Genomic DNA, 53,831 nt, shown 5'->3' on the forward strand with positions numbered 1-53,831 from the left:
GACCGCGTCTCTCCTCGATACCGTCACACTACGGCGGTGGGAAATGAGAGGTCGATTTGAACCACGCCGTCACCCTCGCTCCGCTCGGGTGCCGTCTGGTTCAAACTCCCACCGTGCTATGGATGGCGCTCACGAATTTGTTCGCGCGAAAACATAGCGGGAGGTCGATTTGAACCACGCCGACTTCGGTCGCTTCGCTCCCTCGTCGTCTACTTCAAATCTACTCTAAACCATTTTCGACGCTCACGTCACTCATCACTCCGTTCTTCGTTATTGTTCGCGTCGAAAAGTAGCGGGAGGTAGATTTGAACCACGCCGTCACCCTCGCTACACTCGGGTGCCGTCTGGTCCAAACTCCCACCGTGCTATACTTGCTGCTCGCGAATTTGCTCGCAGCAAAAGTATAGCGGGAGGTAGATTTGAACTACCGGTCTGCGGGTTATGAGCCCGCCGGAATCTCCTGGCTATCCCATCCCGCTATCACATCATAACCGAGTCCACCAGATAAGGGTTGTGATTCGGACGCCGTATGCGGGTTTCTACCGTTAGTCCTGATGGACCTTCCACGTGTAGAGGCTCTCACAGGTGTAATTGACGAAGAATCCGATCGCGACTCCGATCAGGTTTGCCGCCAGATACCAGATGCCGAACCCGATGGTCAAAACTGCAAGCACCGACAGCGTCACCAGGAAGCCGGCGAACCGAACCGCGTTCGAGCGAGCGAACCGCTTTCCGAGGGCTCGAGGCGTCATCGCGCCGTACTCCGAGAAGGTCCACCGTTCGTTGACCGCGAAGATGACCACGATCGATAGCTCCCAAGAAATTATCTTCGCGCCCACGGGCCCGAGGCTGGTCAGTTCGACGAGCAAGACGAGGACGAGGTTGTCGACGGCCGCGCCAACGATCCCGACACCGGCGAACTGGCTAAACCGTGCGGTCGAGCACAGCGCACGAAAGCGCGTCCGGATGGCCTCTGATAGCGATCCACTCATCGTACGCACCGTCGGTCGATCGCCCGTCGTCTCCAGCGAGCGTGCATGCGAGCGTATGTTCAGTGGCTCCGGCATCGGTATCGGTGTTATGATTCAGGCGTAAACTCCGGAACTCGCGGGCACGCGCGAAGAAAAAAGAATTAAGCATCGACTGGTAAATCTCGAGCGAGACGCAGCGAGACACACCGCAGCGAACGAGACAGCGAGTTCGACCCGGAAACGCTCCGATCGGGGTGAGACTCGAGACGATTCGAAAACCAGCCCGCTGAACAGCTTGCTCCTCGAGTCAGATCGCGAGGTCGGCTTTCGGACGAACGACATCGACATCCTCGGCGTCGACGCGGTCCACGTCGAGAAAGTGAGGCGTGTAGTTTCGTTTCTCGTAGTCTTCGTACTCGTCTTCGGTGCCGACCGTACACCACAGCTGGACCTGTTCTGGGCCGTGCCACTCTCCGTTTCGGTTGATCCCGAAACAGACCAGCTCCGACCCGTCGTAGTCGATGATGGCCCCCTTCCGGATCCCGGGATCGCCGTGGATGATGACCTGCTTCATACGCCAGCCTACTCGTGACGGTGGATTAAGCCCTTCGGAGTATCCGTCCGGCGGTCGACCGCCCACACGAAAGTCAACCGTGTAGCCAAAGCATCGACCGCACTTCGATTCCTCGCGAACGAATACGCCATCCGATCGGCCGACGGCGACGAACCAAACGGGTTTTAAACGGCGCTGTCTTAGCCCACGCCAAGTGAGATAACCATGCAGATGCCACGCCGATTCAATACGTACTGCCCGCACTGCAACGCACACCACGAACACGAAGTCGAGAAGGCCCGTTCCGGTCGTTCCTCGGGGATGAAATGGGACGCTCGCCGTACCCGGCGAAACTCCTCGTCGATCGGTAACTCCGGTCGCTTCTCGAAGGTGCCGGCCGGCGAAAAGCCCACCAAGAAGACCGACCTCAAGTACCGCTGCAGCGACTGCGGCAAGGCCCACCTCCGACAGGGATGGCGCGCCGGCCGACTCGAGTTCCAGGAGTGATTACAATGGCAGGAAATTTCTACAGCGTCCGATGCAGTGACTGCGAGAACGAACAGACCGTCTTCGGCAAAGCCTCGAGCGAGGTCGCCTGTGCCGTTTGTGGCACGACGCTCGCCCGACCGACGGGTGGCAAAGCCGAGATCGACCACGAGATCTTAGAAACAGTCGAGTCACGATGAAGTACAGCGGCTGGCCCGATCCCGGCGAACTGGTCGTCGGCAAGATCGACGAGATCGAAGATTTCGGTGTCTTCGTCGATCTCGAGGAGTATCAGGACAAACGCGGCCTGATCCACATCTCCGAGGTCGCGAGCGGCTGGATCAAAAACGTCCGCGATCACGTCCGTGAAGGCCAGATCGTCGTCTGCAAGGTCCTCGAGATCGACGAGAGCTCCCAGCAGATCGACCTCTCGCTGAAAGACGTCAACGACCACCAGCGCTCGGATAAGATCCAGGACTGGAAGAACGAGCAAAAGGCCGACAACTGGATGGGAATCGCCCTCGGCGAGGACGTCGACGACGAGAGCTACACCGCCGTCGCCAACGAACTGATCGCCATCCACGGAAGCCTCTACGACGGCTTCAAGCAGGCCGCGATCCACGGCGAAGAGGCCCTCGAGGACACCGATCTCTCCGACGACGAGATCGACTCGCTCGTCGAGACGGCCCGCGAGAACGTCTCGGTGCCGTACGTCAACGTCACCGGCTACGTCGACTTGGAGAACGCCTCGCCAAGCGGCGTCGACGGTATCCGCGATGCCCTCGAGGCCGCCGAAGGGAACGGAGAGGTGCCCGACGAAGTCGACCTCGAGGTCAGCTACGTCGGCGCTCCGGAGTACCGCATCAAGGTGAAAGCGCCCAACTACAAGACCGCCGAGTCCCAGCTCGAGGAGAGCGCTCGACGAGCGGTCGCCGCGATCGAATCCGAGGACGGCGAGGGCGAGTACCACCGCGAGCGACGAACCGACGACGAGTAACGCATGAAGTCGGATATCCGGGTGTGTTCGGCGTGGCGCGACGCACACGACCGCCCGGTGTACACGCTTTCTGCGAGCTGTCCGGAGTGCGGTGCCGACGCGGAGAACAGCGCCCCTGCACCGTTCGATCCGAACGACCCACACGGCGAGTACCGACGGTCTCTTAAACGTCGCAATCGCTGATAGGGTATGGACGAACTCGAGATCGACGCAGTCGCCGAGGTCGAGCTGGACGACCCCGTCCTCGTCGAGGGGCTGCCGGGTGTCGGTCACGTCGGAAGTCTTGCCGTCGAGCACCTGCTCGAGGAACTCGAGGGCGACAGTACGCTCGTACGCCGGATCTACTCCCACGAGTTCCCGCCGCAGGTAAGCGTCGAGGACGGCGTTTCGGAGCTCACCTGTGCGAAACTCCACGCCGTCACCGTTCCCGACGGTCGTGATCTCCTGTTGCTGACCGGCGACCATCAGGCCCAGACCAACGAGGGACACTACGTGCTAACCGACGCCTTCCTCGATATCGCAGAGGAGTTCGGCGCAGGCGAGGTGTACGCCCTTGGCGGCGTCCCGACCGGCGAACTCATCGACGAGTACGCCGTCGTCGGCGCGGTCAGCGACGAGTCGATGCTCGAATCGCTCGAGGACGTCGGCGTCGAGTTCCGCGAGGACGAACCCGCGGGCGGCATCGTCGGCGTCTCGGGGCTCATGCTCGGACTGGGCGAGCGCCGCGGCTTCGAGGCCGCCTGTTTGATGGGCGAGACCAGCGGCTATCTGGTCGATCCGAAAAGCGCTCGTGCGGTGCTCGAAGTGTTAGCGGAGCGACTCGGCTTCGACCTCGAGTACGAGTCCTTAGACGAGCGCGCCGACGAGATGGAGGACGTCATCGGCAAGATCCAGGAGATGGAGCAACAACAGCAGATGGACGTCCCGACGGACGACGATCTGCGCTACATCGGCTAGGTCGACAGGTTACGAACCGACTCTTTTCGGCAATTACGATTGCGATCCTCGCGTCGTCTGTGGGCGAAACAGCGCGCAGTTCGGACACCAGACGGTGCCGTCGGTGCGGGCGATCTTCTTTCCGTGACAGTCGGAACAGCGCTCCGCCGAATACTGAGTCATACGATCTCGAGAATGAATTGCCCCGAGTGTTCATCTACCTTTCGGTGAAATTAACGTTCGAATCGAGTGACACTCTTCGGTCGACGACGGTTCGACGCCGGGCAGAGTAGAGAGAAGCGATCGGGTACCGGCAGGGCCGATCACGCGTCCCCGTCCGGCGCAAGCCCTTCGAACACGCGACAGGCGTTTTTCGAGAACGCTCGCCATAACTTGTCTTCGGAGACGTCGAGTGTGAGGATATCCATGACCGCGACGTCGGGATGGCAGGCTGGGGCCCCGCTGCCGAACAGCACTCGATCGGGATGCTCGAGCAGCGCCCGCTCGAGCAGATCCCGGTACCGGACGAAACTCGTCTCGAGGTAACAGTCGTCGTAGGCGTCGAGCAAATCCACCATCTCGTGCATGCGCGAGCGCTCGAGCGGGTGGCCGCCAAAATGGGCGACGACAACGGGGAACGAGCGCCCGAGCAGCGTCGCTGCGAGGGTCTCGGGCGGGGCGTCGACCCCGCCGCGGACGATGACGGGGAGATCGACGCTCTCGAGCGTGGCGAGGACGTCCTCGTCGGGGTAGCCATCGGCGGTGGTATCGATGACGAAACCATGAAAGCGGTCGTCGTACGCGTACTTCTCGACGTCTTCGGGAGTCGTATGGAACTCCTGACGGCTGCTAATTGCGTTTCGGAACCGTCCCGTTACGGAAGTGCCCGCCCGCTCGGTCCCGTTTATCCGGGCGACGGCGACGAACGGGCGGTCGACGCTGCGGCGGGCGACGCCGTTGTTCGCCGCGACGTAGCTCGTCTCCGCGCTGGCAGGCGGGAAGACGATCGATCTGGTGATTCCGGCCTGGTGCATCTCCCGCTCGAGTCGATCGGGAGTGACTGGCTGTCCCCCGAACTCCGCCGCCATCCCGTCCGGCGCCAATCCTGCGTAGACGTCGACGATGCGAAATCCGTGTTCCAGTTCCAGCATTCCTTGCGCACTCTTTTCAGTCGAGACATATTTCCCTACCGGCCCCGTGACAGTCACAAGAGGCGGTATTCGGACGGCTGCCGGCAGTGCAATCGCCAGACGGAGTGGGGACGGGAGCGGAACACTTATATAGAAGTGCTGACGACATAGTTAGTGAGGATTCAACTATGGCACAACAGCGACGCATGGGCGGGCAGCCTATGTTCATTATGAGCGAGGATAGCCAGCGAACGCAGGGTCGCGACGCCCAGTCGTCGAACATTATGGCCGGCAAGGCGGTTGCCGAAGCCGTACGGACGACGCTCGGACCCCGCGGTATGGACAAGATGCTCGTCGACTCCGCCGGCGAGGTCGTCATCACCAACGACGGGGCGACGATTCTCAACGAGATGGACATCGAGCACCCCGCGGCCCAGATGATCGTCGAGGTTGCCGACTCCCAGGAGGAGGAGGTCGGTGACGGAACGACGACTGCGGCCGTAGTCGCCGGCAATCTGCTCGGCGAGGCCGAAGACCTCATCGAACAGGACGTCCACGCGACGACGATCGTCGAGGGTTATCACGAGGCCTCCGAAATCGCCCTCGAGGCAATCGCCGAACAGATCAGCGAAGATGCCGTCGATGACGAGGTGCTCAAGCAGGTCGGCGAATCGAGCATGACCGGCAAAGGAACCGGCGGTCTCACCGCCGAGTCGCTGGCCGAGACGGTCGTCGAAGCGATCCGCCACGTCGAGACCGACGACGGCGTCGCTCGCGACAACGTCACCGTCCACACGCAGGTCGGTGCCTCCTCGAACGCGACGGAGCTCGTTCCCGGCATCGTCATCGACGAAGAGCCCGCCCACGAGGGCATGCCCAGCGAGGTCGAGGACGCGTCGATCGCGGTTCTCGACGTCGAACTCGGCGTCCGCACGGGCGATATCGACGCCGAGTACGCCATCGACTCGATCGATCAGCTCAACACGGCCATCGACGCCGAGGAGAGCGAGGTTCGGGGCTACGCCGAGACCGTCGCCGAGAGCGGGGCCGACGTCGTCTTCACGACCGACGACGTCGACGACCGCGTCAGCAACTACCTCGCCAACGAGGGCGTCCTCGTCTTCGAGAACATCGGCAACAGCGACGCTCGAGACATCGTCTCCGCGACGGGCGCTCGCCGCGTCGGTGCCCTCGACGACTTAGAGGAGTCCGACTTCGGCCACGCCGACCGCATCCGGAGCGAGAACTTCGGCGACGACGACCTCGCGTTCATCGAGGGCGGCGCGGCGGCCGAGACCGTCACCGTCTTCGTCCGTGGCGGTACCGAACACGTCGTCGACGAACTCGAGCGCGCCATCGGCGACGCACTCGACGTCGTGGCGACCGCACTCGCCTCCGGCGAGGTCGTCCCCGGCGCCGGCGCGACCGAGATCGCCATCGCGGACAAGATCCGTCAGGAAGCCGCGGGCATCGAGGGCCGCAAACAGCTCGCCGTGACGGCCTTCGCCGACGCGCTCGACGTGATCCCGCGAACGCTCGCCGCCAACACCGGCCAGGACCCCATCGACGCACTCGTGGACCTTCGTGCCGCCCACGAATCCGAGGGCCGCGCCGGCCTGATCACCGACGGAGAGACCGTCACCATCGACGACCCATTCGAGTACGGCGTCGTCGACCCTGCCGACGTCAAACGTGAAGCCATCGAGAGCGCGACCGAGGCCGCGACGATGATCGTCCGCATCGACGACGTCATCGCCGCCGAGTAACGCCGTCGCTCACCGTTTTTCGTTTTGCATCGAGTGTAGTGACAGTCGTGCGGCCAGCAATGTTATATGTTGACATGGCGAAATACACACCGTATCATGTCAGGAACGACTCGAGATCGGCTGACGCCGGTCAGTAAGACGGTTGACCGTCAGCTCTACTACGACGAGGGCCACGGAACGTATCACGCGTGGTGTCCCGACGTGGACTACGAGCCGGTGAGCACGGGACTCGTGATGGCCGTCTCGTCGATCCTCGAGACCGATCCAGCCGATCTCGAGTCGCTCTCGGCCTCCATCGATCCCGACGCGCTGAACGCCCTCGTCGGCCACTGGAGTGAACGCGAGCCACAGGGTGGGCGGAACTCGATCGCGTTTTCGTTCGCCGACTGTCTCATTACCGTCTACGCCGACGGCGAAATTGTAATCGATCCCGACCGCCCCGTCGACGAATCAATCGGTGCGTAATCGGTTGCGCACCGAGCGCGGCCGTCGTCGGTCGGCTCCGTTCGTATCGTCCGTTCACTCGCTATCAGTGAGATCGTTACTGCAGTCAGCGGTAGCCGCGGTCTCGAGAACCACCCGATCGCTAGCCGCGAGTGCGAATGCCTCGTCTCCCCGCCCCCGATTGACATCGAGTTCTACGTAGCCCTGGCTGCCGACGGTGGCGAGTTTTTCACCGGCGGGGACCGCGGCGAACGTCTCGCCGACGGGTATAGTATCACCGTTCGCGACGATCCGCTCCCGTCCGGCGAGGAATCCCCCCGGAACGTTCGTGACGACGTTTCCGAAGCCGTCGACGACCAGCACCTCCCCCGTCGCGCAGTCGTGTTCTCCCGCTGGCCCGGTCTCGAGCGTCGCCTCCGGGAGCACGAGATCAACGGGAGCGCCCGAAAACGGCGCGAGCCACTCGAGGTCACCGAGGGCCTCGAGCGCGGAGTCATGAACTCCCGCTGCGGCGGGCGCGAAGACATCCCGGCCGTGGAACGTGTTGCTCGCGGGTCCCGCAGTCGCATCCTCCGGGTCGGTGGAATCCGCTGTCGCCGATCGCTGTGTGCCGGCTGGTTCGACGGGCTCGAGACGACGCTCGTCGATGACGTAGTACTCGAGGTCGGCGTCGCCGGCGAGTCGGCGCGCGGCGGGGAGCAGGACGCCGTTATCGGGACCGACGAGCGCGTGCTCGCCCGCACGGACGACTAGCGCGTTGCGGTCGGTGCCGACGCCGGGATCGACGACGACGAGGTGGGTCGCCGGCGGAAAGTAGGGAAGCGTTTCGCGGAGCCAGAAGGCGGCGGCACGAACGTCCTGACGGGGGAAGTCGTGGGCGACATCTACCAGCCTGCAATCGGTTCGCTGGAGAATAACGCCCTTCATCGCCGCGGGGTACGGCGAACCGAAATCCGACGCGAGCGTGATCATGTGCCGTCGTAGCGTTCGATCGAAGAAAGGCGATTCGGAACGGTCGTTCGGAGCGGCTACGGGCGGACAGTGCTTCGCAACGATGTGAGACCCCACGCTCCGATCCACAGGCAGACCGACGTGAAAAAGAGGACGAACGCCGCGTGTCCATCCAGTCCGGCTACTGACTCGAGACCGACTACCGACCCGATCGGCGGAGGTGAACGGAATCCGATGGTCCAGAACTCCGCAAAGAGAACGACGATCGGAAAGCTCACGACGGCGAGGACGATCGCACCGCACTCGAGACAGCAGACGAGGAGGGTTCCGACGCCGACGTCGAGATCGACACCGGATCGCGTCGCGTCGAGTACCGCTCGAACGACCACGAATCCCGGCGGCAGACCGGCGCTCAGCAGCGTCAACGGGACCAAATACATCGTGAGGCTCTGCATCCACTCGCTGAGCCAACCGAACCCCTGAATCGGCGTTGTCGCCTCCAGCGCGATGGCGATAACCGTTAGACTCCCGCCGAGGATCGGAAGGCCGACGAGCAGTACCGCCGTCAAGACCCATCCCGAGAAGAACCGTGACCGATCTCGCCCTCGAGAGCCGTCCGGGACCGGGGTCGAGTGCATCTCACTCGCCGTTCGAGTCCGAGCCGCTGATCATTTGGATGCGTTCGATGCCCCCGATTTCGCCGATGACGCCGGCTACGGCTTCGGGAACCAGTGTCTCCCAGTCGCCGCCGTGGATCATCCGTTGGCGGACTTCGCTCCCCTCGAGCACCTCGCGGTTGAACATCGGCGACTGGCGGATCTCGATGTCGGCCTCGCGAAACAGCTGGATGACCAGCGGGTTGTTCGAGTAGGCGACGTCGAAGTCCGGACTCATGCTCTGGACGTGGCTCACCCAGACCGAGTTGCGCTCTAAGTCCTCGATCGGGACGGCGTAGGTCACGAGATCGTGATCGACGAGCGACTTCGTGATCATCATGATCCGTTCGCCGGCCGTGAACGGGTTTCGGATCGTGTGTGAGTCGTCAGCGCTCCCGATGCCGAGTACGAGTTCGTCGACGTCGTCGGCGATCTGCTCGACCATGCTGAGGTGGCCGTCGTGGAACGGCTGAAAGCGGCCGATGTAGAACCCCCGGGTCATGCCGGACAGTGTTCGGGCCGCGTGCTTAAGCGTGGCGAGTTTTCCAGCGGCTGAACGGCCGTCTTTGCCGGCGTCTCGAGCGACCGCATGACTGGGAGCGAGTACCACACATCTTGCGGGCTCGACACGACCGCATGAAAACGAGGCGGAAAGACTAATCCCGCCTTTCGACGCCTGTAGGTGCCGGTTTCAGGCACTGTCACCATACTCCGCATGGAGAAAGTATATCAGTCCCAATCCCTTCGAATCAGGTACTGAACAGAGTTCTATGAGTAACGATACGAACGTTGACGACCCTCCCGAAGACGCCCCTTCCACTGAGCCTGACGAGGAGCAGGCACAGCCTCGGTCCCAGGACCAGGAGTCGGTGCGTCAGGGAGAACGGTCGCCGCCTGAGGAGGACGGTGACCGGCGCGACGACGTCGACGACGGTGACCAACAGGAGGAGATCGACGACGGCGACGAGTTCGACGACCCGATCGACGAGTTCGATCGGGAGTCGACCGACGAGGACGACGACATCGAAACCGTCGAAGATCTCGGGAGTACGGTCGACGTCGATCCGGGCGTCGAGATCGACGAGGAGAACGCCGAGGACGATCTACTCGGCGGTCTCAAGGTCGACTCGACGGCAGATATCGAGGTTCCGGATCGGCTCGTCGACCAGGTCATCGGTCAGGACGAAGCACGGGATATCATCATCAAGGCGGCCAAGCAGCGACGGCACGTGATGATGATCGGCTCCCCGGGTACCGGGAAGTCGATGCTGGCGAAAGCGATGAGCCAGTTGCTCCCGAAAGAGGATCTCCAGGACGTCTTAGTCTACCACAACCCAGACGACGGCAACGAGCCGAAGGTCCGAACCGTCCCCGCCGGCAAAGGAGAACAGATCATCGACGCCCACAAGGAGGAAGCTCGCAAGCGCAACCAGATGCGCTCGATCCTGATGTGGGTCATCATCGCGATCATCATCGGCTACGCGATTCTCAGCCCCGCCAGCATTCTGCTCGGCATTCTCGCGGCGGGTATCGTCTGGCTGATCTTCCGCTACACGTCCCGCGGCACGGACGCCATGGTGCCGAACATGATCGTCAACAACGGCGATCAGCGCACCGCACCGTTCGAGGACGCGACCGGTGCCCACGCCGGCGCACTGCTGGGCGACGTTCGCCACGACCCCTTCCAGTCCGGTGGGATGGAAACCCCGAGCCACGACCGCGTCGAACCCGGCTCGATCCACCAGTCCAACAAGGGCGTGCTGTTCGTCGACGAGATGAACACGCTCGACATCCGCACCCAACAGAAGCTGATGACCGCGATTCAGGAGGGCGAGTTCGCCATCACTGGCCAGTCCGAGCGCTCCTCGGGTGCGATGGTCCAGACCGAACCCGTCCCCTGTGACTTCATCATGATCGCGGCGGGGAACTTAGACGCGATGGAGAACATGCACCCCGCGCTCCGCTCGCGAATCAAGGGCTACGGCTACGAAGTCTACATGGAGGACACCATCGAGGACACCCCCGAGATGCGCCGGAAGTACGCCCGCTTCATCGCCCAGGAGGTCGAACGCGACGGCCGACTGCCCCACTTTACCCGCGAGGCCGTCGAGGAGCTCATCCTCGAGGCCAAACGCCGCGCCGGCCGGAAGGAACACCTCACGCTGCACTTCCGGAACCTCGGCGGACTGGTCCGCGTCGCAGGCGACATCGCCCGCGCCGAGGATCGGGAACACACGACTCGAGAGGACGTCCTGCAGGCCAAGCGCCGCTCCCGGTCGATCGAGCAACAGCTCGCCGACGACTACATCGAGCGCCGCAAGGACTACGAACTGCAGGTCACCGACGACGGCGTCGAGGGCCGCGTCAACGGACTCGCCGTCATGGGCGAGGACTCCGGGATCATGCTCCCCGTGATGGCCGAAATCGCCCCCGCACAGGGTGGCGGACAGGTCATCGCGACGGGACAGCTAAAGGAGATGGCCGAGGAGTCCGTCCAGAACGTCTCGGCGATCATCAAGAAGTTCTCCGACGTGGACCTCTCGGAGAAGGACATCCACATCCAGTTCGTCCAGGCCGGCGAAGGCGGCGTCGACGGCGACTCCGCCTCGATTACGGTGGCAACCGCCGTTATCAGCGCCTTAGAGGACATTCCGGTCGATCAGTCGATTGCGATGACCGGCTCGCTGTCGGTTCGGGGCGACGTGCTCCCCGTCGGCGGCGTCACCCACAAGATCGAAGCCGCCGCGAAGGCCGGCTGCGAAAAGGTCATCATCCCCGCTGCAAACGAGCAGGACGTGATGATCGAAGACGAGTACAAGGAGATGATCGAGATCATCCCGTGTTCGAACATTAGCGAAGTGTTAGATGTCGCGCTGATGGGCGAACCGAAAAAAGACTCGCTGGTCGACCGCCTCAAGTCGATCACTGGCTCGGCCTTCGAGGGCAGCCAGAGCGGCGTCGGCTCCGCCAGCGGCTCGAACCCGAGTCCGCAATAGATGGCCGACTGGGCGACGTTCGCCGGTATTACGGGCGTCGTCCTCGTGTTATTGCTGGTTTTATCGTATCTGACGCAGTCAGCGTTCGACGACGGCTCGAAGCCGGATACTGCCCGTGACTCGAGCGGCAGTCTCGACCCCGAACCGAGCGCGGACCTCGACTCGTCGACGCACACCGAACCAACAGACTCCCGTTCGGACATCGGGACCGACGATCCGGTTGCGACCGGTCGTGACGGACCGCTCGAGCGAGATGCGAATCCTGCTACCCCCGACGTCGAATTCGGCGAGCGGACCGAGGCCACCCCGATCGATTCCGAGCACCATTCCCGTCCCGAACGCGGACAGCGCGCCGATCGACCGACCGAAGTCGATCCTCGATCGCTGTCGACGGGAGAACTTCTGGCGAATGTCGCGCTCTCGCAGGGGCTGTTTGCCCTCGTCCTGCTCGGTGCCGTGATCTACACGGGGATTCCGGCCGACGCGCTGGGAATCGAGTTTTCGACTGGCTACCTCGAGCAGGGACTGCTGCTGGGAACGGCGTTCGGTCTCGTATTGTACGTCGCGAACGAAATCGGTGCCGCGGCGGCGACCCGGTTCGGCTTCGATCACGACGAAGAGCTTCGAGAACTGCTCGCGCCGGATTCGGCGCGGGGGTGGTCCGCCCTCCTGCTGGTCGTGCTTCCCATCATCGCCGTCTTCGAGGAACTGCTCTTTCGCGCGGCGCTGATCGGGGTCATCGCAGCCGGCTTCGGCGTCTCGCCGTGGCTGCTCGCCGTCGTCTCCTCGGTCGCGTTCGCCGTCGGCCACGGCATGCAGGGATCGGTCGGTGTCGTCGTCACGGGCCTGCTCGGATTCGTCCTGGCGGCGATTTTCATCGTCACGGGGAGTTTCCTCGCGGTCGTCGTCGCACACTACCTGGTCAACGCCCTCGAGTTCGTCGTCCACGAGGGGCTGGGCTTCGACTGGGCCCAAACCCTCGAAAGCTAAGGGTTGTGACCTGCTGGGTGTGGGTATGAACGGGCTCGACGACGTTCCGGACACGGTCTATCGGGCGATCTTCTCCGGGATTATCCTCTACTTCGCACTGCTGTTGTACGCACAGGCGACGGGCGACTCTCTGGCGGCGTTCGCCTCGGAGTTCGTCTTCGGCGTGATCGCTATCGGCGTGGGAACGATTCTGTACCTGCAGGCCGAGACGGATCGCGGCTCGTGGGTAATTCCCGGGGCGGCCGTCTGTCTCGTCCTCGGCGGCATGTTCCAGTTCGCGTTCCTGTTTACCCGCATCCCGGTGCTCGATCAGGTGTCATCGATCATCGTCTTCGTCGGGATCGGGCTCTACATCTACGCGGTCTGGTACACCGACTAACGCGTAGCCGCGGATTGACATCCTCCCCGCCCTGAAGGGCGAGGATTCTCACGGCACCGCGCCGCTGGGTTGGGATATTGTGGTTTACGACGTTACCTGTTCTTGAGGCGCGAATGCGCCAGTTTCCTTGTCAAACAGGAACGCCGATGGCTGTGCCAACCAGCCGTTACTCCTATTCACTGACAAACTCGGTGAACTCGGAGATACTTTCTGTCGGATGTTCTCAGCACCGTTCACGTCTGCGTTCGCTGTCGTCCCACATTCATCGCAGACGTACAACCCGCGCTCGACACGGTTCGCCTTCCGCGTGCGACCACAGCACGAACACGACTTCGACGTGTCACGCTCGGACACCTCCTTGACGGTGATCCCTACCATCTCAGCCTTGTAGGTGAGCAACTCCGTGAAGCGGTCGAACGCCCACGAGTGGAGATCGAGATTGCCATGCCGACCCCAGTTTTCCGACTCACCGTTCTCGTCGTCCTCACGGATGTCGGAGAGATCACCAACCACGATTGTTCCAACGCCTTCCTCAACACACCGCTGAACGATGTGTTTTGAGAGCGCATGGAAGTAGTGGGTGCGGCGAGCCGACTTCTTCTGATTCAGCCGCATGGCTTGCTCAGAGTCCGAGTCGTCACACCGCGCGAGCCGCTTGCTGAAGTAGTAGTCATCCTGCTTCAGACAGTTCAACGGATACAGCTCGCTGTGGCCATCCTCGTAGGCTAACGCGGCAAAGTTGTTGATGCCGAGATCGATGCCGACAGTGTGATCGCCGGGCGACTCAGACACCTCAATCTCCACCTTACAGACGAAGTGGAGTTCCCATTCATCCCCTGTCCAAACCGTCTTCACTTGTTGGACGTTCTCCACGGTAGAGAGGTCAACGTCGGGACGAGTTTGGAATTTGCAGAGGATGAAGTCCGACCAATACTCTTTGAGATTCGATCCCTGTGAGAGTCGAACGCGATTGTACTGGGTGTCGAGTTTGAAGCCGGCGGCTTTGAACGTCACCGTCGAGTGCGGGTGATCGTCGTTGCGTTTGCGGTAGCCGGGCGGATTTGCTCTCGTGTCTCCGTTGCGTCGTTTGCCGTACCAGCCGTTGAACGCTTCAGCGAGTTCTTGAAGGACTCGCTGACTTGACTGAGAATGCAGGTCATCATAGCGTTCGTGGGTCTTGAGATACGCGGTGAGTTCGTTGTGATTTGGGATGTGACCGATTTCGTCCCAGATCCGACTGCATGTCCACCGCCCGACGTTCCAGAGTTTCGAGGCTGCGAACCCGAGGGCGTCAAGACCGTCCGACACCCGTGACTGGTTCCGAATGGAAGCAGTATAGGTGCGCGTGACGACCTTTTTTGCCATACGTAACCTATGACAGCGATCCTACTTAACAGTGGCTATTGTCAAAGCGTGGAATATCCTGCCGTGCCTTCGAACGGTGGACTATGGAGGAGTTGTCGGATTCATCCCCGCGCTGAAGCGCGAGGCTTTCTCCTTGACTCTCCGTAACATGTGTTCGCCTGTGGTCGGCGAAGTAACACGCATGCTATCGATTTTCGAGCACTGTGTGTCCGACCATCTCGAGTTGAGACTACAGGCCTTCGAGCGACCGCAACTTCTGTTCGACGGCCGGCGGCGCGGCGCTCGGCCCGTCGCGCACGCGGTGGTCGGGAATCAAGATCGGGGTCGGGTTCCCATCGAGGGCCGTCCGAACGAGGATGAGGTCGTCCTCGTCGTCGGGATCGAGTTCGGGGGTCATCCGCGCGAGGGCGTCGACGCTGACCTGCTCGCCGTAGGGGATTCCGCGGACCTGCTTCAAGACCGCGCGCTGGTCGGTCGGGACGGTCAGGGCCACCTGGAGTTCGTCGAAGTGGACCTCCTCCAGTCCCTCGAGGTAGTCGAAGATTTGCTCGAGGACGGGGTGGTCCTCCTGGGCCTCCTCGTCGGGCAGGTCGGGAAACGAGACGCTCAGGACACGGCCGCTCGCGGCCCCGAGCTGGACGTATCGATCGAGATACGATGATTCTCGCGCGTAGATTCCGGCGTCCGTGACGTCCTCCATATTCCTGCGTAAGTGGTAGGGCCTTGAATAATCGCCGGTCGCCGTTTTCGTCCACTCAGTCCCAGAAATTCGGAGCAGTCAGCCGCTCACCGGCTCCCACCGATTCTGACGGGCCATCGTAAACGCCGCCGACGCTGGCACCGATGAAGACCACACCCTCCCCAGCCGCCTGCGGTCCTCGCTCCATCCGTCGCTGCGGTCCTCGGCCCTCGCACGCCGTCGGCGACGGACCCTCGCTCACTTTTCGAGGTGCTCGCACGGCTCGCACCTCGCAACGCTCGGCTCCGTCGACAGCGCGCGCCACCGCACGTGGGGGTCGATCGGCCGAAATCTCGGTAGTTGCCCGGGTTCGACTCGTTCCGATGGCGCAAAGCTTTTGTACATATGAGTACGTCGATGTACAACAATGAACTCTCGAACAGATCTCGCGCCCGCGGTGGCGTCGATCCTCGAGGCCGCCCGAGAGCGGCCGGGAGGCGACGGCCTCGTGGACGTCGACGCGCGATCGTTACCCGATGCGCTCGCGCGCGCGGAGGCCGACGGTCGCGTTCCGGTAATCGCGGAAGTAAAGCCCACGAGCCCGACCGCCGACGGCACGCGCGACGACGATCCCGTCGAACTGGCCGAGGCGATGGTTGCGGGCGGCGCGGCGGCGATCTCGGTCCTCACCGAGCCGACTCACTTCGGCGGCTCACCCGAGTCGCTGACTCGCATTCGCGATGCCGTCGACGTCCCCGTCCTGCGAAAGGACTTCGTGCTCGAGGAAGCACAGATGGACGTCGTCGAAGCCGATCTGCTCCTGTTGATCGTCCGGTTCGTGGACGTTCGCGAATCGGACGATTCGCGAGCCAGTCAGAACGCCGTGCGTTCTGACGCTGATCTGGAAGGACTCATCGCGGCCGCGCACGAGCGCGGCTTCCAGCCGCTGGTCGAGGTCCATGACCGCGCGGAACTCGAGACTGCCCTCGAGGCCGGTGCCGAAATCATCGGCGTGAACAATCGGGACCTGGCGCGACTCGAGGTGGACCTCGAAACCTTCGAGTCCGTGAGCCCCCACGCGAGACAGGCTTCGGACGAGGTAACGCTGATCGCCGAGAGCGGCGTGTCGACCCCTGCGGACGTTCGCCGGATGCGGGAGGCGGGCGCCGACGCGCTCCTGATCGGCAGCGCGATTATGGACCACGCTTCGGACGACAGCGACGTGGCCGAGAACACCCAGCGGTTGGTTCAAGCGGAAAACAGGGCGAACGGAGGAAACACATGAGCACAAGCGACCACGATAACGAACGCACTCGAGAGCGCGATAGCGAGGCAACCTTCGGTGACTACGGCGGGCAGTACGTCCCCGAGGCCCTGATGCCGGCGGTCCAGGAACTCGAGGACGCCTACGAACGCTACGTCCTCGAAAACGAGGACGGCTTCATGGATGAGTTCCACGACCGAATGCGGGATTTCGGCGGCCGACCGACGCCGCTGCAGCGCGCGGAACGCCTCAGCGAGCGCTACGACCGCGAGATCTACCTCAAGCGCGAGGATCTGCTCCACGGCGGCGCCCACAAACTCAACAACGCGCTCGGACAGGTTCTACTGGCCAAGTATATGGGCAAAGAGCGGATCATCGCCGAGACCGGCGCCGGCCAACACGGCACGGCGACCGCGATGGCGGCGGCCCACCTCGATATGCCCTGTGAGATCTACATGGGCCGAACCGACATCAACCGTCAGCGACCGAACGTCTACCGGATGCGGATGAACGGTGCCGAGGTAAACCCGGTCACGGCGGGCAGCGGAACCCTGAAGGAGGCGATCAACGAGACGATGCGCGACTGGGCGACGACCGTCGAACGGACCCACTACGTTATCGGCTCCGTGGTCGGTCCGCACCCGTTCCCGAAACTCGTTCGGGACTTCCAGTCCGTTATCAGCCAGGAGGCCCGCAAGCAGATTCGGGAGAAGGCGGGCCGACTCCCAGACAGTGTCGTCGCCTGCGCGGGCGGCGGCTCGAACACGATGGGGACGTTCCACGAGTTCGTTCTTGACGAGGACGTGGACCTGTACGCCGTCGAGGCCGGCGGCTCGAGCCTCGAGATCGACGAGGAAAACGCGCTGGCCCCGAACTCGGCGACGCTCTCGACGGGAACGGACGGCGTGCTCCACGGCGCGATGACGAAACTCCTCCAGAGCGAGGACGGGCAAATCATGGAATCACACAGCGTGAGCGCCGGACTGGACTACGCCGGCGTCGGGCCCGAACTCTCCCATCTCGTCGATATCGGACGCGTCACCCCCGTGAGCGTCGACGACGAGGCGGCACTCAACGGCTTCCACCGGCTCTCGAACCTCGAGGGGATTATCCCCGCGCTCGAGTCGAGTCACGCGCTCGGATATCTCGAACGCGCGGCGGGACCCGCCGCGGATGGGTCGAGCGGGCAAAGCCCGCGAGACGAGAACGACGACGATCTCGGCGAAGTCATCGTCGTCAACGTCTCCGGACGGGGCGACAAGGATCTCGAGACGGTGCTCGAGGAGACGGAGAAGCGTGATCTCGAGGCCGCTCCCGAAGTGGAGGTGTTCGATAGATGACGAGCGAGGATCGACGACTGGAGGGAGGAGAGCCTCGGGAAACGCGAGTGGGGAGCGACGGTGGAAAGCGACCCGCGAGCGCCGACTACGACAGCGACGTCGAGGCCGCCATCCGCGAGAACCATCCTGCACTCATCACCTATCTCGCCGTCGGCGATCCGTCGATCGAGGAGACGAAGGCGTACGTCGAAGCGCTCGACCGCGGCGGCTCGGACCTGATCGAACTCGGCCTGCCGTTCTCGGAACCGATCGCCGAGGGGCCGACGATTCAGGCGTCGATCAACCGCGCGCTCGAGGCCGGCACCACCTCCGAAGCGTTCTTCGAGTTGGTCGAGGACCTCGAGACGGAGGCGACGCTGCTGGTCATGACGTACTACAACAAGATCTTACAATACGGTGACGAACCCGATGTGGGGCCGTTCGTGAAACGAGCGGCGGAAGTCGGTCTCTCGGGAATCATCGTCCCCGATCTGCCCGCGGAGGAGGCCGACCCACTGCGCGAGGCATGTGACGAACACGGTCTCGATCTGATCTTCATCATCGCGCCGACGACCGAGGGCGAGCGCCTCGAGACGATCATGTCTCGGGTCTCTGGCTTCGCTTACGTCCAGGCCCGACTCGGAACGACCGGCGCTCGAGGCGACGTCTCGTCGGCGACCCACGACAGCCTGACACGTCTGTCCGAATACGAGGTCCCCAAGGCGGTCGGGTTCGGCGTCAGCGAGGGCGACCACGCGGCCGAGATCGTCGAGGCCGGTGCCGACGGCGTCATCGTCGGCAGCGCGCTGATCGACATCGTCGCTTCGAGCGACGACCCCGCGGCCGCACTCGAGGCCAAAGCCGAAGAGCTCAAACGCGGCGCCGTTCGCGGATCCGAAACCGTCACGAACGATACGGAAGATGCACCGGAACCAGAACAGCCATAACTGCAAGCTTGCTACACTCCCGCAATGACTACCACAGGCATCGACGCACGACTCGACAGAATCGGTACAAACGACTCGTACGTGATCATTCCGATGGATCACGGCATCACGATGGGGGCGGTTCAGGGGCTGAAAGACATCGAATCGACGATCGACGGTGTCACCAGCGGCGGTGCGGATGCGGTCCTCACGCAGAAAGGAATCGCACCTCGCGTCCACGAGCACAAGAACGGAAAAGGGTACATCGTCCATCTCAACGGCTCGACGACGATCGGTCCCGACGAGCAAGACAAGCGACTGACCGGGACCGTCGAGGAGGCCGTCCGTGTTGGTGCCGACGCCGTCTCCTTCCACATCAACGTCGGCTCGGACCACGAACCCGACCAGATTTCCCAGCTCTCGGAGATCACGGCGAACGCCCAGCGACTCGGCATTCCGGTGCTGGCGATGGCCTACGCCCGCGGTCCGGGCGTCGACTCCGAGGATCCCGAAGCGCTCGGCCACGCCGTCCGTCTCGCGGAAGAACTCGGCGCTGATATCGTCAAGACAGGCTACAGCGGCGACGCCGAGAGCTTCCAACACGTCGTGGAATCGACTCGGCTACCGGTCGTTATCGCCGGCGGCTCGAAAGGAACTGACCGCGAGACCGTCGAGATGGTCCGCGGCGTGATGGACGCCGGTGGCTCCGGCGTCTCGATGGGGCGATCGATCTTCCAGCACGAGAATCCGGAGGCCATCGCAAAGGCCGTCGCCGGCGTCGTCCACCACGATCTCTCGACCGACGACGCGCTCGCCAAGGCCGGACTCGCGCTCGAGGCCTGAGCACCACGTCTTTTACTCTCTGTGGCCAACCGCTACCGATGGAACGGGCCGCTCGGTAGCGGTTCGCAACTGGCCTGTGCGTGACCACCAATTATTACGGCCACTCGCCTATCCGACAGTCGTGACGCCAGCGTCGTTTCGGACCCACCGACTCGCGGAAACCGACACCGGCCACTACACCGAACTGCTGTCCGACAACGGGAGCAACGACGAGGTGCTCGTCTGTGCCGCCCACGGCGGACACGTCGAGCCCGGCACCGCCGAACAGGCGCTCGATCTCGCCGCTCGACTCCCTCAGGCCAGCTGCTGGGCCTGCCTTGGCTACGACAGGCAGGGAAGCCCGTTCGAACTGTGGCATCCGCCCTCGAGCGCCTTCTCGCCCGACGACTACCCTCTCCTCGCCGAAATCGCCGACCGAGGCTTCGAGACCGTCGTCAGCTTCCACGGGCTCGGCGACGACCGAGTGCTCGTCGGCGGCGGGATCGACGCCGGCACGAAACGCGCCGTCAGCGATCGACTCGAGAACGTAGTGACGCCACCCGTCGAACCGGTCTCGACGGGCCCGTACGCCGGCGTCAGCTCGAACAACTTCGTCAACTGGCTCGCTCGAGACGGCGGCGGCCTCCAACTCGAGCAGAGCCGCACCGTCCGCATCGACGAACGCGACGCCGTCAATTCCGTACTCGAGGGACTCCTCGAGGCTGGCGTGCTCTGAGCGAGGAGCCGTCAGTCGACGTTTCTCGACCCGATCCCGAGCGGGTCCGCCCCAGCGAGTTCCGAGACGACTGCTCCACCGACGCGCGCGGCGTTCTCGATCCCCAGCGCGAGACTGGCAGGGTTCCCGTCGAAGCTCTCCGCGACCGACTGGCCGGGCGCCGCCCGATCGTAGTTCGAGACGGCGCGGACGCTCAGGTACCGCTCGCGCAGGCCGAATCGCTCGAGGGCCGTTGCCGTCGCGGCATCTTCCATTTGGGTCGTCACGTAGGGGCCAACACCGTACCGCTCGCAGAGCCACTGAACCTCCCGCGCGTAGCGAGGGCCGTGCCAGAACTCGTCGCCGCAGACGGTCGTCCCTCGTTCGATCGTCGGTCCCGCGTCGGGGGCGTTCGAATACGATCGTTGGTAGTCGCGAGCGTCGGCGTCTTCGCACAGGTCGACGTCTCGGGCGGCCTCGAGCGCGCAGTCGACGACGGCCTCCTCGAGCCGGTGGATGTAATCCCGCGGTCGGTACGCGAGGAGGTCGATGGGGCGCTCTTCGATGGAGTGGTCCTCGGTGGACGCTTCCGACGCGGAATCCGTTCCGGCGGCGTCGGATCGATGATCCCACCGGTGCTTTCGGTCCCAGTCGACGACGGCGTCCGCAATCGCGACCGAGCCGAGCGCCGTCGTCTCCGGCGACGAGCCGGCGATACCGCAGGAGACGACGTACGTCGACTCGAGGTCCACACCCGGGTTCGACAGAATAGCGGTGACGGTCGTCGCCGCGTCGCTCTTGCCGATTCCGGTGGTCGTGACGGCGATTCCGGAGTCAGTCACGTAGACGGGGGTCTCCGCGCCCGGTATCTCGAGGGCGCCGACGAGGTCGTCGCGCTCGAGCCACGGTCGGCGTTCATCGAGCGGGTCCTCGAACGCCGCGGTGAGGACCAGTGCGTCGGGAGCGATCGGGTCTTCCGGGTCGGGATCTCGAGGCACCGGCAGCGGTCTGTCAGTTGGAGTCATGGCTGGTTTGCACGGAACGGGTAATTGCGTTGTATACCCCTCTCGTTGCGTGAAAGGACTTGGTACATGTGATGTAACGTGTTACATGTATGTAACGGACCTGGGGTCGCCTCGGATTCACGGCGCAACCGGAACACCTTCGAAATCCGCCTTCCATTTCCGAGTGTGACCGACGAGGACCTCACGATCGACGACGAAATCGTCGCTCGAGCCCGGATCCACGCCCGTGAGGTGCTTTGCGACCACGACCTCGAGATCGATCGCGCGTCCCTCGAGTGGGAGGTCACCACGCGCGCCCGTCGTCGCGCGGGGGCCTGCCGTTGGAACGCGAGCCGCGAGGTCGCGACGATCGTGCTGACGCGACAGGCGTACGAACGCTACGAGTGGGAGACGTTCGCGGGCGTCGTCAGACACGAACTCGTCCACGCCTGGGAGTTTCAGCAGTACGGCGAGTCGGGACACGGCTCGCGGTTTCGCGAGCAGGCGGCGCGCCTCGAGGCCCCCAGACACTGCGAGACGTTTTCGGAGCCGCGGTACGTCCTCCGTTGTCTTGCGAGCGACTGCGACTGGTCTGCGAGACGCCATCAGGCCTCGAAACCGGTAAAATCGCCCGACCAGTATCGGTGTGGATCCTGTGGCAGCGATATCGAGGTGGAACACGCCGATAGCGGACGGGCGTGGACGTCCGCGAGCGGGTTCGGTGGGACGAAGGCGGCGCTCGGGGACGATTGGTGAGGGACGAGATTCGGGCGAAGCGAGAATCTCGGAATAGCGATCGGGGAGCGGTGCGAGGTCTGAGCGGAGCGAAGACCTCGATGCGAACGGAGAGCGAGAGCGAGCCGTGAGCGAAGCGACCCGCGAGCAGCGAGATTCGAACCGAGTGAGAACCTCGGAACGGCGAGTCAACCGCGGAACACTTATTCGACTTCCCCTGTCTGTTTCAGCTATGGGACTACTCGAGTTGATGCTGGGCCAGTCAGGACCCGGCGAACAGGGAGTCGAGGGACGGTCGTACAAACTGCCGAAGGAGACCCACGACTTCGTCTACCCGGTCGCCGTGCGCTCGCGGGAACTCGAGGCGTTCGTCCAGCTCCTCGAGACTGAGAGCGACGCGCCGTCGCTCGAGGACAACACCGACGAACTGCAGGACGTCTTCGACGATGTGCTCGGCGACGTGGAGATTGACGCCTCGGAGCTGGCCGAACGGCAGCGAAAGCCGCGACTCGAGACCGAAGCGATCGTCGACCACTGGCGCGGGCAGGTCACGGACGACGTCGGCGTCGTCTACGCTCGCGTGGACACCTATCCGACGCTGCTCTCGTTCGTCAAACGCTGCAAACAGCGCGACGAGCAGGCCGACGACCCGTTCGAACTCCCCGAGAACTTCGGCGACGGAGCCGCGTTGCTGAAGCGACTCGAGACCGCGACGAACGATCAGTATCGGGCCGTCGTCCACACGGATCTGCTCCCGCCCGAGAAGTAAGGCGACGGTCGCGCGCTCGCGTCGGTTAGTCGGCCGCCGTCCCCCGTTCGGAAGCCACGCGGCGAGTCCACCGCCATCGATACACGGCATACACCGTCGCCACTAGCAGCGTACCGACGAATCCAAGGAGCCACGCGATGGCGGCGTACCCGACGAAAACGTTCTCGTACGGTCCGAGAACGTCCCGTGGCGGTTCGATTGCCCACGGTCCGAAGTGGACGACGGTGACGACGAGACAAAGCGTCCCCAGCAGGACGGCCCAGTACCCTGCCCCGACCCGCTCCGTGAGCGTTAGATAGAGCCCGACCGCGATGAGCGGGTAGACCGCGAGGGTGTAGGTGAAGACCGTAACCTCGGGAATCAGCGGCCAGCCGACGTGATTTCCTCGAACGATGTGATCGAGATGGTGTCCGATTCCGAAGACCGTCGCGAGGGTGATCAGCGCATAGAGGCGCGTATCAACGGTTGCCAGTTCCGACTGCTCGCTTTCGTTCTCGCGACGACGGTGCGTGTTGCTGGACGTCTCGGACATAGCTAGAATCAGTTCGAGCAGCTGTGAATATATTGCCCCAACATGATAGTCGTTGGTGAATCAGCTCTTTTGAAAGCAATCAATCGTCCGCAAGTGGGTGCTACTGTATCCGGGTTCCTTTCCGTTCCGGACCGGTCAGGAACCACTTGACCAGCGCCGCTTCGCCTCGGCGGAGCGTCGTGCTCGCCGTCGCCTTATCGATCTCGAGCGTTTCGGCGAGTGCCGCGAGCGTACACTCCCTCGGGACTTCGAAGTACCCCTCTCGGACAGCGGCCTCGAGGAGTTCGCGCTGGCGATCAGTCAGTAACGTGCCCGAATCCGTCGTGCTGACTACTGATTGCAGTTCGTACGACACGTCAGCCGCCTCGAGCGTTGTCCGCAGCTGCTCGAGTTCCGCACGCGTCCCGGTGAGATCGAACTCGAACCAGCCGTTCCGGGCGACGACCGGGAACTCGACGGGCAACGACGACAGTTCGACGAACTCGTAGAGATCCGTGTCAGTCGTCTCGTACTTGCTGAGCACGCGTCTCTCGGTCGACTCCAACAGTTCGAACTGGGTGATCGCGGGGTGCGTGCGCAGCGCGTCGACGACCGTATCCGGTTCGTCCGTGCGTATCTCCCCGAGTTCGATCGCCGTCTCGCCCATCTGGTAGCCCGCCAAAAGCGTAAACCTCGCGTCGGGAAACGTCCGTGAAACGTCCGTCAGCCACACACCCTCGGGGAGGCTGATCAGAAACTGTGCACGGATCATGGATCGTCGGAAGTGACAGCCGAGCGGTCGTCGACAACGGGTCTGTGACGGTCTTTGCCGAGCTGAGATCGGACGATCGAGCGAAGCGTCAACATGTTGGGGTCACTGGCAAGCTCTCTCCCCACGATTATGAGCGTAATGCAAGCGCAGGATCACAGCGCTGACGGGGTGAACGAACGGAAAGTGACCGCCGAACGTGACGAGGGGTTCGTGGTTTTCCATATCGGCATGCGTATCAACGCGCTCTGGAAGATTCACCGGTGGCTCCCGCTGGTGTTCGTCGCGCCGCGAATGGTCCGCGAACTGGTCGGCGATTCGGAGTCGGGCCTGCTCGGCAACCGAACGGTAGTCGGACCCGGCATCCGAAATATCGGTTTCGTCCAGTATTGGGAGTCGTTCGACGCACTCGAAGCGTACGCTCGCGACAGCGACCGATTGCACTTCCCCGCCTGGCAGGAGTACTACGAGGATGGGATCAACACGGACGCTTCGGTCGGGATCTGGCACGAAACCTATCTCGTCGATGCGGACGGGTTCGAGACCATCTACAACAACATGCCGGCGCACGGACTCGCGGCGTGCGACGGAACGAAGATCGTCTCTGCAACGGCGCGACGAAAGACGGCTGCTGGCCGGTTGGGAGACGCGGATGATTCGTTCGGAGACACGAGCGATTCGTCCAGAACGGCCAGTCAATAGATGATCGTGTCGAAGGCCTCGAGCGACGACAGTTCGTACGTCGGTTCGTGCTCGACGCCGTCGCGGTCGTCCCGGCCGAGGTCGATCCAGGCCGAGTCGATCCCCATCGCGTTCGCGCCCGCGATATCCGCGTGTAAGGAGTCGCCGACGTGAATCGCCGCATCGGGTGCAACCCCGAGTTCACCCAGTGCGTACTCGAACGGAACTGCGTTCGGTTTCGGGTGGATCCCCGCGCTCGGCTCTGTGAAGACGCGAACGTCGAAGGCGTCCGCGATGTCGAGCGCCTCGAGTTTCTGCGTCTGCGTCGGCCGGCCCCCGTTGGTGATCAAGCCGACCGGACCACAGTCACGGGCGCGCTCGAGCGCCGCCTTCGCGCCGGGACGAAACCGGACGGCGGTCGGATCCTGTAACTCGAGGTATTGGGCGGCGAGCGCAGGCGCGATCCCGGTGTCGAGATCGGTCTCGGCGCGGTCGACGACCGCAGTGAACAGGTTCTCGTAGAACTCGCGATCAGTCTCGGCCGTCGGCAGCGACGGCACGGCCGCTCGCAGGTCCGCGGGCGTACAGAACGGCTCGCAGCCGACTCGGTCGAACGTGGACTCGAGCAGCGTCGCGGCGTCCCGCGTGGGTTCACAGAGCGTCTGATCGAGATCGAAACAGATCGCGTCGTACGCAGCCATATGCCGGGAATAGGACGGCGAGTGTTCTCAACGTTTCGGGGGTGGAGGGGTCGTGCGCATCCAACTCATGACGTGCTGACGAACCCACCGACGTGCCTTCGGTGGGGGTCTCGGAGCCGGGTGCAGGCGCGGCCGACCGCCGACCGATCCGCAGCCGTTATTTTCGCAGCGGTTCCTGTCAACGTATGAACGTCGTCAAACGAGTCCACATCGTGCCCCTCGGCTACGAGTACGACCGAATCATCGAGCCAATCAGGGCACAACGGGCTGACCTCGTCTACCTCCTCGCAGATGACCGAACCGACGGTGACAGGGGTCCCGTCGACGGCGACTGCGTCGACGGCGGTCCCTCCGGTGGAGACACCACCGCAGACGGCGACGCAGTTACCGCCGACTATCACGACGACCTCCGGACCGAACTCGAGTCGACCGTCCCCGAGGTCGAGACGCGACGCTGCGATCTGGGTGACGTCTACGCCGTTCTCGGCGAGGTGACGACGATCGCCGCGGAACACGCCGAGGACACCGTCTCGGTCAACGTCTCCGGCGCGGGAACGATCGCCGCGATCGGCGCAACCATGGCCTGCATGGACGTCTCGACGGACGCACACGCCTACTACGTCGAACCGTCCGACTACGCCCACGAGGGCGAACGCGAGCCGATCTCGACCGGGATCGCCGCGACCGAACGCCTTCCCACGTATCCGATCGACTCGCCGACGCCCGACCAGGTCGCGATCATGGCATTCCTCGCCGATCCCAACACGTGGGACGGTTACCACGAGGAACGGACGAGTCCGCCGAAAAAGAAAGACCTGATCGAGTACGCTCGAGATCGGGAGCTCTCCTTTATGGCCGATCGCCGACCACCGGAAGAACGCGGCGGCGAGGACAAGGGTGCCTTCCGCGTGCTCGATACGCACGTGCTGGACCCGCTCGAGGCCGACGGCTACGTGACGATCGAGTCGGTGGGTCGCCGCCGCGTGGTCGAACTGACCGAGCAGGGGACCAACGCCTACCGCGCGTTCAAGCACAAACTCGCCGACGGCGAGTGAGTGAGCCGTCGACAGAACGGGAAACCGCAGTCGAGGACGGTAAGAAGCGGCGGACAGAACCGTATCGAGGGCGAAAACGGGTGGAGGGCCGAAACGCCAGCGGTGACGGAAACGAGTGGCCGGCCGATAGCACCGGAATCGGCCGAGTGGAGGGCCGCCGTCAGCGGGGATTGGTGCCGGGCGAGTCCTACTCGCCGTCCTCGACGCCCGCGCCGAGGGTCGTTCCCAGTCGGGCGAACTCGAGGTCGGCCTCGAGTCGCTCGGCGTGAGCCCGAAGCGCGGCTTCGTCGAGTCCCTCCTCGTCGTCACGGCCGGGACTGGTCGCTCGAGCGAGCAGGAAGGGGGCAGCGTCGGCGAGCGACGAGTTGGGAGGCTCGGGGCCGACGACACTCCCGCGTTCGGCCGCGGCGAGGAGTTCGTGGACGACGATCAGCCGCCGTCGCAGCGATCGGATCTCCTCGGGAGCCGCGGGCGAGCCGACCTGATCCGCCAGCAACTCGTCGGCCGCGACTACGCGGTCGGGATCGACCTCGAACGCCGTCTCGAGGCGCTCGCACTCGAGCGCTCGAGCGTCGGTCCGACGGCAGGCGAGTCGAACGGCACCCAGGACGGCTGCCGTTCGGCCGTACCGTCGCGACGCGAGGTCGCCCGCATGGTCGAACGCCGTACGAGCAACGGGGGAGATCGCGTCAACCTCGAGTCGACGGGTCGCCTGGTCTACCGTCAGTCCGTCGCGTGCAGGGGAGTGTCGCTGACCCATAGTTGAACAGTCACGCGAGAGTACATTATTCGCTTCTAAGAGAGTATCATAACAATCGAAACTATCAATACTAACGTTACTATCGTACTATGCGCTCGATCGCCCGGAAACGGTGACGTTCGAGAGAGACGCCTGCTGTCCGAGACCGAACACGCACGAACCCCTCTCCGGCCCTCGAATCGGCCGCTACAACTGATGGCTCTGTTTCGGGAGAACAACGCTCCAGTCGACCAATTCCGGCTCGATCATCGCGCCGGAGGCCGATTGGGTGTGTCGATTCCGGCTGCGGCATTCGCCACGTTCAAGCCGATTCCCTTCGACGGTCGATTTATGACGCGATCTGTCTGGGTAAAAGCCGACGACACGGTTGGCGACTGGGACGACCGCCGTGCGCGGATCACTGCCGCACTCGAGTCGGGTGCGGACTGGGTACTGGTCGACGAGGACGACGTCGCCCGCGTGCGCGAACTCGGCGATATCAACGTCGCGGCGTTCCGAACCGACGGCGACGTGACGCTGGTCGACAATATCGACGACGCGGAAGCCGACAGCGAGGAGACCGAACCGGCCGCGCGTCCCGACGCCGTCGTCGTCGGGAAGGAAGGCGAGGGCGACGCGACGATCGACCTCCCCGAGGACTTCTCCGGCTCGGCGGATCTCTCGACACTTCGTCGACGCGACGGCGATCTCGAGCGCGGCGCGTACGTCCGTATTCTGGGCCAAGAGTACGAACAGTTCGCCGAGACCGCCGCCGACGAGGCCGACTACACCATCGTTGTCGGCGAAGATTGGACGATTATCCCCCTCGAGAATCTGATCGCCCGCATCGGCGAGGAGACCGACCTTGTCGCGGGCGTCACCAGCGCCGAGGAGGCCAAGACGGCGTTCGAGACGCTCGAGATCGGCGCCGATTCGGTCCTGCTGGATTCGGACGATCCGGACCAGATCCGCGAGACCGTCGAGGTCCGCGACGAGTCAGAACGCGAGTCGCTCGACCTCCAGTACGCCGACGTGCTCGACGTCGAACAAATCGGCAGCGCCGACCGAGTCTGCGTCGATACGGGCAGCCTGTTAGAACACGACGAAGGGATGCTCGTCGGCTCGATGGCCCGCGGTCTCGTCTTCGTCCACGCCGAGACGGCCGAATCGCCCTACGTCGCCTCCCGCCCGTTCCGGGTCAACGCGGGAGCCGTCCACGCCTACGTGCGCACGCCCGACGGCGGCACGAAGTACCTCTCGGAACTCCAGAGCGGCGACGAGGTCCAGATCGTCGACACCGCCGGCAACACCCGCGAGGCGATCGTCGGCCGCGTCAAAATCGAAAAGCGGCCGATGTTCCGCGTCGCCCTCGAGACCGACGACGGCGACCGCATCGAGACCCTCCTGCAGAACGCCGAGACGATCAAGGTCCCGACGCGCGACGGACGGACGGCGGTCACCGATCTCGAGGCCGGCGACGAACTCCTCCTCTACTACGAGGATACGGCGCGACACTTCGGGGAGGCCGTCGAGGAGAGCATCATCGAGAAGTGACGGGACTGTCGGCTAGTCGCGGGATCGCCTACAGTAACCGACAGAAGAAACAATTCTGACGCACGAAACGGGTCCGGCTACGGACGAGTCGGCGTTTCCTGCTCGGAATCTTCGGCATCGATGGGCGTTTCCTCGTCCTCCGGGTCGACCGGCTCGAGACGGGTCGTACACCAGTGACAGAACGTGAGGTCGTCGTCGAGTTCCTTCCCACACTGCGGGCAGGACGGGCCGTCGCTCGAGTCAGAGCTGTTCGGCGGGAAGCCGACCGCCCTGAATGTGGCGTCGATAGCCGCAAAGAGAGCGATAAACATAATGAAGAACTGCGCCATCGTGTCGGTCTGGGTGTTTGCGATATCCATTCCTTCCGAGAACGACGCAGCGTCGACCATCTGGCTGATCGGGAAGAAAAACCAGACCGCCGAGAAGTAGAGCCCGGCGAACACCAGCGCACGGAGCCAGTCCCGAATCAAGGCGTGGCCTGCACCGGGGAGGAAGATCGAGAGGCCGCCGGCGAACAGCGCGCGAAGCCATGTCATCGTACGTGGTGCTAGGGGACCCCGCCCCTTAACATTCCGATTTTCCTCCGCGGCCTGACTGATCGGCTACGACGACAGTTCCGAAGCGAGTATCGACAGCGTCTCGAGGTCGTACTGTCCCGGCGCAGTCGCATCCGCTGCATCCACGGGCGCATACCCTATTTTCGACCCATAAACAGGCGCAACCGCACGCGTATGACTCCCGACCTCACCCATTGCCATCGTCGCCACCCGATCCCCGTGGGCGGTCACCTGCTCCGTCGCGGCGAGCACGGCGAGCGTGTCCTTCTTCGATTCCGCAGTGACGGCCAGCTTCGACACGTCGGCGTGCTTGGCCGCTTCCGTCAACGTCGAGACCATCTCGCCTCGAGAGGGCGTCCCCTCGAAATCGTGACTCGAGGCGACCACCGAGACGTCACGATCACGCGCAGTCTCCAACACGTTCTCGGCGTCGCCATCGAGAATCGCCTCGAGTTCCACGTCGATCGCCCCCACGGCATCGAACTGAGTCGCCTCCGCCAACACCTCGAGTCGCTCCTCATCATCTCCCACCCACTCGCCGCCTTCCCAGGCGGCCCTGTTCGTCGCGAGAATGGGCAACTCGCCCTCGTACTGCTCGAGCACCGCAAGGGGCTCGTCGGTCAGATCCATTCGAAACTCGATCGCGTCCGCATGCTCGCGGGCTGCGGGTTCTTCGGAGAGATCGGCGGTCGACGCGGTGAGGACGAACGAGTCGAAGTCGAGGCTCATTGTGACTGTTGTGTGTGAACGGAGAGAAAAACAAACCGGTGTCGATCCGCGAGATTAGGCCAGTCCGAGCGTCTCCTCAGCCTCGAGGAGTTCGTGATACCGGTTCCGAATCGTTACTTCGGAGATGTCAGCGACGTCGCTGACGGCGGCCTGCGTGGTCTTCTCGTTGGTCAACAGTGCGGCGGCGTAGACCGCAGCGGCGGCGAGGCCCACCGGCGACTTCCCGCTGTGGACGCCCTTTTCCTTGGCGTTCTGGAGGAGTCCGCGGGCGCGGTGTTCGGCCTCGTCGGAGAGGTCGAGTCCCGAGGCGAAGCGGGGAACGTAGCTCTCTGGGTCGGCGGGCTGGACCTCGAGACCCAGTTCACGGACGACGTAGCGGTAGGTCCGAGCGATCTCGTTTTTCTCGACGCGGGAGACGTCGGCGATCTCGTCGAGGCTTCGGGGGACGCCCGCCTGACGGGCGGCGGCGTAGACACAGGAAGTCGAGACGCCCTCGATGGAGCGGCCGGGGAGCAGGTCCTCGTCGAGTGCGCGACGGTAGATGACGGACGCGGTCTCGCGGACGTTCGTCGGCAGTCCGAGCGCACTCGCCATTCGGTCGATCTCGCCCAGGGCCTGTTTCAGGTTGCGTTCCTTGGAGTCGCGGGTGCGGAAGCGCTCGTTCCACTTGCGGAGACGCTGCATCTTCTCGCGCTGGCGGGAGCCAAGCGAGTTTCCGTAGGCGTCCTTGTTCCGCCAGTCGATGTTCGTCGACAGCCCCTTGTCGTGCATCGTGTTCGTCGTGGGCGCGCCCACGCGGGACTTTTCGTTCTTCTCGGCGGCGTCGAACGCGCGCCACTCGGGACCGCGGTCGACCGAGTCCTCTTCGACGACTAGGCCGCAGTCCTCACAAACGGTTTCGCCGTGTTCGTCGTCGACGACCAGGTGTCCCGTACACTCGGGGCAGGCGAGGTCGTTCTGCTCGGTCTCGTTCGTCTCTTCGTTCGATTCTCGTTCGGTACGTCGTACTCTGGTGCTCGATGGTGTGTTAGTCATACGATGGCGAATGCTGACCGGCCGAACTGACTGCAAAAGCCCGGACGGGTTCGTTACCTACCTCGTTCTGATACTCGAGGGTTAAGGGTTTCGGAATCGCGGGCCGACACCTCTCGAAAGCGGATAATTCGGGCGAACTAGTATGATCATTCGGAACAGTTATGCTGAGAAGGTGATCCGAATCGTCACTGCCTAATCCGGACCGTCCGAACCACAGGTATGGACGTCGCAGTCGGGAGTACGAACCCGGTCAAGGTGGATGCGGTCGAACGAACGCTCGAGCGATTCCGGCCGTCGGTGTCCGCGGTCGCCGTCGACTCGGGCGTCCCCGAACAGCCGTGGTCGATCGAGGAAACCGTGACGGGTGCCGAAAACCGCGCACGACGAGCCCTCGCCGCGACCGACGCCGACTACGGGATCGGTCTCGAGGGCGGTGTCGCCCGAATCGACGGCGTCCCCGGCCTCTCGTTGATCATGTGGGCCGCCGTGACCGACGGCGACCGACTGGAACGCGGTGGCGGCCCGACGCTTCCGCTCCCCGACGACGTCGCTCGTCGCCTCGAGGACGGGGCCGAACTGGGGCCGGTGATGGACGACCGCCACGGTACCGACGGAATCGCCGAACGCGACGGTGCGGCCGGAGTGCTGACGGACGGGCTGACGAACCGGTCGCGGGCGCTGAGCGAAGCGGTCGCGTGTGCCGTCGGTCCGTTCGTCATCGGTGACTCGTTTGCTAGCCGACTGTAACGCATCGACGACGGTTTTTATCGACGGGGTGTTTACACTCCCACGAAACCCGTTCGACTGCCAGTACCGTCAAAAACTGACGATAGTACGAAAAAATTGACGTTCGTTGTCTGTAGATAGTCAGTAAAAGGCATATATTAACCGAACGTACCAACGAAAGCTTTCTGCTCCGTTATGCATCCATTACTCACTGAGAAAACCGCATGCAAGCGAAGGGTTAACCGCACGTACCAAACCCCCTAAGGGCATTCTCGGCATTGACTGGAGTATGAGCACTGCACTAACCGCGGACCTCACGAACAAACAGCGCCAGATCCTCCAGTATCTCCGTAATAACGCCGGAACGAAGACGTACTTTAAGTCACGTCTCATCGGCAAGGAGTTGGGCATGACGGCCAAGGAGGTCGGCTCGAACATCACCGCCCTCCAGGACGGCAACTACGACATCGAGATCGAGAAGTGGGGCTACTCCTCGAGCACGACGTGGAAAGTCAACGCGTAACGGATCGCAGCCGGCCAGTCACCGCCTCTGGCCTGCACACGTCGTCTTGTCCGCGTTTTCCGTCTCCCCCATCGTTCGTCGACCGCTTTTTTACGGCTCGCTACGTACCCTCGATCGACAGATGTCGCCGCCGATACTGTTCGACATGGACGGAGTTATTCTCGAGGGCCCCGGCACCGATCCACAGGTGTACGCCGACGCGGCCGACGCGGCCCTCGACGAGCTCGGTGCCGAGCCGACGCCAGCCCAACTAACCGATCTCAGACGGCACAACCTCGAACACATCAGCGACCACTGCGACGCGCTGGGTATCGACGCTGAGGCGTTCTGGAAGCTAAAAGACGAGTACGCATCGGAGACGAGCCACGACCTGATTCGGTCGGGCGAACGCGGGCTGTACGACGATATCGACGCACTCGCCGACCTAGCCGATCGGACCACGATCGGACTCGTCACGAACAACCGCCACGCGACCGCCGAGTTCGTCGCCGACCACATGCCAGTCGAGTTCGATGTCGTTCGCGGTCGCCGGCCAACGTTCGACGACTTTCGGAGAAAGAAACCCGAGCCCGACTTCATCGATGACGCGCTCTCGGAACTCGGTGTCGACAACGGGTTCTACGTCGGCGACTCGCACAAAGACGTCACGGCGGGACGGGCGGCGGGTCTCGAGCCGATCTACCTCCGTCGCTCGCACAATCGGCACGTCGATCGACCGGTCGACGCCGCGGCGATCGTCGACTCACTCGTAGCGCTCCCGACGCTCCCGGCGGTCGTCGAAACGATTTGAACGACACAAACGGCCCCGAATCCGGGGAGTAATCTACTCTTACCGCCCGTATTACGTCCTTACCCGTCGTAGACGATGAACTGATCGGCGTTCCGCGCGAGCTGTCGGGCCGCCTCCCCGAAGGAGTCGGCGTGACGGACGACCAGAATCAGGACCGTCTCGGGGCGTTCGACGGCGTAACCGTCCTCGCGCGAGAGCAAGCCGGCCTCTTCGAGTTCGCCGGCGTACTTGCTCACCGTCGGCGGCGAAACGTCGAGCGCCGTCGCGAGGTCGCCGGCCGTCGCGTCCGACGTCGAGAGGAGTTCGATCAACATCCCGCGCGGCGTATCCCGGCGAAGGTAGCCAAGCGTCTGCTTTTCGAACTCGTCGAACCGATCCGCGAGGACGAATCGTTTGTAGTCGCCGTCCCGAAAGCGTTCGATTGCGTCGAGTTCCTCGAGCCGGCGCAGGTGGTGTTGGGTCTCGCCGGTGCCGAGTTGGAGATCGTCCCGGATCTTCGAGAAGTGTGCACCGGGCGTCGTGGAGAGATAGCCGGCGATCGCGTCGCGGGCGTCGCTTTCGCCCGTATCAGCTGCTGCAGAATCGGAGAGGCCGGCCAGCGGTGCCGCAGCACCGAGCGCTGCGAACCGGCGCAGGGTCGCTCGTTTATCGTCGTCGACCCCATCGGAACTCGTCATGTAATACCTACCGACCGAAACGTGGCGGGACGTAAAACAGGTTTCGCTCCGCTTTCTTCACCGAGAGCGGAGTGTCTGGAATCTATGAACCCTTGCCGGAGTCGGCGTCGCCGGCGAACTCCTGATCCATCTCTTCGATAACGTCGTCGGGATCGGAGATCGTGCCGGCGTCTTTGCCCTCTTTGATCGCCTGGGCTTCCTGTTCCATCGCCTCGAGATCCATCTCGGCTTCCTCGTCGATCTCGCCGATGATTTCGGCGATGTCGTCGAGCCCGATCAGTTCGCGAGTTTCCTCGTCGAACTCGAGGCTCTCGAGCGAGTCGCCGTCTTCCTTGACATCGCTGCCCGAGAGGTGTTTGCCGTAGCGGCCGACCATCGAGGTGAGCTCTTGGGGCATCACGAACGTTGTCGAATCGCTCTGGCCGATCTCGGCGAGCGTCTCCATCCCCTGATCGATGATGGCGCGTTCGCCCATCGATTCGGCGGATTTCGCGCGCAGGACCGTCGAAATCGAGTCACCCTGTGCTTCGAGGATCTGACTCTGCTTTTCACCCTGTGCGCGGATGATCTCGGACTGCTTGTCACCTTCCGCCTTCTCGACGGCACTGCGGCGTTCACCCTGTGCCTCGAGAATCATGGCGCGGCGTTTCCGCTCCGCGGAGGTCTGTTGCTCCATCGCGCGCTGGACGTCCTTGGACGGGTTGACTTCACGGACCTCCACCGACTCGACGCGAATACCCCACTCGTCGGTGGGTTCGTCGAGCTCCTGGCGGATGCGCGCGTTGATCTCCTGGCGCTTGTTCAGCGTGTCGTCCAGCTCCATGTCACCCAGTACGGCACGCAGAGTGGTCTGGGCGAGGTTCGAGGTCGCTCGTTTGTAGTCGTCGACCTGGAGGAACGCCTTCTTGGCGTCCATAACCTTGATGTAAACGACGGCATCGGCGGTCACGGGGGAGTTGTCGCGCGTGATCGCTTCCTGCCGAGGGACGTCCAGCGTCTGCGTTCGCATGTCGAACCGATACGTGTTCGAGACGAACGGCGGGACGAAGTTGATTCCGGGCTCGAGGAGTTTTCTATACTCCCCGAAGACAGTGAGCGCACGCTTCTCGTACGCGTCGACGATCTCGATCGCACTGAGCAGTGCGGCGATAACGACGAGGAGGACGAGTGCACCGAGGAATAGCAGTGCACCGCCGGTCTGCAACGGGAGTAGTTCTACAACCATAGTTCCGTCTTACGGGGGGGACGGCAAAAACGTTCCCTTATTTCAGTAACATATCCGTCGACGCGACCGTCTCGAGCCGAGGTCAAGCCTAACTCGAGCCGAGGTTTCGATCGGCTCGAGCCCAACCGTCTGCGTCTCAGTTCGATTTCTCCGTCTCCGTTTCGGTTTCGGCTTCCGGTTCGGCGTCCGACTCCACGTCGTCCGTCGGCTGGGAGTCGTCGACTTCCACCGCAGAATCCGAGTCGGCAGCACCCTCCGCGAGCGCCCGATCGATCTCATCCTCACCAATCGCGCCAAGCGATTCGACCGTGAGCACGTTTCCGCCGCCGGGATCGAGAACGATCACTTCTTCGCCCTCCTCAATCGTTCCGCTCGTCGTCCGCGCGCTGTAGAAGGGCGCGAATCCGCCTTCGTCGAGTTTGACCTCGCCGTCGCGAGTCGTGACGGTCTCGGTGACGTAGCCCGTCGTGCCCGCGAGCGTACTCGAGTCCGAAGTCTGTGCGGTTCCCTTCCCACCGTAGAAGTCGAACTCGTTGTAGACGTAGGCCGCGGCGAGGCCGATGACGAGCGTCAACCCCGCCAGTATGAACGTGTTGGCGACGGGCGGAAAGATGAGTCCGATGAGCCCCGCACCGACCAGTGCGACGCCGATGACGATGAGGTGTGCACCCGGCGAGAGGGCCTCGAGCGCCATCAGGACGAGACCCACCGAAAGGAGCACGAGCGGCATGTTCGCGAAGAGGAGTTCGAGCATACGTCGAGCTAAGTTCTCACCCAAATTAAAGGTTGTCGAGGCGGTCCGTTAACCGTACCGACGGAAACCAGACAGCGGTCGCTTCGGTGCCGCCTCTTACCCCCGCTCAAAGCATAATCGACGCGATCTGGAACATCACGAGTAGCATCGCGACTGCACCCAGAATAACGAAGAGGATGTTCTCGAGCGACGGGTCGCCGGGTTCGATCGGCGTCGAGCTGGGTTCCGGTGCGTACGGATCGTCTCCGTCTGCATCGTCAGCACCGTCTGCGCTCGTTTCGTCCTCGTCGGGCGCGTCAGAGAGATCCAGTGGGACCCGGTACTCGTCGTCGGTTCGTTCAGGCCGCCCGACACGGTCGTTGCCTTCCACGTAGCCGTTGTCCTCGAGCCGGTCTTTGTCTCCTGGAGATGCCGTGGTATCCCACTCGTCCGCGGACTGCGCTGATTTTGTCTCCTCGTCCGAGTACTTGCCGTCCGGAGCTGCCGGTGGCTCACGCCGGTCGTTCTCACCGTCGCTTCCGGACGCATCGTCTGCCATAGACGGTCCTAACAGGTCCGCCGTCAAAAATCCGCGGTCCGCGCGCGGGCGAAGGGCACCGCACTCCCGCCGACGATTCAGGCCAGTTCGACCTGCTCGTCCCGATCCGTTCGATCGCTGAGGTCGCCGCCGTAGATGACTCCGCGTTCGGCGTCGAGCGTCACGACGCTGCCCTCCTCGGCCGCCGAGAGATCGGCTCCGCTGACCATCGGAATGTTCATCTCCCGCGCGACCAGCGCCGGGTAGCCGGTCAGTCCGCGCTGGGCGTCGACGATTCCGCCGATCGTCGTCAGATCGCCCTCGAACTCCTCGTCGAAGTCGGCCGCCAACGAGAGGACTGCTCCCTCGGGGACGTCCGAGAGGTCGCCGTCCGTCATTCGGACGAGGGGGCCGGTCGTCCGTCCCTCGACGACGACGCGACCGGTCGTCAGCGCCTCCGCGGCGACGTGGACTTTCAGCATGTTCGTCGTGTTCGCGCCCTCGAGTTCGGTCATCATGCCACAGAGGACGACGACGGTGTCGCCGCTGTCGGCGACCCCAGCATCGAGCGCGGCTTGGACCGCCTTCTCGACGACGGCGTCGGCTCCCTGATCCGAGACACGGGCGTACAGCGGCGTTACGCCCCACGAGAGGGCGAGTCGCCGCCTGACCTCGTGACTCGGCGTCGACGCGACGACCGGAACGCCGGGGCGGTACTTCGCCGTTTTCAGTGCCGTGTAGCCGGACTCGGTTGCCGCGACGACCGCATCCGCGTCGATGTCGCGCGCGAGAAAGCGCGCCGAGCGCGCCAGCGCATCCGTTCGTGCCTCGCCCGCGGTGGGAACGCGTTGCTCGAGCATCTCGGCGTACTCCTCGGAGTTTTCGACCTGACGGATGATGCTGCCCATCGCGTCGACGACCGCAACGGGGTGGTCGCCGATGGCGGTCTCGGCCGACAACATCACGCCGTCGGTGCCGTCGAGAACGGCGTTCGCGACGTCCGAGGCCTCAGCCCGTGTGGGCCGGCGAGCGTGGACCATCGAGTCGAGCATCTCCGTCGCCGTAATCACCGGCGATCCCTCGTTGCGACACTTGCGGATGATTCGCTTCTGGATCATCGGAACGTCCTCCATCGGACACTCGACGCCCAGATCGCCGCGGGCGACCATGATCCCGTAGGCGGCTTCGATGATCTCGTCCAAGTTCTCGACCGCACCCGCGCGTTCGATCTTCGCGATCAGCGGGATTTCGACGTCCAGTTCCTCGAGCACCTCGCTGACCGCGTAGACGTCCTCGGCGTCGCGGACGAAACTCGCCGCGACGAAGTCGACCCCCTTCTCGGCGGCTAACTCGAGGTCCTTGCGGTCGGACTCGGTGACGATCTCGAGATCGAGATCTACCCCGGGCACGTTGACGCCCTTTCGGCCGCCCAGTTCGCCACCGGTGTCGACGCGGGCACGGACCGACTGGTCGTCGTGCCCTCGCGAATCCGCATCCTCGGGCTCGAGGACGGTCGTCTCGATTAGTCCGTCGTCGAGCAGAATTCGGTCGCCCGGCTCGACGGCCCCGATCGGCAGTGAGAGACCGACGCTATCGGGGGACACCTCGTCGCCTTCGACGAATCGAATCTCCGAACCGGTCTCGAGGCTCACCGTCTCTCCCTCGGGGAGCGGCGCGGTCCGGATCTCCGGACCCTGCATGTCGAGCATCACCGCGACGGGCGCCTCGCGGGACTCGTCGACGGCCCGAACCCGGTCGATCAGTTCGGCGCGATCTTCGCGGCTCCCGTGGCTCGCGTTCAGACGGGCGACTGACATCCCGGCGTCGGCGAGCTCCCGGATCGTGTTCCGGTCGCTCGAGGCCGGCCCCAGCGTACAGACGATTTTCGCGTTTCTCATGGCTCGACGTAGCGGGAGTACGGGCAAAAAGATAGGTGGTTTACTCGCCTTCGAGTTGTCTTTCGACCCGTCCTGTGCCACGCGAACGGTTTTCCCACGGACGACCCACCCATCGAACATGGCCACGTACGCATCACTCGTCGACATCGACGATCGAGACGTACAGAACGCCCAGGAGCTCTCGTCGATCTGGGGCGAGATCAGGACGGAGTTCGAGGAGCACGAGGCCGACGTAATCGACTCCTACGCGATCCTCGGGGGACACGACTTCCTCGTCTTATTCGAGGCACCGGACCGAGAGTCGGCGTTCAAGTCGGCGCTGACGCTGCGCCGTCACGGGCTGTCAGCGGAGACGATGGAGGTTACCCATACCGACGACTTCGCACATCTAGTCGACGAAGTGTAAGCGGTCGTGTCGAATCCCACAGCCGAATCGAGGTTCGAACGAAGCCGTCCCTCGAGTGCTTCGAAAAACGCAGTCGACGGAAACTCGAGCCGGCCGACGCGAAGCTACTTGATTTTCTCGCCGATTTCGGCGTCGCCGTGGGTCGTCAGCAGGTCCGCCTCCTCGCCCGCGGCGAGGATCATCCCGTTCGACTCCACGCCGAACAGCTCCGCGGGCTCCATGTTCGCGAGGAGCACGCAGTTCGTTCCCGGTAGCTCGTCGAGGTCGTGTAGCTGCTTGATTCCCGCGACGACCTGTCGGGTCTCGAAGCCAATGTCGACCTCGAGTTTGGCGAGGTCGTCCGCGCCCTCGATCCCCTCGGCCGACTCGATCCGGCCGACGCGGATGTCCAGTTCCTGAAAGTCCTCGAATCCGATTCGATCCTCGAGTAGCGGCTCGAGATCGCCAGTGTCTGCCATATCGTCGCCTTCGGCCCCATCGGTGTCGTCGTTTTCGGTTTCTCCCTCGTCGGACTCCTCCTCGTCGCTCGAGGCCGCTTCGACTCGTTCCTCGAGCTTTCGAGTGAGTTCCTCGACGCGGTCGTCCTCGATCTTTTCGAAGAGTTCGCCGGGTTCGTCAAAAGTTCGTGGCGGGGCCTCGAGGGCGTCCTCGAGGTGGGCGTCCGCGATTTCGCCGTCCTCACCGATCTGTTCCCAGAGCAGTTGGGATTTATCGGGTGTGATCGGCTCGAGGAGCACGCCGACGGCCTTGGCGAGTTGGACGCAGTCGCGGATGACCTGTGCCGCCCGCTCCGGCTCTTCGTCGGTGAGCTTCCAGGGCTCGTTTCGCTGGATGTACTCGTTGCCGAACTGGGCGAGTCGCGTCGCGGCGTGGCCGACGCCGCGGAGATCGTAGTCGTTGACCGCGTCGCGGGTCTCGCCGATCGCGCCCTCGATGCGTTCCCGTACCTCCTCGGAGACGTCCGTCTCCGGTGTCCCCTCGTAGTTCCGGTAGGCGAAGAGCAGCGAGCGGTACCAGAAGTTGCCGACGGTTCCCACCAGTTCGCCGTTGACCTTTTCTTGGAACGCCTCCCAGGAGAAGTCGACGTCCTGCTGGAGGCCGCCGGTCGTGGTCAGGTAGTATCGCAGAAGGTCGGGGTGGAACCCTTCCTCGAGATACTCTTTCGCCCAGATCGCTCGATTTCGGCTGGTCGAGAGTCCCTTGCCGTTGATCGTGATGAAACCGGTCGCCGCGATTCCGCGAGGGGCATTGTAGCCGCTACCCTCGAGCATCGCCGGCCAGAAGATGGCGTGGTGCTGGATGATGTCGCGGCCGATGACGTGGACGATATCGCCGTCGTCCTTCCAGACGCGCTCCCAGTCGTACTCATCAGCGCCGACGCGCTCGGTGTACTGCCTGGTCGAGGCGATGTACTCGATCGGGGCGTCGACCCAGACGTAGAGGACGAGGTCGTCGTCCGTTTCGGTGTCGTCCCCGTCGCCAGGATAGTCGATCCCCCAGTCCATATCCCGCGTGATACACCAGTCCTGCAGGCCGTCTTCGATCCACTGGCGCGGCTGGTTTCGGGCGTTCGAGGTTCCCTCGAGGCCGTCTAAGAACTCGGTCAGGTAGTCGGTGAACTCGGAGACCTCGAAGAACTTGTGGGCTCGCTTCCGGTACTCGGCCGGGTTCCCGGTAATCGTACTCTCCGGGTCCTCGACTTCACCGGGCTCTAAGTGTCGTTGACAGCCCTCGTCGCACTCGTCGCCGCGGGCCTTCTCGCCACAGTAGGGGCAGGTCCCGACGACGTAGCGGTCGGGGAGGTACTGGTCGGCGTCAGGATCGTAGGCGACCTGAATCTCCTTCTCGTAAATGTAGCCCGCGTCGTCCAGTGTGCGGACGATCTCCTGGGTTAGTTCGGTGTTCGTCTCGTCGTGGGTGTGCCCGTAGTTGTCGAAGTCGACGTTGAACTGCGGGAACGTCTCCTCGTACTGTTCGTGCCACTCGAGTGCGAAATCCGCGGGGTCGACGCCCTCCTGTTCGGCGTTGACGGCAACCGGGGTGCCGTGCATGTCCGAGCCGCAGACGTAGGCCGTCTCTTGGCCTAACGTTTTGAGCGAGCGGTTGAACGCGTCGGCGCCGATGTACCCCCGCAGGTGACCGATGTGCAGGTCGCCGTTGGCGTACGGCAACCCACAGGTCACGACCGCGGGTCTGTCCGTCGGAAAGTCGTCGTTGCTCATATCTGTGTGGTGTCGGTGGCGGGCGTAAAACCCGCCGGTTTTCGGTCGTCGGTCGGTTCGCGAGCGATACCAGTCGCTTTCGAGTAAGGAATCGAGACTGACTCGAGTTTCGCGCCACGCGACCGTCGTATGACCGACGTGTTCGCAGCGTTCCACCCGGTGCGGTACCGTCGCTACGGGCGCATCAGAAGAGCGTCGCGGACGGTACGCGTCCTCATCAGTTTCGAGTTGTTCGTATATCCACATAACTGTTCGGTCCTGTGACTCTAGCGTCACTTCACCCTGCGTTCCGCTCGAATGCTCGTATGTGACCCCCAAGAAGCCGGTCTTTCAACGTCGATGAATTCGAGGGTAGTGTTTATATACGGTCCACAAGCCCGGATTTCCGGACTCGACGATCACGTACCGTTTTGACATATACGATAGCACGACCCACGTATGAGCTCCGTCGATATCCCGCGCGAACAGTGGGCGACCCGGGTCGGATTCATCTTCGCGGCCGTCGGCAGCGCCGTTGGACTCGGGAACATCTGGCGGTTTCCGTTCCAGGTGGGACAGGAGGGCGGTGCCGGCTTCCTCCTGATGTACCTGCTGTTCATCGTCGTCATCGGCTTCCCGGCGATGCTTGTCGAGTTCGTCGTCGGTCGCCGAACCGAACGTAACCCCGTCGGCGCGCTCAAAGAGATCGGCTCCGGGATCTGGGAGTACGTCGGCTGGATCTTCATCGCGACCGGGTTCGTCATTCTGTCGTACTACAGCGTCGTCGCCGGCTGGACGATCCGCTATACGATCCTCGGGCTGCAGGACGGCTACCTCGCCGACGCCGCCGAGGCCGAAGGGCAGTTCGTCACGCTCGCGAGCGGCCTCGACGCCATCCTCTTTCACGCCATCTTCATGGCTGCCGTGATCGCCATCGTCGCCGTCGGGATCGAACGCGGGATCGAACTCGCGGTGAAGGTGATGGTTCCCGCGATCATCATCATTACCATCGGATTGGCGATCTACGCCGCAACCCTTCCGGGCGCGGGCGAGGCCTACAGCTACTATCTCTCCCCCGAGTGGGGCGTCATCGCCGACAACTGGCAGAGCATCGTCCCCGCCGCGGCCGGCCAGGCCTTCTTCACCCTCTCGCTCGGTATGGGGGTAATGATCACCTACGCCTCCTACCTTGGTGAGGACCGCAACCTCGCGGAGGACGGCGCGATCATCATCGGCTTCGATACCGCGATCGCCTTTATCACCGGCCTGATCGTCTTTCCGATCCTTTTCACCGCGGGCGTCGATCCGGCCGATCCCGGCGCAGGTGCGATCTTCGTCTCGCTAGCCGCCGCGTTCGGTGACCTCACGCTCGGCTGGCTGATCGGGGCCGTCTTCTTCGGCACCGTCGCCATCGCCGCGCTCTCGAGTGCGATCAGTCTCATGGAGGTCGTCGTCTCCTACATTATCGACGAGCGTGGTATCAGCCGACCCACGGCCGCGATCGGCATCGGCGGCGCGATGTTCCTGCTCGGTGTGCCGTCCGCCTACGACCTCGTCTTGCTCGACCTCTTCGATCTCTTCGCCGATCAGATCCTCCTGGTGCTCGGCGGACTCCTCCTCATGATTCTCGTCGGCTGGTCGCTCCCCGACCTCGCGGTCGACGAACTACAACGCGGGATCGGTGACCTCGGCTCGCTCGGCCCGGCCTGGATCTGGGCCGTCAGGATCCCCGTCATCCTCGTGCTGCTCGTCGCGCTCGTACTCGGTATCCTCGATTACTACGAGTTCCTCACCGGCCCCTTCGCCGAGTGGGTCGGCGACCAGTAGTCGCCCGCGTTAGCCGTCCGTCCGCTCCTCGGGAGCCGTCCCGTGCCAGATCGCCGGGAGCAGGTCCAGTCGGTCCGCAAGCAACAGCCCCAGTCCCAGAAGCAACGGGCCGAAGAACGTGACGACGAACGCGCCACCACCGGGGGCGATCACGAGCGCGACGGCGGCCCCGACCCACGCCAACCAGGCCAGCGCCTCCCAGGGCCGGCCGCCGTAGAGTCGCCAACTCGAGAGCGAGAGCGCAAAGCCGCCGAGCGCGGCCGCCACGACGACCCCCTCGAGCGCCGCCGATGCCGCGACTATCGCGGCGAAGCCGACGACTGCGACGCCGTCGATTCGATCCATTGCCATACTCGAGTCTCAGAGCGATGGGGCAAACGGGTATCGATTCCCGTCGATGCGCTACGATGCTCACCGACGAACGGCCGATCGAACCACGTGGGCGGCGCGCGCTGGACCGTGGTGAGTGAAAATGAACCACGGTTCGACTGTGCGCGAGGGATGAGCGACGGAGCAACGCGACGGAGCGAATCGGCTGGGGAGGACGTGGCTCTCATCGTCGCCAGATGAGCAGCGTAGACGATTGGGTCGTAGACGATTGGGTGGAGGTATCGTCCGCGGGTGGAGCCGTCGCGGTCAGCAGTACCGTCGACAACCAGTAACGCAGTGCTTCTAGCAACGGGGATTTCCACGTCCTCCCCGGCCGATTCGTTCGCTCCGCTCACTCATCCATAGGAAGACGCTCCGCGTCTTCCACGCAGTCGCTCGTGGCATCTGCTTACGGGCGCTCCGCGCCCGTTCGCACGGTCCGCGGGATCGTTGATCCCGCGCTACTCGCGACGACCTCGCGCAACGTCGGACTGCGGCTCACGTTTCGTTCGCCACAGCCCAGCGTGCGCCACTGCACCTAGATCGGACGATCGGACACGAGATGAGACTCGCCGAGGCGAACGCCGTGAACACCGCTTCTCGAGCGTATCGCACCGGAAAACGCGTGCGAGCCGCGACGGCTCCCGGGCCCGACCCCCCCTAATCACCGCTCGCGACGGGGACGCTTGCGCGCACCTCGAGTCGATCCAGATCCCCGATAAACGACGCCAGCATCTCCCGCGAGACGTGGGGCATACAGACCACCCGTAGCTCACCCGTCCCGGTTCTCGAGATCCGCCATCCCTCGTCCCGCAGCGCGTCGAACGTCGACCGCGGCAGGTCGGCCGCAACGAGCGGAAGCGTCGGATCGACGACGTCGTAGCCCCGTTTCTCGAGGGCATTTGCGAGCCACTCGGCGTTGTGCCGAGATCGGGCGTACTGGCGACGGTAGCCCTCGGGCCACAGTTCGTCCATCGCCGCCACGGCGCTGGCGACCCCCGCTCCGGACCGCGTTCCGGTCAGCGTCGCCTGCGAGGTCGACTCGAGGTAGGGCGTGTCGACGGCGAGTTCGTCGAGCAGGTCGTCCGAGCGAACCAACAACCCGCCCGCGGGGACCGCGGCCTGGCCCATCTTGTGGGGATCGATCGCCATCGTGTCGACCGCGGCGTGGCCGAAGTGCCACTCGTGGTCGGTAAACGGCAGGACGAACCCGCCCCAGGCGGCGTCGACGTGCAACAGTGCCCCGACAGAGCGGGCGATCTCACCGAGTTCGGGGATCGGATCGACGCGGCCGTACTCGGTCGTCCCCGCGACGCCGACCACCATGGCCGTCTCCGCATCGACGCAGGAGCGGACCGCCTCGAGGTCGGCCCGAAAGTCGTCGTCCGTGGGAACGATCCGCAACTCCACGCCGAGAACGTCGGCGGCCTTCTGGAAACTGAAGTGTCCCGATTCGGGCATGACGACGTTCAGCGTCCGCGTCTCCGCGCGGTCGCGAGCGATCCGGACCGCCTGAATGTTCGCTTCCGTTCCGCCGCTGGCGACGTAGCCAGCGGGATCCTCGAGTCCCGCGATTTCGCCTAACGTAGCGATCGCATCCTCTTCCAGGGCCGTAACGTTCGGATAGGTTCCGGGATCGCCGGGGTTCGTCGCGAGAAATCGTTCGGCCGCCTTGCGTGCGACCGGGTGGGGCTCGGTGCACATCGACGAGAGCACCCGATCGAACGACTGCGGCTCGATTTGCATATCACGCACGAGTACGTTCACCGGTTTCAACGTTGCGTTTAGCGCCGACACGTACGGTTTCATACACTCGGAGAAACCGACTCGCGGTTGTCGTCGGGCTTGAACGTCGCCGCGGCTGTGTCGACTAGTCTGCAGGCTCGAAAAATTGTCCGACGGCGACCGCGGTGTCAGCGAATCGAATCGAACAACAGCTTCTGTTCGACGTATTTGACCCTGTGCTAGACGTCTCGGATGAAGTCAGATCGATACACGCTGCAATATCAGATGGTACATCACTTACAAACCTACATCGGTAACGCTTACTACGATTCGACAAGAAGTACGTTACATGTCGATCGATATCGAAACGTTCGAGGAAACACCGGAAGAGGAACTCCGGGACCTGAGCAATCCCGAGAAAGTTCTCCAGTTCCTCCTCACGAACGACGACAAGGCGTTCAAGGCTGCCGAAATCGCAGCTCGAACGGATATCAACGAGAACTCGATTCACACCGTCCTTGGTCGACTCGAGGAGCGTGATCTGGTTCGACACAAGGGCGAGTACTGGGCGATCGGCGACCGAGACCGCATCCGATCGTTCGGCAGATACCGCCGAGCGACTGAACGGCTCAACGAACAGTATGGAACCGAAGACAAAGAGGAGTGGCGAGCTCACGCCGTCGACGACACGACTTCGGAGAACTAGTCGACCGATGGCAAGTGATCTCGAGCGTTGCGACGTCTGCTACGGCGACGATCCGTTCAAAGGAGCCGACTATTCACGGCCGTGGGTACTTATCAGCAACGAGTCACAGCCGTTTCAGGGCGATCAGTACATCGCTCTCGCACTGACGACCCGAACCTGGCACGACGGATTTGTTCGGATCCCCGACGACGCCTGGGTCGAAGGCGGGACGCCGAAGTCGAGCAGTATCGTTCCGTGGAGCGTGGAAACCATCGACGCAAACGACATCGAGTTCCGACAAGGCCGTCTGGAAACGGCACTCGTCGATGAAACCGTTGCCACGCTCACGGAGTATGTCTCTTGAACGCTGAAAGCGACCTATCGGAGACGGTTTCGATTTAGCGAACCGAATCGAGCAGGAGTTTCTGTTCGGTCCGCTTGACTTCGTGCTGAACGTCGCGAACGGCGTCGATGTTCGCCGAGATCGAACTCACGCCCTCGTCAACGAGGAACTGGACCATCTCCGGCTTGGAGCCAGCCTGCCCGCAGATGCTCGTCTCGACATCGTGTTCGCGACAGGTCTCGATGACGGTCCCGATCAGTTTCAGGATCGACGGGTGGAGCTCGTCGAACCGGTCGGCGACGTGTTCGTTGTTCCGGTCGACCGCGAGCGTGTACTGGGTGAGGTCGTTGGTGCCGAAGGAGGCGAAATCGATCCCCGCCTCGGCCATCCCCTCGATCGACAGCGCGGAGGCCGGCGTCTCGATCATCGCCCCCCACTTGCGCTTCTTGTGGTCGATCCCCGCCTCCTCCATCAGCCGCTTGGCCTGATAGATGTCCTCGGCATCGTTGACCAGCGGGAACATGATCTCGACGTTGTCGTAGCCCATCTCGTACAGTCGGCGGAACGCCTCGAGTTCGTGGGCGAAGACCTCGGGCCGGTCGAGCGACCGGCGAATCCCGCGATAGCCGAGCATCGGGTTGTGCTCCTTTGGCTCGTCGTCGCCGCCCTCGAGCTGGCGGAACTCGTCGGTGGGCGCGTCGAGCGTTCGCACGCGGACGGGACGGGGATAGAACTCGTCGGCGACGCCGCGGATGCCCTCGACGAGTTCCGTGATGTAGGCGTCCTCGCCGTTTTCCTCGATGTAGTTGGCGGGCGTCTGGTTCAGCGAGAGGATCATGTGCTCCGTGCGGAGCAGGCCGACGCCGTCGGCGCCCGTCGCGGCCGCGCGTTCGGCGGCCTCGGGGATCGAGACGTTGACCTTCACCTCGGTCGCGGTCATCGGTTTGACCGGCGACTGCGGACGCACCTCTTCGACGGGTTCGGTCTCCTCGTCGGGTTCGACCTTCTGACCCTCGAGCACCGCACCCTTGTCGCCGTCGAGCGTGACGAGTTGGCCGTCCTCGAGGACGGTGGTGGCGTTCGTCGTGCCGACGATGGCCGGGACGCCGAGTTCGCGGGAGACGATGGCGGCGTGGCTGGTCATGCCGCCCTCGTCGGTGATGATTCCCGAGGCGCGTTTCATCGCGGGGACCATATCCGGCATCGTCATCTCCGTGACGATGATGTCGCCCTCCTTGACCTTGTCCAGATCGTCGAGTTTCAGGACGATCTGTGCGGCCCCGCTGACGGTGCCCGGACTCGAGCCGAGTCCGTCGACGATGACGTCGCCGGAGGAGCCGGTGCTCGAGCCGCCGTCACCGCCCGATTCGGCCTGCATGCCGCCGCTGCCACTGCCGTCGGTGACGCCTTTCGCAGCGTCGACGACACCGCTCGCGTCGGCCGCCTCGACTCCGTTTCCGCTCTCGTCGATGGTGGTGATCGGTCTGGACTGCAGCATGTAGACGTCTCCGTCGATGATGGCCCACTCGACGTCCTGCGGGGTGTCGTAGTGGTCCTCGACGCGCTCACCGAGTTCGACGAGTTTGTCGATCTCCTCGTCGCTGAGTACGCGCGCGTTTCGTTTGTCTGCGGGCACCTCACGCTCGACGGTCTCGCCCGTCTCCTCGTCTTTTTCGTGCATCACCTTCTTTTCGGCGACGGTCACGTCCGTCTCCTCATCGTCGCGCGGGACGACGTAGTTGTCCGGCGAGACGGCGCCTGAGACGACGGCTTCGCCAAGTCCCCACGCGGCCTCGATGATCATCGTCGGGTCGCCCGTCGACGGGTGGCTCGTGAACATCACGCCCGACTTCTCAGCGTCGACCATCTGCTGGACGACGACCGCGATGTTGACCGTGGAGTGGTCAAAGCCCTGCTCCTGGCGGTAGTAGATCGCTCGCTGAGTGAACAGCGACGCCCAGCACTCGCGAACGCGGTCGAGAAGCGCCTCCTCGGTCACGTTCAGGAAGGTTTCCTGCTGTCCAGCAAAGGAGGCGTCGGGCAGGTCCTCCGCCGTCGCCGAGGATCGAACGGCGACGAACGCCTCGCCGTTGCCGACCTCGCGATAGGATGCAAGGATCTCCTCGCGCAGCTGGTCGGGGAACGGCGTCTCGAGAATGAGTTCCTGCGCGCGGTCGGCCGCGGTCGCGAGCGCGCTCGAGTCGTCGACGTCGACCTCGACGGCCTCGAACAGCTCCTCGTCGATTTCGGCGTCTTCGATGAACGATCGATAGGTTCCGGCGGTTACCACGAATCCCGGCGGTACGGGCAGCCCAGCACCCGTAAGCTCGCCCAGGGAGGCACCTTTGCCGCCGACCTTCTCGAGGTCGCCGGCACTGATCTCGTCCAGCCAGAGTACAGCCATCTCTAGTGGCGTGGACACCCGAGCGAATAAAAAGGGTTGCGAACAGTCGCGCCGATTCGCAACTCGGGACCGAATGAGTTTCGACGGTAGGCGCCGGCTTATTGCCGGTTCCGGCAATTCTTCCGGTCGACGTGCGGCCGGCAGATCGTCGGCTGGCTACACGTTTCTGGCAATCGTCAAATAGCCCGTGTGGCCGACCGGCGCGGTCGACGGTCGCGAGCCCCGGTCGTCGAACTGCATCTCCCGCTGGATCGTCTCCCGGGTACGTACGTTCGACAGGCCGGCCTCGCGGGCCGTCTCGACGACCGCGCGAGTCGACTCGATAAAGGGGCTATAGACTGCGACGAAGCCGCCCTCGACCAGTAGCTCCGGGGCGTGTCCGACCAACTCCGCGGCGTCTCCGGTGTCGAGCGTCATCACGTCGAACGAGGCGGGTTCGAGTTCCTCGACGTCCTCGGTCAGGTCGCCCGTTCGAATATCGACGGCCTCGGCGACCCCGCCCAACTTCATGTTTTCGCGCGCGACATCGGCGAACTCCGGGTCGCGCTCGTAGGTCACGACCGACGCCCCGGCGCGAGCCATCGACGCCGAGAGCACGCCCGTTCCGGTGCCGGTATCGAGCACTCGGTCTCCCTGTGCGATCCCCGTCTCACCGATGATCAGGCCGATGTCGCGAGGGACCATCGGCGCACCCGTGCGCTCGAAGTGATGGAAGAGGTCCGGGCCGCGCAGTCTGCGGACCCGAAACTCGTCGCCCAGGTGGGTCTCGATGGTGTCGCCCGGTTGCACGTCTTCGGGCACCTCGAGGACCCCCAGATCGGTCCCCTGCTCTTCGCCGGGTTCGACCAGATAGTTTCGGTCCTCGCGGACGAGCAGGACGGGAACGCGGTCGCTCCCGGTGTCTGGCTCGTGCTCCTCGTGAGATTCGATCCCGCCGTCAGCTCCGGCTTTCGCATCCTGATCCGCTTTCGCTTCGCCTGCAGTGTCGTCGTTGGCCTCCGAATCGCGCTCGCTCACGCGCGTCACTCGAGGGATTCGACTGCTGCGGCGAGGTCGCCGTCGACGTCCTCGAGGGCCTCGCGGGCCTCGTCCTCGCTGACGCCGGTGCGGGCCGAGACGAGTTCGACGTCGTCGTCGGGAATCGCACTGCCGGCGTCCGCGTCGCCCCCGGCGTCGGCGCTTCCGCCTGCGGCACCGGACTCGACTTGCTCCGGCGAGCCGATGACCTGATAGGTCTCCTGGCCGCGAGCGTCCATCTTCGTGACTTCGGCGTCGTTGAAGACGAGGTCGTACTCGTCGGTGCGGATGATGACCTCTTCGGCGTCGATATCCTCGACGTCGATGCCCATCTGTTCCATCATCTGTTCCATCTTGCGCGGGTTCAGTCCGCCGCCTCCTCCGAACATACCCGACACGTCGCTACCAGCCACCTTTTACCCTGCGGTCTAGCGCGCCCGGCGGTCGTCGATTCCCTCATACGGTTTGCTGTAACGAGTTGCCGGTGGGGCCGCAGGATGGCTCTCGGTCCCGCGGCAAATGATGCACAACAGACAGTATCACGCGACCGCGGCGAGTCCGAGCAGCGGGAGAGCAACGTAGACGGTGTGATACAGCAGCGTCGATGCGCCGACGTGGACGAGGTATCGACGCCGCGGGTACGAACTGACTCCGGCTGGAATCGCGATCAGTCCACGACTCCACGGGAGCACGTTCGTCCCGAAGACGGCGACATCGCCGTAGCGGTCGAACCACTGACCGACCCGACGAAACCGGTCCGACGACGGATCAAAATTGAGGTAGGGGACCGCCGAGACGATCTCCTCGCCGTATCGTCTGCTTCCGGTGTAGACGGCGAACTGGCCGATCACGTGCGCGACCGTCACGAGGACGACGATCGTTGCGGCACCCACGTGCGTCGGGGCGGTGAGGACCACGTATCCCGAGAGGAACACGCTCGTCGGAAAGATCTTCCCGACGAGGGCACCTTTCAAGACGAAGACGACGAACAGCGCCGGAAGACCGGCGACGCTGATCGCGGCGAGGGTGTACTCGAGCGAGAGCGTGATGGGCGACATGGGGTGAAGCCGGTGTCAACACGGGGAACGGCGCGACACCGAACGTACACCGTCAGTCGAACGGGAAGAACATAAAGGGGTGACTGAATTTTCCGATCCAGATACTCGTCCGATCGTCGACGCCGTCGGGCCGTCTCGGATTCGCTCAGTCGGTCGCAGGTGCACCCTCGCGTACGGTAACGGCCATCCCGGTCTCGAAGTCCTCGATAGCCTCGGCGCCGAGTCGTGCCGTCCCGACCGCGATCACCTCGCCGCGCTCGTGGACGACCACCACCTCGTCGCCCGGCCGGATTTCCGGGCCGACCTCGAGGACGAACTTCGTGAAGACGTTCTTCTCGTCGCGGACGAACGGTTCGCTCTCGTCGTCGACGACGACGCGGTAGGCCGGGTGGTCGAGTGCCACGTGGAGTCGTCGACCGCCCTCGAGTCCGAGCGTAAATCGGCCGTCGGTACCGAAGGAAACGAGACGGCCGGCATCGGCGTGGACCTGCTGGGGGCGACCCGAGGTCGTCCGTTTGACCGTCAACGATTCCGCGGGTGGGAACAGCGCGTCGCCCGCCCCTGCGCCGAACTGGTAGTCCGCGATCGTGCGGAGATTCGAAAGCCCCGCCAGCCCGTTTTCGTCGCCTGTGTCGCTCATTGTGTTGCGTTTCGTGCGGGCGGTCGAAAGCCCTTCGACCTCGAGCGCCGCGTGATCGGCGACCGGACCGGTTCGTAGCCGACACCGATCTACGTATCACACATATCAAATTCCAATATAAAAACGAGATAGAGAACGTTATAATACTCGATTCTGTAGTACCGCTATCCAATGGATGTCACGCAAATCGGCCTCGGGGCTGCCCTACTCGTCTTCGGCACCCTGACGCTGGCTGGCCCGGCCTCGCTCGTCTCGGGCCCGACAACCTATCTTCTCGCGGGTGTGACCCTGCTCGTTACCGGCTACGCGCTACTGATCGGTCTCTGGCGAAGTCAGTACCCGCATCGAGCCTGATCGGTTGCCGCGAATCGCCCGCGACGACCGAGAGTGACACGCGAAAGCGCCTACAGCAGAAACGTCTCGTGGCGCTCGCCGAGGTCGAGGAACGAATCCGCCGCGTCGATGAGTTCTTCAGCCGTCGAGGACTCGAACGCCATCACCTCGACGCGGACCCCTTCGTGGCGCAGGTGCGAGCAGAGCCGCGAGAAGTCGCCGTCGCCCGTACAAAGGACGAGCGTGTCGATGTGGTTCGCGAGGGTGATCGCGTCGAGACTCATTCCGACGTCCCAGTCGGCCTTCTTTGTCCCGTCCGAGAACGTCTTGATATCCTTGATTTTCGGCTCGAAGCCGATATCGACCAGCGCTTCGAAGAAGCTCTCTTCTTCCGGCGAGTCCGCGCGGATCACGTACGCGATGGCGCGAGTCAGCTGGCGGTCCTGTACGGCCTTGTCGAGGAGCGCGGAGTAGTCGATATTTCGACTGTGGAGGCTCTGTGCCGTGTGATAGAGGTTCTGGGCGTCGACGAGGACGGCGACGCGCTGGCCGGGATGAATTTCGGTCATGGACTACATTGTATCGGCAATCGTTAAAAAGGCGCGTCGTTGGGTCCGTATTTGCGGGCTTCGACCTCGGCGACTCGAGACACGTAGCCGATATCACTCACGCTCGAGTGATCGTCATCGTTCGAGTTGGCGGCCGGCCGGCGCGGTCGCTCCGGACGGTGATGAACAGCAGCCAAAATATCGTCGACTGTAGCCGATCGTCAGCCGTTAGCTGCGGAGCTTCTCGATGCGCTTCTCGGTCGGCGGGTGGGTCGCGAACAGCTGTGCCATGAGGCTCTTGTCGGAGTTGAAGATACAGAGTGCGGCCTGCCCGTCGTCGATGGTCGACTCGCGGTTTTCCGACCCCTGCGAGATCTTCTCGAGGGCGCGGGCGAGCGGGTCGCCGCTGCCGATGTACTGGCGGGCGTCGTCGTCGGCGACGTACTCGCGGTACCGGGAGATGGCCATCACGAGCACCGTCACGAGCATCTGGGCGATCATCGAGAGCACCATCCCGACGATGAAGCCGCCGGGGTTGTCCTCGCCCGCGAACACGTAGACGAAGTAGACGGCATAGCCGACCATCATCCCGATGGAGCTGCCAACCGTCATCATGAGCACGTCGCGGTTCTTGATGTGGGCGAGTTCGTGGGCGATGACGCCCTCGAGTTCGTCGCGGTCGAGCAGCCGGATGAGCTCCTCGCTGACGACGACGACACCGTCACCCTTGCGGCCGGTCGCGAAGGCGTTCGGGACGCCCATCTGCTGAACCATCAATTTGGGTTTATCGATACCCATGTCGCGGGAGAGCGACTCGGTCATCCGGTGAATGTCCGCGTACTGGCCGGTTTCGGGCATCTCTTCGGCCTTTCTGGTGGCGGCCCAGGTCCCGATTTTGTACTGGATGAACGGGAACGTAACCAGCAACAGCAAGACGATCGGCCACGCCCCTGTACCCAGGAACGCCAGTCCGACGGCCCCGACGAACAGGTATAACGCCGCCAGCATCGAGCCGACGACGAACATCCGCAGTTTCAGTCCGAAGTCTGTCATAGACAGGGGTAAGTGATCATGATGTATAAACATCGCGGGATATACCGACGGATCCAGCGGTGCCGTCACCCGGTCCCACAGTGTGCTCCCGGTTGCTGATCGATCCGTCATTGCCGGTGATAGGTCCGTCGAGCGGTACGTCCAGAGGGCGTCGCGCCAGCCGAAGAAGAGCGAAATTCATAAGTCGGTTCCCGTCCCTCTCACTCGTATGACCCACTCCGCTCGCGTCGTCGTCTCTCGTCGCGTGAGTGGACCGTCTGCGGCTCCTTTTGGTAAAAAACGCCCGTAACGTAACCAGTGCTCGAGGCGGGCGTAGCACCCCCGTCCCGGGCGCGACCTCGACGCAGTCAGGTCGAGTTCGATTCCACGCCTGATACGGATGTACTGTACCGATTTACCGGCGCAACCGTCGACCGGATCGCGGTTGCGCCGTAAATGACTTACAGTAAACCGTATGACCCACGACGCGCGAATAACCAATCCCAAGTACCCAGCAGCCGACTCAGATAGCAACACCCACCCATGACATCCGATATCGACTTCACCGGCGTCTTCCCGGCAATGTGTACGCCGTTCGACGAGGACGAACGCATCGACTTCGAAACGCTCCAGACCGACGCCCAGCGACTCGAGGCCGCGGGCGTCGACGGACTCGTTCCCGTCGGCTCGACGGGCGAATCCGCGACGCTGACCCACGACGAACACGTCCGCGTCGTCGAGGCCGTCATCGAGGCCGTCGACGACGTGCCCGTCATCGCGGGCACGGGCTCGAACAACACCCGCGAGGCGCTCGAACTCTCCGAACGCGCCGCCGAAGCCGACGCGGACGGGCTCCTCCTGATCTCGCCGTACTACAACAAGCCCGAGCAGCGCGGACTGGTCGACCACTTCCGAACGATCGCCGACGCGGTCGACCTCCCGCAGATTG

62 protein-coding genes and 1 tRNA gene (1 of these 63 running past the window's edge) are annotated in these 53,831 nt (G+C 63.6%); 29 read left to right on the top strand and 34 right to left on the bottom strand.

The features are described 5' to 3' along the window. Positions 1-404: 404 nt before the first annotated feature. The 3 genes from NATTI_RS0104900 to NATTI_RS0104910 all read right to left on the bottom strand — a co-directional run bounded on the left by NATTI_RS0104900 (position 405) and on the right by NATTI_RS0104910 (position 1,545). Positions 405-479 (bottom strand) — tRNA-Met (locus NATTI_RS0104900). Positions 480-545: 66 nt separating this feature from the next. Beyond that, positions 546-992 carry a GtrA family protein gene (locus NATTI_RS0104905; protein WP_027119061.1) on the bottom strand — a complete coding sequence of 149 codons (447 nt, stop codon included), beginning with the start codon at positions 990-992 and terminating at the stop codon, positions 546-548. A 286-nt stretch (positions 993-1,278) separates the two neighbouring features. After that, on the bottom strand, positions 1,279-1,545 hold the full coding sequence (locus NATTI_RS0104910) for an HAH_0734 family protein (protein WP_006089163.1): 267 nt from the start codon (positions 1,543-1,545) through the stop codon (positions 1,279-1,281). Positions 1,546-1,749: 204 nt separating this feature from the next. Here NATTI_RS0104910 and NATTI_RS0104915 point away from each other — a divergent pair, with 204 nt between their 5' ends. From NATTI_RS0104915 to NATTI_RS0104935, 5 genes are read left to right on the top strand one after another with little or no spacing between them, the layout of a single operon-like run. Next, positions 1,750-2,031 carry a 50S ribosomal protein L44e gene (locus NATTI_RS0104915; RefSeq protein WP_006089162.1) on the top strand — a complete coding sequence of 94 codons (282 nt, stop codon included), beginning with the start codon at positions 1,750-1,752 and terminating at the stop codon, positions 2,029-2,031. 5 nt (positions 2,032-2,036) lie between these two features. Continuing rightward, positions 2,037-2,210, top strand: a complete 174-nt coding sequence (locus NATTI_RS0104920; protein WP_006089161.1) for a 30S ribosomal protein S27e — start codon at positions 2,037-2,039, stop codon at positions 2,208-2,210. Continuing rightward, complete coding sequence (locus NATTI_RS0104925; protein ID WP_006089160.1) at positions 2,207-3,007, top strand: translation initiation factor IF-2 subunit alpha; 801 nt, start codon at positions 2,207-2,209, stop codon at positions 3,005-3,007. Before NATTI_RS0104920 ends, NATTI_RS0104925 begins: the two co-directional genes overlap by 4 nt. Before the next feature lie 3 nt (positions 3,008-3,010). Next, positions 3,011-3,190 carry an RNA-protein complex protein Nop10 gene (locus tag NATTI_RS0104930; protein WP_006089159.1) on the top strand — a complete coding sequence of 60 codons (180 nt, stop codon included), beginning with the start codon at positions 3,011-3,013 and terminating at the stop codon, positions 3,188-3,190. Positions 3,191-3,196: 6 nt separating this feature from the next. Continuing rightward, entirely contained in the window at positions 3,197-3,964 is a 768-nt protein-coding gene (locus tag NATTI_RS0104935) for a proteasome assembly chaperone family protein (RefSeq protein WP_006089158.1), read from the top strand. Positions 3,965-3,997: 33 nt separating this feature from the next. On the opposite strand, the gene NATTI_RS27290 is transcribed toward NATTI_RS0104935, so the two are convergent. After that, on the bottom strand, positions 3,998-4,126 hold the full coding sequence (locus NATTI_RS27290) for a hypothetical protein (protein WP_006089157.1): 129 nt from the start codon (positions 4,124-4,126) through the stop codon (positions 3,998-4,000). Positions 4,127-4,266: 140 nt separating this feature from the next. Next, positions 4,267-5,094, bottom strand: a complete 828-nt coding sequence (locus NATTI_RS0104945) for an amidohydrolase family protein (RefSeq protein ID WP_006089156.1) — start codon at positions 5,092-5,094, stop codon at positions 4,267-4,269. Between the two features lie 200 nt (positions 5,095-5,294). On the opposite strand from NATTI_RS0104945, the gene thsA reads away from it, so the two are divergent. Both thsA and NATTI_RS0104955 read left to right on the top strand, forming a co-directional pair. Next, a complete protein-coding gene (gene thsA, locus NATTI_RS0104950; protein WP_006089155.1) occupies positions 5,295-6,839 on the top strand; it encodes a thermosome subunit alpha in 1,545 nt (514 codons plus the stop codon). Between the two features lie 96 nt (positions 6,840-6,935). Continuing rightward, positions 6,936-7,304, top strand: coding sequence for a HalOD1 output domain-containing protein (locus tag NATTI_RS0104955; RefSeq protein WP_006089154.1), 369 nt, complete (start codon positions 6,936-6,938; stop codon positions 7,302-7,304). A gap of 54 nt (positions 7,305-7,358) precedes the next feature. Here the strand turns inward: NATTI_RS0104955 and NATTI_RS0104960 are convergent, their stop codons facing one another. From NATTI_RS0104960 to NATTI_RS0104970, 3 genes are read right to left on the bottom strand one after another with little or no spacing between them, the layout of a single operon-like run. After that, complete coding sequence (locus tag NATTI_RS0104960; RefSeq protein ID WP_006089153.1) at positions 7,359-8,255, bottom strand: SAM hydrolase/SAM-dependent halogenase family protein; 897 nt, start codon at positions 8,253-8,255, stop codon at positions 7,359-7,361. 56 nt (positions 8,256-8,311) lie between these two features. Continuing rightward, positions 8,312-8,872, bottom strand: coding sequence for a hypothetical protein (locus NATTI_RS0104965; RefSeq protein ID WP_006089152.1), 561 nt, complete (start codon positions 8,870-8,872; stop codon positions 8,312-8,314). 1 nt (position 8,873) lies between these two features. After that, entirely contained in the window at positions 8,874-9,392 is a 519-nt protein-coding gene (locus NATTI_RS0104970) for a nicotinamide-nucleotide adenylyltransferase (protein WP_006089151.1), read from the bottom strand. A 268-nt stretch (positions 9,393-9,660) separates the two neighbouring features. Between NATTI_RS0104970 and lonB the strand changes: the two genes are divergently transcribed. Genes lonB through NATTI_RS0104985 form a run of 3 tightly spaced genes read left to right on the top strand, consistent with a single transcriptional unit; the run spans position 9,661 to position 13,255 of the window. Next, positions 9,661-11,886, top strand: coding sequence for an ATP-dependent protease LonB (gene lonB, locus NATTI_RS0104975; RefSeq protein WP_006089150.1), 2,226 nt, complete (start codon positions 9,661-9,663; stop codon positions 11,884-11,886). Further along, positions 11,887-12,876 carry a CPBP family intramembrane glutamic endopeptidase gene (locus NATTI_RS0104980; RefSeq protein ID WP_006089149.1) on the top strand — a complete coding sequence of 330 codons (990 nt, stop codon included), beginning with the start codon at positions 11,887-11,889 and terminating at the stop codon, positions 12,874-12,876. It abuts the gene before it with no gap. A 25-nt stretch (positions 12,877-12,901) separates the two neighbouring features. Further along, on the top strand, positions 12,902-13,255 hold the full coding sequence (locus NATTI_RS0104985) for a hypothetical protein (RefSeq protein WP_006089148.1): 354 nt from the start codon (positions 12,902-12,904) through the stop codon (positions 13,253-13,255). 84 nt (positions 13,256-13,339) lie between these two features. Here the strand turns inward: NATTI_RS0104985 and NATTI_RS0104990 are convergent, their stop codons facing one another. The 3 genes from NATTI_RS0104990 to NATTI_RS27295 all read right to left on the bottom strand — a co-directional run bounded on the left by NATTI_RS0104990 (position 13,340) and on the right by NATTI_RS27295 (position 15,507). Then, entirely contained in the window at positions 13,340-14,620 is a 1,281-nt protein-coding gene (locus tag NATTI_RS0104990) for an RNA-guided endonuclease InsQ/TnpB family protein (protein ID WP_006089147.1), read from the bottom strand. 229 nt (positions 14,621-14,849) lie between these two features. Further along, a complete protein-coding gene (locus NATTI_RS0104995; protein WP_006089146.1) occupies positions 14,850-15,320 on the bottom strand; it encodes an MGMT family protein in 471 nt (156 codons plus the stop codon). Between the two features lie 55 nt (positions 15,321-15,375). Continuing rightward, positions 15,376-15,507, bottom strand: coding sequence for a hypothetical protein (locus NATTI_RS27295; protein ID WP_275040236.1), 132 nt, complete (start codon positions 15,505-15,507; stop codon positions 15,376-15,378). Between the two features lie 219 nt (positions 15,508-15,726). Between NATTI_RS27295 and trpC the strand changes: the two genes are divergently transcribed. The 5 genes from trpC to NATTI_RS0105020 all read left to right on the top strand — a co-directional run bounded on the left by trpC (position 15,727) and on the right by NATTI_RS0105020 (position 20,366). Further along, positions 15,727-16,584: an indole-3-glycerol phosphate synthase gene (trpC, locus tag NATTI_RS0105000; RefSeq protein WP_006089145.1), complete on the top strand. Its 858-nt coding sequence runs from the start codon at positions 15,727-15,729 to the stop codon at positions 16,582-16,584. After that, entirely contained in the window at positions 16,581-17,903 is a 1,323-nt protein-coding gene (gene trpB / locus NATTI_RS0105005) for a tryptophan synthase subunit beta (RefSeq protein WP_006089144.1), read from the top strand. Before trpC ends, trpB begins: the two co-directional genes overlap by 4 nt. Continuing rightward, a complete protein-coding gene (trpA, locus tag NATTI_RS0105010) occupies positions 17,900-18,829 on the top strand; it encodes a tryptophan synthase subunit alpha (RefSeq protein WP_006089143.1) in 930 nt (309 codons plus the stop codon). Before trpB ends, trpA begins: the two co-directional genes overlap by 4 nt. Before the next feature lie 24 nt (positions 18,830-18,853). Further along, on the top strand, positions 18,854-19,651 hold the full coding sequence (locus NATTI_RS0105015; RefSeq protein WP_006089142.1) for a 2-amino-3,7-dideoxy-D-threo-hept-6-ulosonate synthase: 798 nt from the start codon (positions 18,854-18,856) through the stop codon (positions 19,649-19,651). Between the two features lie 121 nt (positions 19,652-19,772). Continuing rightward, on the top strand, positions 19,773-20,366 hold the full coding sequence (locus NATTI_RS0105020) for a poly-gamma-glutamate hydrolase family protein (protein WP_006089141.1): 594 nt from the start codon (positions 19,773-19,775) through the stop codon (positions 20,364-20,366). Between the two features lie 11 nt (positions 20,367-20,377). Here the strand turns inward: NATTI_RS0105020 and NATTI_RS0105025 are convergent, their stop codons facing one another. Further along, on the bottom strand, positions 20,378-21,370 hold the full coding sequence (locus NATTI_RS0105025; RefSeq protein WP_020657228.1) for a phosphorylase family protein: 993 nt from the start codon (positions 21,368-21,370) through the stop codon (positions 20,378-20,380). Positions 21,371-21,535: 165 nt separating this feature from the next. Here NATTI_RS0105025 and NATTI_RS0105030 point away from each other — a divergent pair, with 165 nt between their 5' ends. Together NATTI_RS0105030 and NATTI_RS0105035 are read left to right on the top strand one after the other, a co-directional pair. Beyond that, a complete protein-coding gene (locus NATTI_RS0105030; protein WP_006089139.1) occupies positions 21,536-22,105 on the top strand; it encodes a SprT family zinc-dependent metalloprotease in 570 nt (189 codons plus the stop codon). Positions 22,106-22,316: 211 nt separating this feature from the next. Next, positions 22,317-22,853, top strand: coding sequence for a hypothetical protein (locus NATTI_RS0105035; protein WP_006089138.1), 537 nt, complete (start codon positions 22,317-22,319; stop codon positions 22,851-22,853). Positions 22,854-22,878: 25 nt separating this feature from the next. Here the strand turns inward: NATTI_RS0105035 and NATTI_RS0105040 are convergent, their stop codons facing one another. Continuing rightward, positions 22,879-23,385, bottom strand: a complete 507-nt coding sequence (locus tag NATTI_RS0105040; RefSeq protein WP_006089137.1) for a hypothetical protein — start codon at positions 23,383-23,385, stop codon at positions 22,879-22,881. 100 nt (positions 23,386-23,485) lie between these two features. Beyond that, on the bottom strand, positions 23,486-24,136 hold the full coding sequence (locus NATTI_RS0105045; RefSeq protein WP_006089136.1) for a helix-turn-helix domain-containing protein: 651 nt from the start codon (positions 24,134-24,136) through the stop codon (positions 23,486-23,488). A 138-nt stretch (positions 24,137-24,274) separates the two neighbouring features. Here NATTI_RS0105045 and NATTI_RS0105050 point away from each other — a divergent pair, with 138 nt between their 5' ends. Then, positions 24,275-24,835, top strand: coding sequence for a DUF4188 domain-containing protein (locus NATTI_RS0105050; protein WP_006089135.1), 561 nt, complete (start codon positions 24,275-24,277; stop codon positions 24,833-24,835). On the opposite strand, the gene NATTI_RS0105055 is transcribed toward NATTI_RS0105050, so the two are convergent. After that, positions 24,829-25,515, bottom strand: a complete 687-nt coding sequence (locus NATTI_RS0105055) for an HAD family hydrolase (RefSeq protein ID WP_006089134.1) — start codon at positions 25,513-25,515, stop codon at positions 24,829-24,831. The two genes, NATTI_RS0105050 and NATTI_RS0105055, sit on opposite strands and share 7 nt — an antisense overlap. A 185-nt stretch (positions 25,516-25,700) precedes the next feature. Here NATTI_RS0105055 and NATTI_RS0105060 point away from each other — a divergent pair, with 185 nt between their 5' ends. After that, complete coding sequence (locus NATTI_RS0105060; RefSeq protein ID WP_006089133.1) at positions 25,701-26,570, top strand: HFX_2341 family transcriptional regulator domain-containing protein; 870 nt, start codon at positions 25,701-25,703, stop codon at positions 26,568-26,570. Positions 26,571-26,757: 187 nt separating this feature from the next. Here NATTI_RS0105060 and NATTI_RS0105065 read toward each other — a convergent pair whose 3' ends face one another. After that, positions 26,758-27,330 (bottom strand): hypothetical protein, encoded by a 573-nt coding sequence (locus NATTI_RS0105065; protein ID WP_006089132.1) that lies wholly within the window; start codon positions 27,328-27,330, stop codon positions 26,758-26,760. Between the two features lie 330 nt (positions 27,331-27,660). On the opposite strand from NATTI_RS0105065, the gene NATTI_RS0105070 reads away from it, so the two are divergent. Beyond that, complete coding sequence (locus NATTI_RS0105070; RefSeq protein WP_006089131.1) at positions 27,661-28,863, top strand: 3-dehydroquinate synthase II; 1,203 nt, start codon at positions 27,661-27,663, stop codon at positions 28,861-28,863. Between the two features lie 77 nt (positions 28,864-28,940). Here the strand turns inward: NATTI_RS0105070 and NATTI_RS0105075 are convergent, their stop codons facing one another. From NATTI_RS0105075 to NATTI_RS0105085, 3 genes are all read right to left on the bottom strand, one after another. Continuing rightward, positions 28,941-29,399 carry a zinc ribbon domain-containing protein gene (locus tag NATTI_RS0105075; RefSeq protein WP_006089130.1) on the bottom strand — a complete coding sequence of 153 codons (459 nt, stop codon included), beginning with the start codon at positions 29,397-29,399 and terminating at the stop codon, positions 28,941-28,943. Positions 29,400-29,465: 66 nt separating this feature from the next. Beyond that, positions 29,466-30,149, bottom strand: coding sequence for a type I 3-dehydroquinate dehydratase (locus NATTI_RS0105080; protein WP_006089129.1), 684 nt, complete (start codon positions 30,147-30,149; stop codon positions 29,466-29,468). A gap of 54 nt (positions 30,150-30,203) precedes the next feature. After that, on the bottom strand, positions 30,204-31,184 hold the full coding sequence (locus NATTI_RS0105085) for a transcription initiation factor IIB (protein WP_006089128.1): 981 nt from the start codon (positions 31,182-31,184) through the stop codon (positions 30,204-30,206). A gap of 219 nt (positions 31,185-31,403) precedes the next feature. Here NATTI_RS0105085 and yjjX point away from each other — a divergent pair, with 219 nt between their 5' ends. The 3 genes from yjjX (at position 31,404) to NATTI_RS0105100 (ending at position 33,223) form a co-directional block, all read left to right on the top strand. Then, positions 31,404-31,931, top strand: coding sequence for an inosine/xanthosine triphosphatase (gene yjjX / locus NATTI_RS0105090; RefSeq protein WP_006089127.1), 528 nt, complete (start codon positions 31,404-31,406; stop codon positions 31,929-31,931). A 268-nt stretch (positions 31,932-32,199) separates the two neighbouring features. Beyond that, positions 32,200-32,433: a DUF7123 family protein gene (locus NATTI_RS0105095; RefSeq protein WP_006089126.1), complete on the top strand. Its 234-nt coding sequence runs from the start codon at positions 32,200-32,202 to the stop codon at positions 32,431-32,433. Between the two features lie 121 nt (positions 32,434-32,554). Then, positions 32,555-33,223 carry an HAD family hydrolase gene (locus tag NATTI_RS0105100; RefSeq protein WP_006089125.1) on the top strand — a complete coding sequence of 223 codons (669 nt, stop codon included), beginning with the start codon at positions 32,555-32,557 and terminating at the stop codon, positions 33,221-33,223. A 59-nt stretch (positions 33,224-33,282) separates the two neighbouring features. On the opposite strand, the gene NATTI_RS0105105 is transcribed toward NATTI_RS0105100, so the two are convergent. The 5 genes from NATTI_RS0105105 to pyk all read right to left on the bottom strand — a co-directional run bounded on the left by NATTI_RS0105105 (position 33,283) and on the right by pyk (position 38,294). Next, entirely contained in the window at positions 33,283-33,900 is a 618-nt protein-coding gene (locus NATTI_RS0105105) for a winged helix-turn-helix transcriptional regulator (protein ID WP_006089124.1), read from the bottom strand. A gap of 82 nt (positions 33,901-33,982) precedes the next feature. Then, positions 33,983-35,125, bottom strand: a complete 1,143-nt coding sequence (locus NATTI_RS0105110) for an SPFH domain-containing protein (protein ID WP_006089123.1) — start codon at positions 35,123-35,125, stop codon at positions 33,983-33,985. A gap of 136 nt (positions 35,126-35,261) precedes the next feature. After that, on the bottom strand, positions 35,262-35,879 hold the full coding sequence (locus tag NATTI_RS0105115) for an NfeD family protein (RefSeq protein ID WP_006089122.1): 618 nt from the start codon (positions 35,877-35,879) through the stop codon (positions 35,262-35,264). 106 nt (positions 35,880-35,985) lie between these two features. Next, positions 35,986-36,417, bottom strand: coding sequence for a DUF7312 domain-containing protein (locus tag NATTI_RS0105120; protein WP_006089121.1), 432 nt, complete (start codon positions 36,415-36,417; stop codon positions 35,986-35,988). Between the two features lie 77 nt (positions 36,418-36,494). Further along, positions 36,495-38,294, bottom strand: coding sequence for a pyruvate kinase (pyk, locus tag NATTI_RS0105125; RefSeq protein WP_006089120.1), 1,800 nt, complete (start codon positions 38,292-38,294; stop codon positions 36,495-36,497). Between the two features lie 118 nt (positions 38,295-38,412). On the opposite strand from pyk, the gene NATTI_RS0105130 reads away from it, so the two are divergent. Further along, positions 38,413-38,700: a GYD domain-containing protein gene (locus tag NATTI_RS0105130; protein ID WP_006089119.1), complete on the top strand. Its 288-nt coding sequence runs from the start codon at positions 38,413-38,415 to the stop codon at positions 38,698-38,700. A gap of 104 nt (positions 38,701-38,804) precedes the next feature. On the opposite strand, the gene metG is transcribed toward NATTI_RS0105130, so the two are convergent. Then, positions 38,805-40,922: a methionine--tRNA ligase gene (gene metG / locus NATTI_RS0105135; RefSeq protein WP_006089118.1), complete on the bottom strand. Its 2,118-nt coding sequence runs from the start codon at positions 40,920-40,922 to the stop codon at positions 38,805-38,807. 438 nt (positions 40,923-41,360) lie between these two features. Between metG and NATTI_RS0105140 the strand changes: the two genes are divergently transcribed. Continuing rightward, positions 41,361-42,728 carry a sodium-dependent transporter gene (locus tag NATTI_RS0105140; RefSeq protein ID WP_006089117.1) on the top strand — a complete coding sequence of 456 codons (1,368 nt, stop codon included), beginning with the start codon at positions 41,361-41,363 and terminating at the stop codon, positions 42,726-42,728. A 9-nt stretch (positions 42,729-42,737) separates the two neighbouring features. Here NATTI_RS0105140 and NATTI_RS0105145 read toward each other — a convergent pair whose 3' ends face one another. Together NATTI_RS0105145 and mfnA are read right to left on the bottom strand one after the other, a co-directional pair. Further along, on the bottom strand, positions 42,738-43,079 hold the full coding sequence (locus NATTI_RS0105145; RefSeq protein ID WP_019991648.1) for a hypothetical protein: 342 nt from the start codon (positions 43,077-43,079) through the stop codon (positions 42,738-42,740). 678 nt (positions 43,080-43,757) lie between these two features. Beyond that, complete coding sequence (gene mfnA / locus NATTI_RS0105155; RefSeq protein WP_027119062.1) at positions 43,758-44,843, bottom strand: tyrosine decarboxylase MfnA; 1,086 nt, start codon at positions 44,841-44,843, stop codon at positions 43,758-43,760. 328 nt (positions 44,844-45,171) lie between these two features. On the opposite strand from mfnA, the gene NATTI_RS0105160 reads away from it, so the two are divergent. Both NATTI_RS0105160 and NATTI_RS0105165 read left to right on the top strand, forming a co-directional pair. After that, a complete protein-coding gene (locus NATTI_RS0105160) occupies positions 45,172-45,528 on the top strand; it encodes a hypothetical protein (RefSeq protein ID WP_006089114.1) in 357 nt (118 codons plus the stop codon). Positions 45,529-45,535: 7 nt separating this feature from the next. Next, a complete protein-coding gene (locus NATTI_RS0105165; protein ID WP_006089113.1) occupies positions 45,536-45,871 on the top strand; it encodes a type II toxin-antitoxin system PemK/MazF family toxin in 336 nt (111 codons plus the stop codon). Positions 45,872-45,905: 34 nt separating this feature from the next. Here the strand turns inward: NATTI_RS0105165 and ppsA are convergent, their stop codons facing one another. The 5 genes from ppsA to NATTI_RS0105190 form a co-directional block, all read right to left on the bottom strand. Beyond that, entirely contained in the window at positions 45,906-48,254 is a 2,349-nt protein-coding gene (ppsA, locus tag NATTI_RS0105170; protein ID WP_006089112.1) for a phosphoenolpyruvate synthase, read from the bottom strand. A gap of 156 nt (positions 48,255-48,410) precedes the next feature. Then, entirely contained in the window at positions 48,411-49,184 is a 774-nt protein-coding gene (locus NATTI_RS0105175) for a methyltransferase domain-containing protein (protein ID WP_049806278.1), read from the bottom strand. Between the two features lie 92 nt (positions 49,185-49,276). Next, the gene (locus tag NATTI_RS0105180) at positions 49,277-49,660 is read right to left on the bottom strand and encodes a nascent polypeptide-associated complex protein (RefSeq protein ID WP_006089110.1); all 384 of its coding nucleotides are present in this window, start codon (positions 49,658-49,660) and stop codon (positions 49,277-49,279) included. Between the two features lie 150 nt (positions 49,661-49,810). Next, complete coding sequence (locus tag NATTI_RS0105185) at positions 49,811-50,329, bottom strand: DedA family protein (RefSeq protein ID WP_006089109.1); 519 nt, start codon at positions 50,327-50,329, stop codon at positions 49,811-49,813. A gap of 145 nt (positions 50,330-50,474) precedes the next feature. Continuing rightward, the gene (locus NATTI_RS0105190) at positions 50,475-50,969 is read right to left on the bottom strand and encodes a PUA domain-containing protein (protein ID WP_006089108.1); all 495 of its coding nucleotides are present in this window, start codon (positions 50,967-50,969) and stop codon (positions 50,475-50,477) included. 171 nt (positions 50,970-51,140) lie between these two features. Here NATTI_RS0105190 and NATTI_RS0105195 point away from each other — a divergent pair, with 171 nt between their 5' ends. Then, complete coding sequence (locus NATTI_RS0105195; RefSeq protein WP_006089107.1) at positions 51,141-51,323, top strand: hypothetical protein; 183 nt, start codon at positions 51,141-51,143, stop codon at positions 51,321-51,323. Between the two features lie 50 nt (positions 51,324-51,373). On the opposite strand, the gene NATTI_RS0105200 is transcribed toward NATTI_RS0105195, so the two are convergent. Beyond that, on the bottom strand, positions 51,374-51,871 hold the full coding sequence (locus NATTI_RS0105200) for a LabA-like NYN domain-containing protein (protein WP_006089106.1): 498 nt from the start codon (positions 51,869-51,871) through the stop codon (positions 51,374-51,376). Between the two features lie 207 nt (positions 51,872-52,078). Beyond that, positions 52,079-52,903 carry a M48 family metallopeptidase gene (locus NATTI_RS0105205; protein WP_006089105.1) on the bottom strand — a complete coding sequence of 275 codons (825 nt, stop codon included), beginning with the start codon at positions 52,901-52,903 and terminating at the stop codon, positions 52,079-52,081. Between the two features lie 522 nt (positions 52,904-53,425). On the opposite strand from NATTI_RS0105205, the gene dapA reads away from it, so the two are divergent. Next, on the top strand, positions 53,426-53,831 hold the 5' end (the start) of the coding sequence (gene dapA, locus NATTI_RS0105210) for a 4-hydroxy-tetrahydrodipicolinate synthase (RefSeq protein ID WP_006089104.1). The gene runs 524 nt beyond the window's last position; the window shows 406 of its 930 coding nt (coding positions 1-406); it begins with the start codon at positions 53,426-53,428; its stop codon lies off the right edge, out of view.

The organism is Natronorubrum tibetense GA33, from assembly GCF_000383975.1.
GTDB classification, from domain to species: Archaea; Halobacteriota; Halobacteria; order Halobacteriales; family Natrialbaceae; genus Natronorubrum; species Natronorubrum tibetense.

What these genes read in the sequence shown, in the direction of transcription:
- NATTI_RS0104945 (WP_006089156.1), bottom strand. Translation starts at nt 5,094, where the DNA reads ATGCTGGAACTGGAACACGGATTTCGCATCGTCGACGTCTACGCAGGA.
- lonB (WP_006089150.1), top strand. Translation starts at nt 9,661, where the DNA reads ATGAGTAACGATACGAACGTTGACGACCCTCCCGAAGACGCCCCTTCC.
- NATTI_RS0105045 (WP_006089136.1), bottom strand. Translation starts at nt 24,136, where the DNA reads ATGATCCGTGCACAGTTTCTGATCAGCCTCCCCGAGGGTGTGTGGCTG.
- NATTI_RS0104970 (WP_006089151.1), bottom strand. Translation starts at nt 9,392, where the DNA reads ATGACCCGGGGGTTCTACATCGGCCGCTTTCAGCCGTTCCACGACGGC.
- pyk (WP_006089120.1), bottom strand. Translation starts at nt 38,294, where the DNA reads ATGAGAAACGCGAAAATCGTCTGTACGCTGGGGCCGGCCTCGAGCGAC.
- NATTI_RS0104915 (WP_006089162.1), top strand. Translation starts at nt 1,750, where the DNA reads ATGCAGATGCCACGCCGATTCAATACGTACTGCCCGCACTGCAACGCA.
- NATTI_RS0105080 (WP_006089129.1), bottom strand. Translation starts at nt 30,149, where the DNA reads ATGAGCCTCGACTTCGACTCGTTCGTCCTCACCGCGTCGACCGCCGAT.
- NATTI_RS0105110 (WP_006089123.1), bottom strand. Translation starts at nt 35,125, where the DNA reads ATGGTTGTAGAACTACTCCCGTTGCAGACCGGCGGTGCACTGCTATTC.
- NATTI_RS0104935 (WP_006089158.1), top strand. Translation starts at nt 3,197, where the DNA reads ATGGACGAACTCGAGATCGACGCAGTCGCCGAGGTCGAGCTGGACGAC.
- NATTI_RS0105015 (WP_006089142.1), top strand. Translation starts at nt 18,854, where the DNA reads ATGACTACCACAGGCATCGACGCACGACTCGACAGAATCGGTACAAAC.
- NATTI_RS0105205 (WP_006089105.1), bottom strand. Translation starts at nt 52,903, where the DNA reads ATGACAGACTTCGGACTGAAACTGCGGATGTTCGTCGTCGGCTCGATG.
- NATTI_RS0104955 (WP_006089154.1), top strand. Translation starts at nt 6,936, where the DNA reads ATGTCAGGAACGACTCGAGATCGGCTGACGCCGGTCAGTAAGACGGTT.
- NATTI_RS0105100 (WP_006089125.1), top strand. Translation starts at nt 32,555, where the DNA reads ATGTCGCCGCCGATACTGTTCGACATGGACGGAGTTATTCTCGAGGGC.
- mfnA (WP_027119062.1), bottom strand. Translation starts at nt 44,843, where the DNA reads ATGCAAATCGAGCCGCAGTCGTTCGATCGGGTGCTCTCGTCGATGTGC.
- trpC (WP_006089145.1), top strand. Translation starts at nt 15,727, where the DNA reads ATGAACTCTCGAACAGATCTCGCGCCCGCGGTGGCGTCGATCCTCGAG.
- NATTI_RS0104980 (WP_006089149.1), top strand. Translation starts at nt 11,887, where the DNA reads ATGGCCGACTGGGCGACGTTCGCCGGTATTACGGGCGTCGTCCTCGTG.
- metG (WP_006089118.1), bottom strand. Translation starts at nt 40,922, where the DNA reads ATGAGCAACGACGACTTTCCGACGGACAGACCCGCGGTCGTGACCTGT.
- NATTI_RS0105085 (WP_006089128.1), bottom strand. Translation starts at nt 31,184, where the DNA reads ATGACTAACACACCATCGAGCACCAGAGTACGACGTACCGAACGAGAA.
- NATTI_RS0105065 (WP_006089132.1), bottom strand. Translation starts at nt 27,330, where the DNA reads ATGGGTCAGCGACACTCCCCTGCACGCGACGGACTGACGGTAGACCAG.
- NATTI_RS0105035 (WP_006089138.1), top strand. Translation starts at nt 22,317, where the DNA reads ATGGGACTACTCGAGTTGATGCTGGGCCAGTCAGGACCCGGCGAACAG.
- NATTI_RS0104965 (WP_006089152.1), bottom strand. Translation starts at nt 8,872, where the DNA reads ATGCACTCGACCCCGGTCCCGGACGGCTCTCGAGGGCGAGATCGGTCA.
- NATTI_RS0105165 (WP_006089113.1), top strand. Translation starts at nt 45,536, where the DNA reads ATGGCAAGTGATCTCGAGCGTTGCGACGTCTGCTACGGCGACGATCCG.
- NATTI_RS0104995 (WP_006089146.1), bottom strand. Translation starts at nt 15,320, where the DNA reads ATGGAGGACGTCACGGACGCCGGAATCTACGCGCGAGAATCATCGTAT.
- NATTI_RS0105055 (WP_006089134.1), bottom strand. Translation starts at nt 25,515, where the DNA reads ATGGCTGCGTACGACGCGATCTGTTTCGATCTCGATCAGACGCTCTGT.
- NATTI_RS0104985 (WP_006089148.1), top strand. Translation starts at nt 12,902, where the DNA reads ATGAACGGGCTCGACGACGTTCCGGACACGGTCTATCGGGCGATCTTC.
- NATTI_RS0105105 (WP_006089124.1), bottom strand. Translation starts at nt 33,900, where the DNA reads ATGACGAGTTCCGATGGGGTCGACGACGATAAACGAGCGACCCTGCGC.
- trpA (WP_006089143.1), top strand. Translation starts at nt 17,900, where the DNA reads ATGACGAGCGAGGATCGACGACTGGAGGGAGGAGAGCCTCGGGAAACG.
- NATTI_RS0105060 (WP_006089133.1), top strand. Translation starts at nt 25,701, where the DNA reads ATGAACGTCGTCAAACGAGTCCACATCGTGCCCCTCGGCTACGAGTAC.
- NATTI_RS0104930 (WP_006089159.1), top strand. Translation starts at nt 3,011, where the DNA reads ATGAAGTCGGATATCCGGGTGTGTTCGGCGTGGCGCGACGCACACGAC.
- NATTI_RS0105180 (WP_006089110.1), bottom strand. Translation starts at nt 49,660, where the DNA reads ATGTTCGGAGGAGGCGGCGGACTGAACCCGCGCAAGATGGAACAGATG.
- NATTI_RS0105070 (WP_006089131.1), top strand. Translation starts at nt 27,661, where the DNA reads ATGACGCGATCTGTCTGGGTAAAAGCCGACGACACGGTTGGCGACTGG.
- NATTI_RS0105200 (WP_006089106.1), bottom strand. Translation starts at nt 51,871, where the DNA reads ATGACCGAAATTCATCCCGGCCAGCGCGTCGCCGTCCTCGTCGACGCC.
- NATTI_RS0105025 (WP_020657228.1), bottom strand. Translation starts at nt 21,370, where the DNA reads ATGACTCCAACTGACAGACCGCTGCCGGTGCCTCGAGATCCCGACCCG.
- NATTI_RS0104910 (WP_006089163.1), bottom strand. Translation starts at nt 1,545, where the DNA reads ATGAAGCAGGTCATCATCCACGGCGATCCCGGGATCCGGAAGGGGGCC.
- NATTI_RS0105190 (WP_006089108.1), bottom strand. Translation starts at nt 50,969, where the DNA reads ATGAGCGACACAGGCGACGAAAACGGGCTGGCGGGGCTTTCGAATCTC.
- NATTI_RS0105145 (WP_019991648.1), bottom strand. Translation starts at nt 43,079, where the DNA reads ATGGCAATGGATCGAATCGACGGCGTCGCAGTCGTCGGCTTCGCCGCG.
- NATTI_RS0105050 (WP_006089135.1), top strand. Translation starts at nt 24,275, where the DNA reads ATGCAAGCGCAGGATCACAGCGCTGACGGGGTGAACGAACGGAAAGTG.
- NATTI_RS0105120 (WP_006089121.1), bottom strand. Translation starts at nt 36,417, where the DNA reads ATGGCAGACGATGCGTCCGGAAGCGACGGTGAGAACGACCGGCGTGAG.
- NATTI_RS0104905 (WP_027119061.1), bottom strand. Translation starts at nt 992, where the DNA reads ATGAGTGGATCGCTATCAGAGGCCATCCGGACGCGCTTTCGTGCGCTG.
- NATTI_RS0105160 (WP_006089114.1), top strand. Translation starts at nt 45,172, where the DNA reads ATGTCGATCGATATCGAAACGTTCGAGGAAACACCGGAAGAGGAACTC.
- NATTI_RS0105195 (WP_006089107.1), top strand. Translation starts at nt 51,141, where the DNA reads ATGGATGTCACGCAAATCGGCCTCGGGGCTGCCCTACTCGTCTTCGGC.
- ppsA (WP_006089112.1), bottom strand. Translation starts at nt 48,254, where the DNA reads ATGGCTGTACTCTGGCTGGACGAGATCAGTGCCGGCGACCTCGAGAAG.
- NATTI_RS0105140 (WP_006089117.1), top strand. Translation starts at nt 41,361, where the DNA reads ATGAGCTCCGTCGATATCCCGCGCGAACAGTGGGCGACCCGGGTCGGA.
- NATTI_RS0105185 (WP_006089109.1), bottom strand. Translation starts at nt 50,329, where the DNA reads ATGTCGCCCATCACGCTCTCGCTCGAGTACACCCTCGCCGCGATCAGC.
- NATTI_RS0105115 (WP_006089122.1), bottom strand. Translation starts at nt 35,879, where the DNA reads ATGCTCGAACTCCTCTTCGCGAACATGCCGCTCGTGCTCCTTTCGGTG.
- NATTI_RS0104920 (WP_006089161.1), top strand. Translation starts at nt 2,037, where the DNA reads ATGGCAGGAAATTTCTACAGCGTCCGATGCAGTGACTGCGAGAACGAA.
- NATTI_RS27290 (WP_006089157.1), bottom strand. Translation starts at nt 4,126, where the DNA reads ATGACTCAGTATTCGGCGGAGCGCTGTTCCGACTGTCACGGAAAGAAG.
- NATTI_RS0104960 (WP_006089153.1), bottom strand. Translation starts at nt 8,255, where the DNA reads ATGATCACGCTCGCGTCGGATTTCGGTTCGCCGTACCCCGCGGCGATG.
- NATTI_RS0105095 (WP_006089126.1), top strand. Translation starts at nt 32,200, where the DNA reads ATGAGCACTGCACTAACCGCGGACCTCACGAACAAACAGCGCCAGATC.
- NATTI_RS0104990 (WP_006089147.1), bottom strand. Translation starts at nt 14,620, where the DNA reads ATGGCAAAAAAGGTCGTCACGCGCACCTATACTGCTTCCATTCGGAAC.
- NATTI_RS27295 (WP_275040236.1), bottom strand. Translation starts at nt 15,507, where the DNA reads ATGGAGCGAGGACCGCAGGCGGCTGGGGAGGGTGTGGTCTTCATCGGT.
- trpB (WP_006089144.1), top strand. Translation starts at nt 16,581, where the DNA reads ATGAGCACAAGCGACCACGATAACGAACGCACTCGAGAGCGCGATAGC.
- NATTI_RS0105075 (WP_006089130.1), bottom strand. Translation starts at nt 29,399, where the DNA reads ATGACATGGCTTCGCGCGCTGTTCGCCGGCGGCCTCTCGATCTTCCTC.
- NATTI_RS0105130 (WP_006089119.1), top strand. Translation starts at nt 38,413, where the DNA reads ATGGCCACGTACGCATCACTCGTCGACATCGACGATCGAGACGTACAG.
- NATTI_RS0105040 (WP_006089137.1), bottom strand. Translation starts at nt 23,385, where the DNA reads ATGTCCGAGACGTCCAGCAACACGCACCGTCGTCGCGAGAACGAAAGC.
- NATTI_RS0104925 (WP_006089160.1), top strand. Translation starts at nt 2,207, where the DNA reads ATGAAGTACAGCGGCTGGCCCGATCCCGGCGAACTGGTCGTCGGCAAG.
- thsA (WP_006089155.1), top strand. Translation starts at nt 5,295, where the DNA reads ATGTTCATTATGAGCGAGGATAGCCAGCGAACGCAGGGTCGCGACGCC.
- yjjX (WP_006089127.1), top strand. Translation starts at nt 31,404, where the DNA reads ATGGACGTCGCAGTCGGGAGTACGAACCCGGTCAAGGTGGATGCGGTC.